Annotated in this window: 54 protein-coding genes, 2 pseudogenes and 1 riboswitch (2 of these 57 only partly in view); of the genes and pseudogenes, 10 read left to right on the forward strand and 46 right to left on the reverse strand. The window is 56.1% G+C overall.

The window, feature by feature from the left end; translation table 11 throughout:
• The 12 genes from atpE to spoIIR form a co-directional block, all read right to left on the reverse strand.
• Window positions 1-220, reverse strand: the 5' portion of a protein-coding gene (gene atpE / locus PUR_RS24265; RefSeq protein WP_179037422.1) for a F0F1 ATP synthase subunit C. The gene continues 11 nt to the left of window position 1, outside the view; the window shows 220 of its 231 coding nt (coding positions 1-220); the start codon lies at window positions 218-220; its stop codon lies beyond the left edge, outside the window.
• 86 nt (window positions 221-306) lie between these two features.
• Window positions 307-1125 (reverse strand): F0F1 ATP synthase subunit A, encoded by an 819-nt coding sequence (atpB, locus tag PUR_RS24270; RefSeq protein ID WP_179037423.1) that lies wholly within the window; start codon window positions 1123-1125, stop codon window positions 307-309.
• 5 nt (window positions 1126-1130) lie between these two features.
• The gene (locus tag PUR_RS24275; RefSeq protein WP_179037424.1) at window positions 1131-1532 is read right to left on the reverse strand and encodes an ATP synthase subunit I; all 402 of its coding nucleotides are present in this window, start codon (window positions 1530-1532) and stop codon (window positions 1131-1133) included.
• On the reverse strand, window positions 1525-1779 hold the full coding sequence (locus tag PUR_RS24280) for an AtpZ/AtpI family protein (RefSeq protein WP_179037425.1): 255 nt from the start codon (window positions 1777-1779) through the stop codon (window positions 1525-1527). The genes PUR_RS24275 and PUR_RS24280 overlap by 8 nt, the downstream gene beginning before the upstream one ends.
• Window positions 1780-1944: 165 nt before the next feature.
• A complete protein-coding gene (gene wecB / locus PUR_RS24285) occupies window positions 1945-3126 on the reverse strand; it encodes a non-hydrolyzing UDP-N-acetylglucosamine 2-epimerase (protein WP_179037426.1) in 1182 nt (393 codons plus the stop codon).
• 33 nt (window positions 3127-3159) lie between these two features.
• Window positions 3160-3789 carry a uracil phosphoribosyltransferase gene (gene upp / locus PUR_RS24290; RefSeq protein WP_179037427.1) on the reverse strand — a complete coding sequence of 210 codons (630 nt, stop codon included), beginning with the start codon at window positions 3787-3789 and terminating at the stop codon, window positions 3160-3162.
• Between the two features lie 462 nt (window positions 3790-4251).
• Entirely contained in the window at window positions 4252-5499 is a 1248-nt protein-coding gene (gene glyA / locus PUR_RS24295) for a serine hydroxymethyltransferase (RefSeq protein WP_179037428.1), read from the reverse strand.
• A gap of 51 nt (window positions 5500-5550) precedes the next feature.
• Window positions 5551-6123 carry a TIGR01440 family protein gene (locus PUR_RS24300; protein WP_179038059.1) on the reverse strand — a complete coding sequence of 191 codons (573 nt, stop codon included), beginning with the start codon at window positions 6121-6123 and terminating at the stop codon, window positions 5551-5553.
• A gap of 194 nt (window positions 6124-6317) precedes the next feature.
• Window positions 6318-6399: riboswitch (ZMP/ZTP riboswitch) on the reverse strand.
• 96 nt (window positions 6400-6495) lie between these two features.
• Complete coding sequence (locus PUR_RS24305; protein ID WP_124696528.1) at window positions 6496-7083, reverse strand: low molecular weight protein arginine phosphatase; 588 nt, start codon at window positions 7081-7083, stop codon at window positions 6496-6498.
• 41 nt (window positions 7084-7124) lie between these two features.
• On the reverse strand, window positions 7125-7700 hold the full coding sequence (locus PUR_RS24310; RefSeq protein ID WP_179037429.1) for a manganese efflux pump MntP: 576 nt from the start codon (window positions 7698-7700) through the stop codon (window positions 7125-7127).
• 85 nt (window positions 7701-7785) lie between these two features.
• Window positions 7786-8943 (reverse strand): L-threonylcarbamoyladenylate synthase, encoded by a 1158-nt coding sequence (locus PUR_RS24315; RefSeq protein WP_179037430.1) that lies wholly within the window; start codon window positions 8941-8943, stop codon window positions 7786-7788.
• Window positions 8944-9038: 95 nt separating this feature from the next.
• Complete coding sequence (spoIIR, locus tag PUR_RS24320; RefSeq protein ID WP_179037431.1) at window positions 9039-9800, reverse strand: stage II sporulation protein R; 762 nt, start codon at window positions 9798-9800, stop codon at window positions 9039-9041.
• Window positions 9801-9989: 189 nt separating this feature from the next.
• Between spoIIR and PUR_RS24325 the strand changes: the two genes are divergently transcribed.
• Window positions 9990-10988, forward strand: coding sequence for a S66 family peptidase (locus tag PUR_RS24325; protein WP_232101911.1), 999 nt, complete (start codon window positions 9990-9992; stop codon window positions 10986-10988).
• A gap of 130 nt (window positions 10989-11118) precedes the next feature.
• On the opposite strand, the gene PUR_RS24330 is transcribed toward PUR_RS24325, so the two are convergent.
• The 6 genes from PUR_RS24330 to fni form a co-directional block, all read right to left on the reverse strand.
• On the reverse strand, window positions 11119-12297 hold the full coding sequence (locus tag PUR_RS24330; RefSeq protein ID WP_179037432.1) for an FtsW/RodA/SpoVE family cell cycle protein: 1179 nt from the start codon (window positions 12295-12297) through the stop codon (window positions 11119-11121).
• A gap of 88 nt (window positions 12298-12385) precedes the next feature.
• Window positions 12386-13546 carry a N5-glutamine methyltransferase family protein gene (locus PUR_RS24335; RefSeq protein WP_232101626.1) on the reverse strand — a complete coding sequence of 387 codons (1161 nt, stop codon included), beginning with the start codon at window positions 13544-13546 and terminating at the stop codon, window positions 12386-12388.
• Window positions 13509-14576, reverse strand: coding sequence for a peptide chain release factor 1 (prfA, locus tag PUR_RS24340; protein WP_179037433.1), 1068 nt, complete (start codon window positions 14574-14576; stop codon window positions 13509-13511). Before prfA ends, PUR_RS24335 begins: the two co-directional genes overlap by 38 nt.
• Before the next feature lie 312 nt (window positions 14577-14888).
• Window positions 14889-15989 (reverse strand): redox-regulated ATPase YchF, encoded by a 1101-nt coding sequence (ychF, locus tag PUR_RS24345; protein WP_179037434.1) that lies wholly within the window; start codon window positions 15987-15989, stop codon window positions 14889-14891.
• Between the two features lie 711 nt (window positions 15990-16700).
• Window positions 16701-17171 (reverse strand): GNAT family N-acetyltransferase, encoded by a 471-nt coding sequence (locus PUR_RS24350; RefSeq protein WP_232101627.1) that lies wholly within the window; start codon window positions 17169-17171, stop codon window positions 16701-16703.
• A 28-nt stretch (window positions 17172-17199) separates the two neighbouring features.
• Window positions 17200-18270 (reverse strand): type 2 isopentenyl-diphosphate Delta-isomerase, encoded by a 1071-nt coding sequence (gene fni / locus PUR_RS24355; RefSeq protein ID WP_179038063.1) that lies wholly within the window; start codon window positions 18268-18270, stop codon window positions 17200-17202.
• Between the two features lie 236 nt (window positions 18271-18506).
• Here fni and PUR_RS24360 point away from each other — a divergent pair, with 236 nt between their 5' ends.
• The gene (locus tag PUR_RS24360) at window positions 18507-20048 is read left to right on the forward strand and encodes a phospholipase D family protein (RefSeq protein WP_179037435.1); all 1542 of its coding nucleotides are present in this window, start codon (window positions 18507-18509) and stop codon (window positions 20046-20048) included.
• Between the two features lie 63 nt (window positions 20049-20111).
• Here PUR_RS24360 and cls read toward each other — a convergent pair whose 3' ends face one another.
• Complete coding sequence (gene cls, locus PUR_RS24365) at window positions 20112-21620, reverse strand: cardiolipin synthase (RefSeq protein WP_179037436.1); 1509 nt, start codon at window positions 21618-21620, stop codon at window positions 20112-20114.
• A gap of 231 nt (window positions 21621-21851) precedes the next feature.
• A complete protein-coding gene (locus PUR_RS24370) occupies window positions 21852-23456 on the reverse strand; it encodes a gluconokinase (protein WP_232101628.1) in 1605 nt (534 codons plus the stop codon).
• A gap of 136 nt (window positions 23457-23592) precedes the next feature.
• Here PUR_RS24370 and PUR_RS24375 point away from each other — a divergent pair, with 136 nt between their 5' ends.
• Window positions 23593-24123, forward strand: a complete 531-nt coding sequence (locus tag PUR_RS24375) for a CDP-alcohol phosphatidyltransferase family protein (RefSeq protein WP_179037438.1) — start codon at window positions 23593-23595, stop codon at window positions 24121-24123.
• 123 nt (window positions 24124-24246) lie between these two features.
• On the opposite strand, the gene PUR_RS24380 is transcribed toward PUR_RS24375, so the two are convergent.
• The gene (locus tag PUR_RS24380) at window positions 24247-24936 is read right to left on the reverse strand and encodes a TorD/DmsD family molecular chaperone (protein ID WP_179037439.1); all 690 of its coding nucleotides are present in this window, start codon (window positions 24934-24936) and stop codon (window positions 24247-24249) included.
• 419 nt (window positions 24937-25355) lie between these two features.
• Here PUR_RS24380 and moaA point away from each other — a divergent pair, with 419 nt between their 5' ends.
• Window positions 25356-26360 (forward strand): GTP 3',8-cyclase MoaA, encoded by a 1005-nt coding sequence (moaA, locus tag PUR_RS24385; RefSeq protein WP_232101912.1) that lies wholly within the window; start codon window positions 25356-25358, stop codon window positions 26358-26360.
• On the opposite strand, the gene PUR_RS24390 is transcribed toward moaA, so the two are convergent.
• Window positions 26357-26974: a LysE/ArgO family amino acid transporter gene (locus PUR_RS24390; RefSeq protein WP_179037441.1), complete on the reverse strand. Its 618-nt coding sequence runs from the start codon at window positions 26972-26974 to the stop codon at window positions 26357-26359. The genes moaA and PUR_RS24390 overlap by 4 nt on opposite strands.
• A gap of 271 nt (window positions 26975-27245) precedes the next feature.
• Here PUR_RS24390 and PUR_RS24395 point away from each other — a divergent pair, with 271 nt between their 5' ends.
• The gene (locus tag PUR_RS24395) at window positions 27246-28712 is read left to right on the forward strand and encodes an aminotransferase-like domain-containing protein (protein ID WP_179037442.1); all 1467 of its coding nucleotides are present in this window, start codon (window positions 27246-27248) and stop codon (window positions 28710-28712) included.
• A gap of 205 nt (window positions 28713-28917) precedes the next feature.
• Here the strand turns inward: PUR_RS24395 and PUR_RS24400 are convergent, their stop codons facing one another.
• Both PUR_RS24400 and PUR_RS26210 read right to left on the reverse strand, forming a co-directional pair.
• On the reverse strand, window positions 28918-29883 hold the full coding sequence (locus tag PUR_RS24400) for a sensor histidine kinase (protein ID WP_232101913.1): 966 nt from the start codon (window positions 29881-29883) through the stop codon (window positions 28918-28920).
• A pseudogene (locus PUR_RS26210) lies at window positions 29837-29995 on the reverse strand (winged helix-turn-helix domain-containing protein); the annotation flags it as partial. The pseudogene PUR_RS26210 and the gene PUR_RS24400, both read right to left, overlap by 47 nt.
• A gap of 124 nt (window positions 29996-30119) precedes the next feature.
• Between PUR_RS26210 and PUR_RS24405 the strand changes: the two are divergent.
• Window positions 30120-31466: an RNA-guided endonuclease TnpB family protein gene (locus PUR_RS24405; RefSeq protein WP_179037444.1), complete on the forward strand. Its 1347-nt coding sequence runs from the start codon at window positions 30120-30122 to the stop codon at window positions 31464-31466.
• Between the two features lies 1 nt (window position 31467).
• Here the strand turns inward: PUR_RS24405 and PUR_RS24410 are convergent, their stop codons facing one another.
• From PUR_RS24410 to mobA, 3 genes are all read right to left on the reverse strand, one after another.
• Entirely contained in the window at window positions 31468-32028 is a 561-nt protein-coding gene (locus PUR_RS24410; RefSeq protein WP_179037445.1) for a response regulator transcription factor, read from the reverse strand.
• Entirely contained in the window at window positions 31958-33817 is a 1860-nt protein-coding gene (locus PUR_RS24415) for an ABC transporter ATP-binding protein (RefSeq protein WP_179037446.1), read from the reverse strand. The genes PUR_RS24410 and PUR_RS24415 overlap by 71 nt, the downstream gene beginning before the upstream one ends.
• Before the next feature lie 64 nt (window positions 33818-33881).
• A complete protein-coding gene (gene mobA, locus PUR_RS24420; RefSeq protein ID WP_179037447.1) occupies window positions 33882-34490 on the reverse strand; it encodes a molybdenum cofactor guanylyltransferase in 609 nt (202 codons plus the stop codon).
• Between the two features lie 151 nt (window positions 34491-34641).
• Between mobA and PUR_RS24425 the strand changes: the two genes are divergently transcribed.
• The gene (locus tag PUR_RS24425; RefSeq protein WP_179037448.1) at window positions 34642-35898 is read left to right on the forward strand and encodes an MFS transporter; all 1257 of its coding nucleotides are present in this window, start codon (window positions 34642-34644) and stop codon (window positions 35896-35898) included.
• Between the two features lie 7 nt (window positions 35899-35905).
• On the opposite strand, the gene PUR_RS26430 is transcribed toward PUR_RS24425, so the two are convergent.
• The 3 genes from PUR_RS26430 to PUR_RS24435 all read right to left on the reverse strand — a co-directional run bounded on the left by PUR_RS26430 (window position 35906) and on the right by PUR_RS24435 (window position 38162).
• Complete coding sequence (locus PUR_RS26430; protein WP_332107921.1) at window positions 35906-36100, reverse strand: SRPBCC domain-containing protein; 195 nt, start codon at window positions 36098-36100, stop codon at window positions 35906-35908.
• Window positions 36016-36342 (reverse strand): SRPBCC family protein, encoded by a 327-nt coding sequence (locus PUR_RS26435; RefSeq protein WP_332107957.1) that lies wholly within the window; start codon window positions 36340-36342, stop codon window positions 36016-36018. The genes PUR_RS26430 and PUR_RS26435 overlap by 85 nt, the downstream gene beginning before the upstream one ends.
• A 116-nt stretch (window positions 36343-36458) precedes the next feature.
• Window positions 36459-38162, reverse strand: coding sequence for a glutamine--tRNA ligase/YqeY domain fusion protein (locus tag PUR_RS24435; RefSeq protein ID WP_179037449.1), 1704 nt, complete (start codon window positions 38160-38162; stop codon window positions 36459-36461).
• Between the two features lie 178 nt (window positions 38163-38340).
• Here PUR_RS24435 and PUR_RS24440 point away from each other — a divergent pair, with 178 nt between their 5' ends.
• From PUR_RS24440 to PUR_RS26215, 3 genes are read left to right on the forward strand one after another with little or no spacing between them, the layout of a single operon-like run.
• Window positions 38341-38592, forward strand: a complete 252-nt coding sequence (locus PUR_RS24440) for a DUF2164 domain-containing protein (RefSeq protein ID WP_179037450.1) — start codon at window positions 38341-38343, stop codon at window positions 38590-38592.
• Window positions 38593-38636: 44 nt separating this feature from the next.
• On the forward strand, window positions 38637-39185 hold the full coding sequence (locus PUR_RS24445; protein ID WP_179037451.1) for a GNAT family N-acetyltransferase: 549 nt from the start codon (window positions 38637-38639) through the stop codon (window positions 39183-39185).
• Between the two features lie 13 nt (window positions 39186-39198).
• Window positions 39199-39378 (forward strand): hypothetical protein, encoded by a 180-nt coding sequence (locus PUR_RS26215; protein WP_232101629.1) that lies wholly within the window; start codon window positions 39199-39201, stop codon window positions 39376-39378.
• A gap of 24 nt (window positions 39379-39402) precedes the next feature.
• Here the strand turns inward: PUR_RS26215 and PUR_RS24450 are convergent, their stop codons facing one another.
• The 16 genes and pseudogenes from PUR_RS24450 to PUR_RS24525 form a co-directional block, all read right to left on the reverse strand.
• Entirely contained in the window at window positions 39403-40044 is a 642-nt protein-coding gene (locus PUR_RS24450) for an MOSC domain-containing protein (protein WP_232101630.1), read from the reverse strand.
• A gap of 67 nt (window positions 40045-40111) precedes the next feature.
• Window positions 40112-40612, reverse strand: a complete 501-nt coding sequence (locus tag PUR_RS24455; RefSeq protein ID WP_179037453.1) for a GNAT family N-acetyltransferase — start codon at window positions 40610-40612, stop codon at window positions 40112-40114.
• Between the two features lie 71 nt (window positions 40613-40683).
• Window positions 40684-41919: an MFS transporter gene (locus PUR_RS24460; protein ID WP_179037454.1), complete on the reverse strand. Its 1236-nt coding sequence runs from the start codon at window positions 41917-41919 to the stop codon at window positions 40684-40686.
• A 91-nt stretch (window positions 41920-42010) separates the two neighbouring features.
• Window positions 42011-44077, reverse strand: a complete 2067-nt coding sequence (locus tag PUR_RS24465) for a molybdopterin-containing oxidoreductase family protein (RefSeq protein WP_179037455.1) — start codon at window positions 44075-44077, stop codon at window positions 42011-42013.
• Window positions 44078-44383: 306 nt separating this feature from the next.
• The gene (locus PUR_RS24470; protein ID WP_179037456.1) at window positions 44384-45211 is read right to left on the reverse strand and encodes a formate/nitrite transporter family protein; all 828 of its coding nucleotides are present in this window, start codon (window positions 45209-45211) and stop codon (window positions 44384-44386) included.
• A 305-nt stretch (window positions 45212-45516) separates the two neighbouring features.
• On the reverse strand, window positions 45517-46881 hold the full coding sequence (locus tag PUR_RS24475; RefSeq protein ID WP_179037457.1) for an FAD-dependent oxidoreductase: 1365 nt from the start codon (window positions 46879-46881) through the stop codon (window positions 45517-45519).
• A gap of 341 nt (window positions 46882-47222) precedes the next feature.
• Entirely contained in the window at window positions 47223-48857 is a 1635-nt protein-coding gene (locus PUR_RS24480; protein ID WP_179037458.1) for a formate--tetrahydrofolate ligase, read from the reverse strand.
• A 301-nt stretch (window positions 48858-49158) separates the two neighbouring features.
• Window positions 49159-50181, reverse strand: coding sequence for an LLM class flavin-dependent oxidoreductase (locus PUR_RS24485; protein WP_179037459.1), 1023 nt, complete (start codon window positions 50179-50181; stop codon window positions 49159-49161).
• A gap of 97 nt (window positions 50182-50278) precedes the next feature.
• Window positions 50279-50626 (reverse strand): DUF3243 domain-containing protein, encoded by a 348-nt coding sequence (locus PUR_RS24490; protein ID WP_179037460.1) that lies wholly within the window; start codon window positions 50624-50626, stop codon window positions 50279-50281.
• 113 nt (window positions 50627-50739) lie between these two features.
• Window positions 50740-51582: a M15 family metallopeptidase gene (locus PUR_RS24495; RefSeq protein WP_179037461.1), complete on the reverse strand. Its 843-nt coding sequence runs from the start codon at window positions 51580-51582 to the stop codon at window positions 50740-50742.
• Window positions 51583-51729: 147 nt separating this feature from the next.
• Window positions 51730-53286 carry a DEAD/DEAH box helicase gene (locus tag PUR_RS24500; RefSeq protein WP_232101631.1) on the reverse strand — a complete coding sequence of 519 codons (1557 nt, stop codon included), beginning with the start codon at window positions 53284-53286 and terminating at the stop codon, window positions 51730-51732.
• A 105-nt stretch (window positions 53287-53391) separates the two neighbouring features.
• Window positions 53392-55059 carry an ABC1 kinase family protein gene (locus PUR_RS24505; RefSeq protein ID WP_232101632.1) on the reverse strand — a complete coding sequence of 556 codons (1668 nt, stop codon included), beginning with the start codon at window positions 55057-55059 and terminating at the stop codon, window positions 53392-53394.
• A 3-nt stretch (window positions 55060-55062) separates the two neighbouring features.
• Window positions 55063-55446, reverse strand: a pseudogene (locus PUR_RS24510) (phasin family protein); the annotation flags it as partial.
• A 171-nt stretch (window positions 55447-55617) separates the two neighbouring features.
• Entirely contained in the window at window positions 55618-56256 is a 639-nt protein-coding gene (locus tag PUR_RS24515) for a ThuA domain-containing protein (protein ID WP_179037464.1), read from the reverse strand.
• A gap of 188 nt (window positions 56257-56444) precedes the next feature.
• Window positions 56445-57257, reverse strand: coding sequence for a uroporphyrinogen-III synthase (locus PUR_RS24520; protein WP_179037465.1), 813 nt, complete (start codon window positions 57255-57257; stop codon window positions 56445-56447).
• Window positions 57258-57330: 73 nt separating this feature from the next.
• Window positions 57331-57671 carry the end of a methyl-accepting chemotaxis protein gene (locus PUR_RS24525; RefSeq protein WP_232101633.1) on the reverse strand. It continues 1705 nt past the right edge of the window, so 341 of the gene's 2046 nt are visible here — the last part of the coding sequence; its start codon lies beyond the right edge, outside the window — the gene reads right to left on this strand; it ends in the stop codon at window positions 57331-57333.

Below are 57671 nucleotides of genomic sequence, written 5' to 3' on the forward strand. Positions count from 1 at the left end.
CTCCTGCGTAGAAAATGAAGGCCAGAACGACACCGATAATCGGCAGGGCTTCTACCAGAGCCACGCCAATGTACATTGTCGTTTGAAGAGTCCCTCTAGCTTCAGGCTGACGTGCGATGCCTTCAACTGTCTTGCTGACAATCAGACCATTACCAATACCGGCGCCAAGTGCGCCCAAACCTACCGCGATTGCTGCCGCGATATATGCCATAACTCCCATTAGATAAATCCTCCTTAAAATTGTGTGTGGTTTTGTGATTTCAATATATTTAAAGATCAGACGTACTTGCGTGCGCCTTGATGTAGCTAATGCTCCTCATGCGTGTCAATCGCCTGTGATATGTACAGGAAAGTCAGCATGGTAAAAACAAACGCCTGGATTGAACCGACGAAGATACTGAAGCCCTGCCACGTCATAAGCAGCGGGATAGAAGCGATAAAACCAAAAGCTCCAGTCGAACCCAACTTGATTAACTGCGCAATCAGCACTTCCCCGGCGAATATATTACCAAAAAGACGCATACCGTGTGTCAGCAGCTTGGAGAACTGCTCAATTAGGTTAATCGGCAAAAAGACAGGGAACGGTTGAAGATAATGTTTGAAATATGCTTTCGTGTTGCGAGTGATTCCCAGAAAATGAACCATTAAAAAGATCAGTCCCGCCAATCCCAGCGATACGGAAGCATCGGCTGTAGGGGATTTCCACCAGCTTACGCCGACTTCCACTTCCCCTCCCGGATTTGCATCATGGGCCTTATGGATTACTTCCACAACATTTACAAGCGGTTGATTAAAGAACGTCGCTTTGCTGGCATCGTGGTATTCGGTAACAATATTGAACGGCAATCCAAGCATATTCCCGACAAAAATAAACAGGATCAGCGTAAGACCAAGACTGAGAAAAGGCTTGCCCTTCTTCAGATCCATAGTACTGGTCATCATGCCTTGTACAAATTCTACGAGCCATTCCATGAAGTTTTGCATTTTGCCGGGGTTCTCCACGGAAAGATTTCGCGTCGCCAAGCGTGCAATAACAAAGACGATTGTACAGGTAACGACTAGCATAAGCACGATTGCCAGATCAATGTCAAATCCAGCCAGTTTAATGATTGGTGTTACATGCATGTTTCTCACCCCTTTCCGTCAGTATGTTTTCGTTCCTCAATTATCAGCAAAATAAATCCGACGATAGGAAGTACGAAATAACCGGTCACAAGACTGGCGCACACCGCGATTTCATTGAAGTAATGAGGAAATTCAAGCGCGAGTACAACCGCCAATATGGAGGTGGCTATTCTGATTCCAAAACCTAGTGAAGCGCGGGCTTTGCTTTCGCCGGAGGCGGATTTTGCAATTCCTTTCACTTTGTGAGCCATGTAAAAAATATTGATGCAACTTACAATAGCGCCAAGCACGATACCGTGAAGGACGGTGCGGCGATGGGGCATCAATTCCGCGATTATAAAACAAACCACGATAATTCCCGCTATGGACATAAACATCAATTTGTTCATTCTGGCTGCGTCATTCATCGCTGTCCCTCGTCGCTTTTTTAATAAGGCTCACAATAGCTGCGGCTCCTGACAGCATGCCGAAAAGAACACCTAGACCAACCCATAAACCGGAGTTACCCCACATGTCCCCAAGCCATTTACCCAAAAAATATCCACCTATGGTACAGCCGGCAAGATCGACGCCGATGGCACTGACAATGCCCATAGTCCGAAACGATTTAACCGCATTTCGATTTTCTTTATTCGGTTGCTCAGGCTGTTTCATAGCACCCCACCCTTGGAATTCCAATTCATTTTACTGAATGTTACAAGAGTTTGTCAAACTAACGCGCCAGTGCGAAAAATCACTGAAAGTATGAAAATAATCACAGCAAAACATTCCAAAACCATATAAACCGTACAGTTTTACTGTATGCTCTTCGAAACCTTTTCATTGTTTGACTTCGGGGACCTCAGAACCGTTTGTGAACATTCTGTGAAACTCTTCCGGGCGTTCTTCATTCACTCCAAAATGGTGCAAAATCGCACTGACAATTCGCCCAGATGCTTTACCATCTCCATACGGGTTGGCGGCCCGGCTCATGGACTGATAGAGGTCCTGATCAGTCAACAAAGCATGTGTCCGTTGATACACCTTCTCCTCGTCCGTACCTACCAGTTCCAGCGTTCCGGCCTCGATGCCTTCCGGGCGCTCCGTTGTGTCGCGCAGCACGAGAACAGGAACTCCAAAAGACGGAGCTTCTTCCTGCAAGCCGCCAGAATCGGTCAAAATCAAGTGGGTATGCGGATAAAAATTGTGCAAGTCCACGACATCCAGCGGATCGATCAGCTTGATTCTGGGATGTCCGCCCAAAATCTCGTACGCCGGTTCCTTAACCGCGGGACTCGGATGCACGGGATAACAGATGGCGACATCTTCGAATTCATCAGCAATTCTTTTGACGGCACGGAAAATATGACGGTGCGGTTCGCCTTGGGATTCCCTGCGGTGCGCCGTCATCAAAATAAGTCTTTTTCCTGAAGCCCAATCCAGTACCGGATGCCGGTAGCCCGGCTGTACGGTATATTGAAACACATCGGTCACAGTATTGCCTGTGATATAAACACTTGATTCTTTTTTGTTTTCATGTCTCAAATTCCCTGCTGACCAGTCGGTCGGAGCGAAGTGCAGGTCGGCGAGCACGCCGGTCAGCTGACGGTTCATTTCTTCAGGATAAGGGGACAGTTTGTTCCAAGTACGCAGGCCCGCTTCTACGTGCCCTACCTGAATTTGCTGCAAAAAGGAAGCATAGCTGGCTAGAAAAGTGGTCAGCGTGTCTCCGTGCACAAGCACAAGATCAGGCCGCGCTTCCCTCAGCACGGGCTCCAGTCCTTCAAGAACGCGGATGGTAATCTCGTTCAGCGTCTGCCGATCCTTCATGACGTCCAAATCGTAATCAGGCACAATATTGAACACCTCCAGCACCTGATCGAGTAGCTGCCGGTGCTGGGCCGTCACGCAAACCAGCGATTCGATATGCTCGGGATGCTTTTGAAGCTCAAGCACCAGCGGAGCCATCTTGATCGCCTCGGGACGGACCCCAAAAATCGTCATTACTTTAATCTTGGACATAACCCATTTCCTTTCTTCTTCCGGTTCTGTTAGTCACTTCGTTCCGTACAGCCGGTCTCCTGCATCGCCGAGGCCCGGCACGATGTAGCCGTGATCGTTCAGATGGTCGTCAAGCGCGGCGACATAGATGTCAACATCCGGATGGGCTTCCTGCACGGCCGCAACGCCTTCGGGAGCGGCGATCAGATTCATCATTTTGATCTGGGTGCACCCGCGGTTCTTCAGAGAAGTAATGGCCGCGATCGCGGAGCCTCCGGTAGCCAGCATCGGATCGATGACGATCAGTTCACGCTCCTGCACATCCGTAGGCAGCTTGATATAATATTCGACGGGCTGAAGCGTCTCCGGGTCGCGGAATAGGCCGACATGACCCACCTTCGCTGCAGGGAGCAGCTTCAGAACGCCTTCAAGCATTCCGAGGCCCGCCCGCAGGATCGGAATAAGCCCCAGCATTCTGCCGGAAATAACCTTGCTCTGCGTTTCGGCGACCGGAGTCTGCACAGTAATCGTTTCCAAAGGGATATCCCGTGTAATTTCATAGGCCATCAAAGTAGCCACTTCGTCCACATGTTCCCTAAATTCCTTCGTATTGGTTCTCACATCGCGTATAAATGTCAGTTTGTGCTGAATCAAAGGATGATCGCAAATCACCAATTTTCCCATTCGCTTGTCCCTCCGGTAGTTGTAAGTCTTATGCAAGCCGAGGCGGGGCAACCCCTTTCGCGGCTAAATCCTGTATATTATATCATCCTCAGGAGCGCATTTCACCTAGGAAAGGGCAGAATACCGGGATGGAGACGCTGAGATCCCCGGACCGTCCTTAAGACGCAAGAATAAGGTCAAGTTTCCAATTCAAGGAAATGGGCTGTTATTTACAATTTCCCATTTTCATCCCATACATACTTTTCACACTTTTTTCACGCTTTTTCTTGAAAGTTACATGAACTTTCTGCATTATTTAATTCGATTTTCATTCCACTAACCGCGTATTCCTGTGAACGTTCTGTTAACCGACGCCAAACTCAAAGGTTATCCTTTAAAAAAACCCCCGCAGGCCGAAATACGGACATGCAGGGGCTTTAATGAAACGCAGGGCGGCGGCAGGCCGTACTGCGTTTCAGCATATTAGTATTGCAGAGCAGGATAGATAGGGAAGCGCTCGGTCAGCGCAGCAACCCGGCGGGCAGCGTCTTGCAGCGTCGCTTCATCCTTTGGATTCTTAAGCACAGCGGCGATAAGCTGACCGATTTCGGTCATCGCCTGCTCATCCATGCCGCGCGAAGTCACCGCAGGGGTGCCGATCCGGATGCCGCTTGTAACGAACGGACTGGTCGGATCAAACGGAATCGCATTTTTGTTAACGGTGATGCCGATGGAATCGAGCACTTTCTCCGCATCCTTGCCGGTAATGTTCAAATTGCGCGTATCGATCAGCATCAGATGGTTGTCGGTTCCGCCAGAAACGATATTGACGCCTTCGCCCAGCAGGGTTTCAGCAAGGACCTTGGCATTCTTTACCACATTCTCCGCATAGGTTTTGAAAGACGGCTGAAGGGCTTCGCCGAAGGATACGGCTTTGGCGGCGATGACATGCATCAACGGACCGCCTTGCGATCCCGGGAATACGGCCTTGTCAATCGCCGCAGCCCATGGCTGTTTACAGAGAATCATGCCGCCCCGAGGACCGCGCAGCGTCTTATGGGTAGTCGTGGTTACAAAATGGGCATGCGGAACAGGGCTCGGATGCAGCCCTGCGGCTACCAGACCGGCGATATGCGCCATGTCGACCATGAACAGCGATCCGACGTCGCTTGCGATCGAAGCCAAAGCTTCGAAATCGATCGTGCGCGGATAGGCGCTTGCGCCGGCGACGATCAGCTTCGGACGATGCTTGAATGCCGCTTTGCGCACTTCATCGTAATCGATAAGGAAGCTATCTTCCTGAACGCCGTAAGCGACAAAATTATAGAGCAGGCCGGAAGCGTTAACCGGGCTGCCGTGCGTCAAATGGCCGCCATGAGCCAGGTTCATGCCGAGTACGGTATCTCCAGGGTTGAGCGCAGCAAGATAAACGGCCATATTCGCCTGCGCGCCGGAGTGCGGCTGCACATTGGCATGATCGGCGCCGAACAGCTGCTTGGCGCGGTCGCGGGCCAAGTTCTCGACGATGTCCACATCTTCACAGCCGCCGTAGTAACGCTTGCCCGGATAACCTTCCGCGTATTTATTCGTCAATACGGAGCCCATGGCCTCGATGACCGCCTCGCTCACGATATTCTCCGAAGCGATCAGTTCGATATTGGCTTTCTGACGCTTCAACTCCAATCCCATCGCTTTCAGCACTTCCGGATCACTCTTGCGCAATTGTTCCATTTTACTTGTTTCCTCCCTGAATATAGTTTATGAGATGGGATTTATCCTTCCCTAGTCACACAGTTTCGAGCCGCTTTCCTCCTGCTTCCGGTACACGGCGCGCTCGCCGCCGATCAGCGGCGGCCGGGTGTAGGCCGCGTTCACGCGGGCTTCTCCGATATAGCGCAGCGAAGGCCGGAAAGGCACCGCGACGCGGCGCAGATGCATGCCGATCAGGGTCTCGCCGATGTCGATGCCGGCATGAGCCTGTACCGTTTCGGCCAGTACGGGATCGGTCATCGCCCGGTACGCCGCAGCGCCCATGGAACCGCCGGCGCCGGGGATCGGCACCGCCGACACTTCGGTCAGACCTAGTTGCTCCAGCAGACTCCGTTCCATCACAATTGCCCGGTTCAAATGCTCACAGCACTGGTATACCGGAGAAAAACCAAATTGCTCCGCAGCCTCGCGGACGCCGGATAACAGCTGCTCCGCCACTTCCAGCGCGCCGCCGGTGCCGATGCGCGCACCGGCTACCTCGCTCGTACTGACGCCTACAACCAGTACCTTGCCCGGCCCGATCCCGCCGGCATCCGCCAGTTCACGCAGCACGAGCAGCGTCTGTTCGGCAATAGACAGCTCCACCGCAAGAACGCGTCCGCTTCCGGACGGGTCCGGGGCGGCGAAGATTTTATCCTCCGTTCGCTTTCCGTAATGTTTCACCGCTTTACCTCCTCAGAGATCCAAGTTGTCTGATACCATCAGGATAACATGCCCGCTGCTTGCTCATTCATAAATTTTAAACAAAAAAGAGCAGTCCGCAGACTGCTGCGGAATTGCTCTTTCGCCCAGGCGACCGGCCGTTTACTCCGATGCTCCATCGTGGTTTCTCCACACTTGTCGCCAGTTACACCGGAACCGATATTTGTCTATATCATAAATCATCATGCTCCGAAAATCAACCGTCTTAACATGAAAAGACTCTGCCGTCCGTTCGGAAAACCCAAGCCTGATATTTTACAAACGGCGCAAGGCTTCAAGTTTATCCAGCAGCCTGTGAAGCGATGAACGGATTTCCGCCGCCGCATATTCGTAGTCCTCTCGGCTTCCCCCGAACGGGTCCATTATATCCGCACTAGGTATACGCTGGCGGATCTCGATAATCCGCTGCAGATCGGCGGCCTCCGGTTCTTGTCCCAGCGAAGCAGCCAGTTCCGTTCCGGCGTACAAGCTGTCAAGCTCTTCAAGGTCCCTGCGGACCGCTTCTTCGTCCTGCACGTACTCCTTCAGGGTAAACGTCTTGGATACGGCTTTTGGAAAATAGTGCAGCACATGCCTTTTATGGCTTTGAGTGAGGGTCAGCACCAGATCGGCCCAGCTCAGCAGTTCGCCCGAAAGCTGGGAGGAAGTAATCGTATCGTTAACGCCCTCATCCCGCAATATGGCCGCCGCATGCCTTGACATCGGCGTTCCGGCGATCGCGGAAACCCCGGCGGACCGCACCTCCAGATTGACCCCCCGCTCCGCCGACAGTTTGCGTAAAAGCCCTTCAGCCATAGGACTGCGGCATGTATTGCCGGTGCAGATGAACAAAATATGAAGCATGCAGATCACCTCCATGGGATTACTCTTTTGCCGCTATTGTATCAGAAGATGAACAGCAAGCCAAACCCGAGCAGGATCGCCCCGCCGAGCGCTTCTCCGTATTCTCCGAGCCCGCGGCTCACACGCCGCCCGAGCAGCAGGCCGGTGATCGACATGATTCCGCCGCAGGCCCCGAAGGCGAACACCGTCAGCAGCACATGGCTCACAAATACCCCGAGCGAGACGCCCACCGAGAACGAATCGATGCTGACGCTGAGCGAAATGAGCAGCATTCCCCACAGCGTACGGTGATCCACTCCTCTCATTCCGGCGCCCTCGCCGGTGCGGAACGAGCCCAGCACCATGTGCCCGCCCAGCACAACGAGCAGTACCCCGGCGGCAATTCCCGCCACCCGGCCAAGGAGGTGGCCGACATAGTTTCCGGTAACAAGCCCCAGCAGAGGCATCAGCACATGAAAAAAAGCAACGAGCAGGCCCATTTGCAGCACATGAACAAGACGGATGCCTCTCATCCCGATTCCTACGCCAAGCGAAAAGGCATCCATGCCCAGAGCGATCGCCATAATTGCAATGGTTACGATCTGGCCCCAACCGGCCTGCACTTCCCCTATGCCCATCCCCATACCTCCATGTCCGAATATCTTGTACCATCACGATATGCGGACAAGAGGACAATCATTCTATTGATTGGAAAAAAGAGGGCTATTCAGCGTCGATCACTCGGCCCGCGGCGGCCTTCATCAGCCGATTCATAATGGCGGACCCGAGCCCTGTCTCCGGGCAAGCTTCAGCCAGGATATAAGTCGCTTCCGCTTCATCAAAGCGCCGCAGCGCGGCATAGAGGAAGCGGGCGGCCGTCTCCGGCGAGGCCAGCGGGCCGAGCGAGACGACACAGTCGGCGGCGCCGGCGGGATACAGGGGCAGATGCTCCTCGAAGAGGAGCATCCCCGTCGTCTCGCCGCGCCCGCGGGCCTCAGCCAGCAGGCCCGCCGCCGCCTTCGCCGCGCCCGCCGGCGAAGACCCCCGCACGACGCCGAGCCAGCCCCGCGGCGCGTAGTGCGCGTACTTCATGCCCGGCGCGCGCGGCGCCGGGCTGCCGTCCCCCGCCGCGTCCGGGGCGGGGCGGTCCGTAGCCTCCGCGGCTTCCTGCGGAGGCGTGAAATCAGGCGCCGCCGAAACGCCCGTGACGGCGGCTTCACCTGCGACGGCCGCCAGCTGCGCGGCCGTGATGCCGGGACGGAGCACGGCGACGGAGCCGTCCGGCTGCACCTGCACGACGGTCGACTCCAGACCGACGCCCGCGGCTCCGCCGTCCAGCACGCCGCCGATCTTGCCGGCAAGATCGTCCAGCACATGGCGGGCCAGCGTCGGGCTCGGCCGCCCGGAGCGGTTGGCGCTCGGAGCGGCGACCGGACATCCGGCTTCGGCCAGCAGAGCCAGCGCCACGGGATGGTCCGGCATGCGCACGCCGACCGTGTCCAGCCCTGCCGTTACGCGCGAGGACAGCACGCCGGCCCGGAGCGGCAGCACCACGGTCAGCGGACCGGGCCAGTAGGCGTCCATCAAGGCCGCCGCCAGTGTGGGCACTTCCGTCACAAGCTCTCCGAGCGCCGCCCGGTCGGCAATGTGGACAATCAGGGGATTGTCCGAAGGCCGTCCCTTGGCCTTGAAAATCGCCTCGACCGCCTCCGCATTCCGCGCGTCCGCCCCGAGGCCGTACACCGTCTCGGTCGGAAAAGCGACCGTATTCCCTGCCTTAAGCATCTCCGCCGCTTCCGCAATCGCCGCAACGTCCGCCGGGTTCCGTTCCCGTCCGGTTACCCCCTCCGCTCCGCTTAGCTTCCAATATTTTGTTTCCATGTTCACAGGCCTCCGTTCAAAAATAACGGCCCCACCGCGTGGGGCCGTTTATCTATAAGAAAATAGTAACATATCCGGCTGCAAAACAATAGAATCTATGCCCACAAACTGCTGATCCAACCTCCGATTTTTAGCAGCAGGTCCCAGACAAAGAACCGAACCTTCGGTTCCTCTCCGGCGGCCCCCGCTTGGGCCGCGGAATCCGGCTGCCGGTCACCCGCCAGCGCCGCCTGGCCTTCCTTTGCTTTTCCCGCGTCGCCCTTACCATCCGCAGACAACTTCGCGGCCTTGGCATCCCCTGCCGGTTTGGCCGCCGCATCCCCCGAACCCGCATCGATGAAGCAGAGCGGCGGGAACAGCACGCACCACCAATTTTGTCCCTTTCCTTCTCCTAGTGTTACGCGAAGAGCTTCATATTCCCCTGCGGGATAAACCGTCCCTCCGTACAGCTTGGTCGGAAACGGGACGACACCCAGCTCCACCTTATAGCCGTAGTCGATGCCGCGCTTGTCCAGTTCGCCGCCCACCAGCTTTTCCAGCTCCGGCAAATGATCTCGTATAACGGCACGCGCCTGATCGAGACTTTGAGGGTCCTCCAGTTCAGCGACCCACCCGTTCATCTGCTCCACAATGTTATCGCGGATCTGCCGCTTGACCAGCTGATCCTGCGCCCCGTCCGAATTGGCGAGAATCCGCAGCCGGATCGATTCCTGCGGAATGGGTCCGGCGCTTACGGCGGCATCGGTTTTTTGCCCTTCCCAGGCCATCATGACAAACATAAAGATACAAATTAAAATGGCAGTATACGTAAAGGTCTTACGCAGCGAATCTCCGGCAATTTCTCTTTTGACGTTCATTTGGGATACCCCTCTCCACTGGCTTCATGTCAGTCAGTATCCCCGGAAGGCGGAGCGTCCAAACCTATTAATCTATTTATTTTTGCTGCGCGCACGTACACTGTTCGTAGAGAACGGATCTTACTAGAGGAGGAAAAACTTTGAACCAAACCATCCGCTACCCCGCCCCCCCTGCTTCCCGGCGGCGTCATTGCCGTCACCGCACCTTCCAGTGGAGTCCGTCCGGAGTATGCCGGCTTATTTAATCAGGCCGCCGAACATGCGCAGGAGCTCGGATTTATCGTGAGGGCAGGCGCCGTTCTCCGCTCCCGGGCCAAATTGGCCCTCGCCCCGGCGGCTGAGCGGGCGGCCGAGCTTCAAGCTTTTTTGCTGGATGATACGGTCGATGTTGTAATGCCTCCATGGGGCGGCGAATTTCTGATGGAAATCCTGCCGCTCATGGACTGGGAGAAGCTGCGGACGGCGCCGCCGAAGTGGATGATCGGCTACTCGGATACAAGCACCTTCCTGTTTGCTTACACCCTGATGACCGGATGCGCGACCGCGCACGGCACCAATTTCATCGACCTGCGGGCCCGTCCGCTGGATGACGTTACCGCCCGCTGGCTGGACGTGGTTGGAACCAGGGCCGGCGGGACGGTTGCCCAGACCTCGTCGGCTATGTATCAGTCAGCCTGGGATATAACCAAGCCGGGCTTTATCCTGGATACGCCAACAAGCTGGCGGACGATCGCCCCGGGCGGCGGAAGCGGCGAAGACCCCGCCGTCTCTTTTGGCGGCAGACTCATCGGCGGCTGCCTTGAGACACTGACCACGCTGATCGGTACGCCTTACGCTCCGGTTCCCACCTTCATCCGCGATTACTGCGGTGAGGAAGGCACGGTCTGGTTCCTGGAAAGCTCGCAGCGGAACGCGGGCGATATTCACAGGCAGCTGTGGCAGATGAAAGAGTGCGGCTGGTTTGAGAACTGCCGCGGGCTTCTGTACGGCAGACCGGCGGGATACTCGCCCGTGCAGGATTTCGGCCTCGCCGACTCCTTGGAGCAGCTTGCGGGCGAGCTTGGCATTCCGGTCGTCTACGAGGCGGATATCGGACATGTGCCTCCCCAGTTGACACTCGTTAACGGAGCTTTCGCGGCAGTGACTGCCGGGGGAGGAAGAGGAACAGTTACAATGAGCTTTAACTAAGCGGGAGAAAGGTTCGCCGTCAGCAAAAACAACAAAAAACCGCCAGGCGCCTCTTTACAAAGGAGTCCTGGCGGTTGGGGTATTAGTCTTACAAGAGTCTTACAAGAATCTTATTAAGAAAGCGTCCGGATCATCCCTGTCTGGCCGGAGCCGTATACGAGGCCTTCGGCAAATCTTCTTCTTCCTCCTGCCCGTACAACCGCACGCTCATCACGAACCCGATGCTCGCCATATTGATCAGCAGCGAGGTTCCCCCGTAACTAATGAAAGGCAGGGTAATTCCGGTCAGCGGCATAAGTCCGATAAAAGCTCCGATATTCTCAAAAATCTGGTACAGCATCATGGCGACAATGCCGACAATAATGAACGGCCCGCCCCTGTCTCTGCATTCGAGTGCGATCAGAATCATCCTGTGGATCAGAATAAAGTACAGGAGCAACAGCACAGCCGAGCCCACAAAGCCGAATTCTTCCGCAATCTCTACGAAAATCGAATCCGAATAGGTGTAAGGGACCCGCTCCGACTGCACCGAGCTTCCTTCCATATAACCTTCGCCGCTCATTCCGCCGGAAGCTATTGCAAGCTTGGCGTTTTTCGTATGGTAGCTGGCCTTCGCGGACGCTTCATCCGGCATAAGCCAGGGGTCGAAGCGTTCCACCAAGTGGGGACGCAATTCATTCAGAAATTTCGAGATGGGTTCATGATAATGAATATATGAAAAAATACTGCCGCCCACCAGCCCGCCTGCAACCACCAGTCCGATCAGCGCATGGGAAAATTTAATGTTCCCGATCCAGAGCAGGCCACCGAGAATGACAATGTAGGAAAGCGCGTTTCCCAGGTCATTTTGCATGATGACAATACCGAAAGGAAGCAGCGTCAGCAGACCGAGCGGCACGATATCCCTCCAGAAATGGAGCCGGTTCTTGTTCTTCTTAAACAGGAAGGCCGCCAGAAACAAAATAAGGATCAGCTTGAACAGCTCCGCGGGCTGAAGGCTGAAGCCATTGAACTTGATCCAGCCCTTGGCGCCGTTCTCTTCCGCACCGATGAAGGTGACCAGCACGAGCAGTGCGATCCCGAACGAGTAAATATACACCGCGTACTTGATCAGCAGGCGATAGTCCAAAAACGTCAATCCGAAAAAGGCGATGAATCCCAAAATATAAAACTTCAACATTTTAATGTGAAAACCGTCCAGGCCCTGCCGGCCATGAGTCACACTGTATATCGAGAACAGACTGATCACCATCAACAACACAAGAACCACGACGATGACGCCGTCGATTTTTTTAAACTTCTGGAGCAATGCTCTGCCTCCCTGTGGTTTTACTGGCTTTGTCCGTACATCAGACTAAAATTTCTGGCCGCTTACTTTATTGTAAAGGAATGGGTTGCTAACGCGCAATCCCCAGCACATGGCGGGGAATGCCCGCGAGATCGGGAACGGTCACGATCTCGCTCCAATGCCCGGCCGCCGTAAGCAGGGCGGCCACCTGCTCCGCCTGCCCGAGCCCGAGCTCGAAGCCGACGAGGCGCGGCGGAGCCGGGAGCAGCCGAAGCTGCTCCATCATGCGGCGATACGGGTCCAGCCCGTCCTCGCCGCCGTCCAGTGCGGTGCGCGGCTCATGGTCGCGCACTTCGCGCTGAAGCCCGGCGATGTCCGCGCCGGGAATGTAGGGCGGGTTGGAGACGAGAATATCCGTCTCCAAGCCCTTGAACGGCTCGAGCAGGTCGCCGAGCCGCAGCTCCACCGCCGCGCCGAGACGCTCCGCGTTGCGGCCGGCCACGGCCAAGGCCGCCGGCGAGATGTCGCCGGCGAGCACCCGCCACGCCGGCGCTTCGGCCGCCAGCGTGACGGAGATCGCGCCGCTGCCCGCGCCGATGTCGATCGCGGTCAGGCGGCGAAACCCGCCGCATGTGACCGGCTTACCCGCATCGCCTGGTCCTGACTCGTCACTCATGCCTGCGGACAGCTTGACCGCATCACTCGATGCTACGCTCGGTCCTGCCTCGCCACGTACGCCTGCGGACAGCTTGCCCTCATAGCTTGGCGCCCCGCCCAACCGGCTCGCCGGTCCAGCCAGTCCATTCCCGTTATTCGCCTCTGTGCTCGGCTCGCCCGCAAGCTTCACCTCTCCCTCCGGCCACAGCTCCGCCGCATAGCCCAGCACCGCCTCCACGAGCAGCTCCGTCTCCGGGCGGGGAATCAGAACATCCGGCGTCACCTCAAAGGGGCGGCCGTAGAACTCCTGCTCACCGGTAATATACTGCACCGGCTCGCCGCTCGCCCTGCGGGTCACGGCGATCTCCCACTGCTCCCGTTTGTCCGCCGGAAAGGGTTCGGCCAAGGCCATGTAGTAAGCCGCGCCGGACAGGCCCAACAAATGCTCCAGCAGAAGCTGCGAGCTGCGCTGCGGCTCGCTGACGCCGAGACCGCTTAAAAAAGAAGAAGCCTCCGCAAAGGCTTCCCGGATGCTTTGCACCTGCGGCATGATATATGCGCTCTGTTTCAAAGCATTATTCTCCCTTTTCCAATATATCCGCCTGTTCCGCAATGGAGAGCGCCGAAATAATCTCTTCGATTTCACCGTTCATAACGGAATCCAGACGGTGCAGCGTCAGGCCGATCCGGTGATCGGTCACCCGGCTCTGAGGGAAGTTGTAGGTCCGAATCCGCTCACTGCGGTCTCCGGTGCCGACCTTGCTCTTGCGCTCACCGGCATACTTGGCTTCTTCTTCCTGCCGCATCATGTCGGAAATCCGGGCGCGCAGCACCTGAAGAGCCTTCTCTTTGTTGGAGTTCTGCGATTTGCCGTCCTGACAGGTCGCCACGATTCCCGTAGGAACATGCGTCACGCGGACTGCGGATTTTGTCGTATTAACCGACTGGCCTCCCGCGCCGCTGGAACAGAACGTATCCACGCGGATATCCTTGTCAAGGATTTCGATATCGACTTCCTCCGCTTCAGGCATGACCGCCACGGTCGATGTCGAAGTGTGAATCCGGCCGCCGGATTCCGTCGTCGGGATGCGCTGCACGCGGTGCGCGCCGCTTTCGTACTTCATTTTGCTGTAAGCTCCACGGCCGTTGATCATAAAGATGACCTCTTTAAAGCCGCCCAGATCGTTCGTATTGGCGTCCATCAGCTCCACGCGCCAGCCCTGGGTATCTGCAAAACGGGTGTACATACGGTACAGGTCGGAAGCGAACAAAGCCGCTTCGTCCCCGCCGGCCGCCCCCCGGATTTCGACAATTACGTTCTTGTCGTCGTTCGGGTCCTTTGGCAGCAGCAAGATGCGAATTTTCTCCTCCAGCTCAGTCTGGCGCTGCGACAATTCCTCGATTTCCATCTTCACCATGTCGCGCATTTCGTCGTCGAGCTTCTCGCCGAGCAACGTTTTGGCGGCGTCGAGCTCTTCCATCACATTTCTATATTCTGTATAAGCCTCGTAGGCGGGCTGCAGATCGGATTGTTCTTTGGAATAGTCCCTCAGTTTCTTACTATCGCTTGCAACATCCGGATCGCAAAGCAGTTCACTGAGTTTCTCATAGCGGTCCGCCAGAGATTGCAATCGGTCCAACAAGGGAATTCACCTCTTCAGTTCTTTTTTCATTTTAAATACAGTTTCACGACTTTATATTATATCACGAATTGGCTGATTTGGCTACATTTCGTCACCCGGCAGATTCGACCGTCCGTATCCCGATGCAGAGTTCAAAATCATAAGAAGAAACGGCTTCGCCGTCCTCTGGAAGAGGAAGGCATCCGTTTCTCGTAAAAATATCAGGTTAAGGATAAGCGCGAAGTTTATACTTTCTGATATTCAAAAAAGGCCATCCCGCGTTAATGTTGATATCACCGCGAAATGGCCTTCATCTGACTAACAAAACAAGCTTTATACGTTAAACCGGAAATGCATAACGTCTCCGTCCTGCACCACATATTCCTTGCCTTCAAGCCGAAGCTGGCCGCGCTCTTTCGCGCCGTTCATCGAACCTGCGGCAACCAGATCGTCGTAAGCCACCACTTCCGCGCGGATAAAGCCGCGCTCGAAGTCGGAGTGAATAACCCCGGCCGCTCCCGGCGCTTTGGTCCCTTTGCGGATCGTCCAGGCGCGAACCTCCTGCACACCCGCCGTAAAATACGTATACAGCCCAAGCAGCTTGTAAGCCGCTTTGATCAGACGGTTAAGGCCTGACTCTTCGAGGCCAAGCTCTTCCAGGAACATCGCCTTGTCTTCGCCTTCCAGCTCGGCGATTTCCGCCTCCACCTTTGCGCTGATCGGCACGACTTCCGCATTCTCGGCGGCGGCGAACTCGCGCACCTGCTTCACATACGGATTCTCTTCCGCTGTGGCAACCTCGTCTTCGCCGACATTGGCTGCGTACAGCACCGGCTTTAGCGTCAGCAAATGAAGATCGCGCACGATGAGATGCTCTTCCTCGTTCAGCTCCACGCTGCGGGCGGGCATATCGTTGTACAGCGCTTCTTTGACGCGCTCGAGCACTTCTACTTCCTGGGCGTACTGCTTGTTGCCGCCCTTCATGTTTTTGCGGGAACGGTCGATCCGTTTCTCCACACTCTCCACGTCAGCGAGAATCAGCTCCAGGTTAATCGTCTGGATATCGCTGATCGGATTAACCTTGCCGTCAACGTGGGTAACGTTCTCGTCCTCGAAGCAGCGCACGACATGGACGATGGCGTCCACCTCGCGGATATGTGCCAGGAACTTGTTGCCCAGCCCCTCGCCCTTGCTCGCTCCGCGCACCAGTCCGGCAATGTCGACGAACTCAAATGCGGTCGGCACCGTTTTGTTCGGCACAACCAGTTCAGTCAGCTTGTCGAGGCGCTCATCCGGAACTTCCACGACTCCGACGTTCGGGTCGATTGTGCAAAAAGGATAATTCGCGGACTCCGCACCCGCCTGCGTAATTGCATTAAACAACGTCGATTTGCCCACGTTGGGCAGACCTACGATACCCGCTTTCAAAGCCATATATATGACAACTCCCATTTTTCGTTAATTGACCAGTAAGTCTTGCGATCTAAACTATTATATATTAGAACAAACACCCCAGCAATACCGGGGGACGGAACCCTTAAAGAGACCAGAGGCGCTCCCCGCCTAACTAAGAAGAAACGGCTTCGCCGTCCTCTGGAAGAGGAAGGCATCCGTTTCTCGTAAAAATATCAGGTTAAGGATAATCGCGAAGCTTATACTTTCTGATATTTTAAAATAAACCGCCTATTCCCCGCACTGCCGGACAGGCGGCGTAAACGCCTTATTTCTGCGCCGGCTAACGCCTTATGCAGCTGACCTGTCCATTTCACAGATACAAATTCCAAAAAATGTCTTTCAAAGCGTGGACACTTCCACAAAACCGAGATATACGCGGCCAATCTATCCCCAGTCAGCATTATTACTATATATTGAAATCGTTCCGTTTATTTTATCAATATATAGAATCTTGGCTTCAAGGTGACTACCTTGTGCAGATGTCCACCTTTTAAAAGACATTCTCATAAAATGTCCTTGTTGAGAGAACGGTGTATGCAGAAAGGCCAACCGGCACCCCCGGCTGACCTAATCACATGAAGGACCTCACCCCACCCGGAGATCCTTCGTATTCTTCCTGCGGTGTGGGCGTCGCCCGCTCTTCACTGGCATTCCTTTTAATGTCGGCGAAGCCGAACGCGGCGCATCATGTTACAGATCCTTGGACATCGTAATGTCGGTCACTCCGAAGCCCATTTTTTTGTACAGCTCAAACGCACGTTGGTTCTGGCCGAACACATGCAGCCCGATCTTGCTGATATTCATGCTGCGGGCCTCTTCGTCGAGCGCCTGCATGGCCTGCTTGCCGTAGCCCTTGTCCTGGAACGGTTCATAAATATAAATGTCATAAATAAAAGCTTCCCGGCCGCGCCGGCCCTCGGTCACGTTGAACCAAATGTACCCGACATGGGTATCGCTCTCTTCTTCGACCACAGAGTACAGATAGGCGCCTTCGGTATGCAGCCCCCGGGGCAAAAAGCGCGTCATCGCCTCTTTGGACTGTTTCAGCGCGTTATCCGGTTCCCATGCTCCCGATTTCACTTTTTCTTCGGCATAGTCGCTGGTCGATTGACTCATGAAAAATTGAAACGTCGCTTCGTCCATTTGAACCAGTTTTATCATTATGATTAGACCTTCCTTATTTCGGTATTTAGATGCGCACCAGCCGGGGCGTTCCGCGCAAAGCCGCAACGGAGGAAACGCCGATGCCGAACATCACCGTCCGCAGCTCCAGCTCGGTCTGCGCAAGCGCCGCTTCCAGCGCTTCCTCCGATTCCACCGCCGGTCCAAGCAGATTTCGGCCAAAACCGGCCAGATCCGCGCCGAGGGCCAGTGTCTTGGCGGCGTCGACGCCGCTGCGGAGGCCTCCGCTGCCGATCAACGCGCCTTCAGGCGCCGCGGAGCGCACTTCGGCAATGCAATCGGCTGTCGGAATGCCCCAATCTGCGAACGCCTCAGCGGCGCCGCGCTTAACCGGATCGGCGCTGCGGAACTTCTCGACCTGGCTCCAGGACGTCCCGCCCGCTCCGGCCACATCGATGAAGGCGGCGCCGGCGCTGTACAGCTTAACCGCCGTCTCGCCGTCGATGCCCCAGCCGACCTCCTTGATGCCGACCGGAACTTCCAGGCTGCGGCATAAACGCTCAATCTTGGGCAGCAGCGAGCCGAATCCGGTATTGCCTTCAGGCTGGAACACCTCCTGGAGGCCGTTTAAATGCAGCACCAGCCAGTCGGCACCGGCGATTTCCACCGCCCGGCGGCAGTCGTCTACGCCGAAGCCGTAGGACAGCTGCACCGCTCCGAGATTCGCGATGACCGGAACATCCGGCGCCCGGTCCCGTACCCGGAATGTAGTCTCAAGCTCCGGCCGTTCCACCGCAGCCCGGACTGAACCGACGCCCAGCGTCCAGCCGCGTACCTGGGCCGCCTCGGCCAGCCGCGCATTGATCTCGCCGGTCGCGGCGCTGCCGCCGGTCATCGAGCTGATCAGCAGAGGTGTGCGCAGACTCCGGCCGAGAAAAGAGGTGTTCAGCATGATATCGTCAAAGTTCAGCTCCGGCAGCGCATTATGCCGGAACCGGTAATGTTCGAAGCCCGTGGTAATACCTTGGCCTGCGACGTCTTCATTCAGGCAAAGCCGCACGTGTTCGATCTTGCGCCCTCCGGTCGTTCCTTCCGGTATATGTTCATTATTCATATTAATCGGCACTTGGCCTTTCATCAATTTTTTGTTCCTGCTGTCATAGTATAGCACAACCAAGTAAGTGAATTTAACAGCTTCATCCGCACCTAAGCCCGGATAAGCGTTGTTTTTCAACTGGTCAATGGTGCATCAACAGCATAGGCGGCATATCAGATGGCAGCCATTCTGCTTCACCGGTTTCCTCCTGGCGGTAATAATAAATAGCTGGACGAAACGGACAACCGCTGCACACCTTTTTTCAGGAGGAACCTTCTATGAATCCAAGCCGCTCCAACAATCATTCAATAAATGAAAGTCCGCCCGCAATCCTTTCGAATCGCCCTTCTAAACGGAACTATTCCGGACATTTCTCAAGACGCCCTCTTAAATGGACATTGGCCGTTATTACCACTCTTCTTCTCTGGCTGATCGGCGTGATGATCTATCAGACGCACAAGCCGCTGCCTCCCGGCCTTTCGTTCGAAAGCCCTTTGTACCGTGTAGAGAACGTAACGTTATGGCAGGATCTGACTTACCCGGACGGCAGTCCGGAAGGCAGGCATGAGAGCGGTATTTTGCCGAGAATTCTGCAAATTATTGACGAATCCAGACAATTTCTGATTGTCGATATGTTCCTGTTCAACAATTATACGCATAAAGGGCAGCATTTCCCCCCGGTAAGCCGTACGCTCGCCGACAAGCTGATTGCCCACAAAACGAAATACCCGAATATGGATATCGCGTTCATCACGGACGAAGTTAATACAAACTACGGCTCCGCCCCCAATGCCCTGCTCGAAAAAATGAAACAAGCGGGCATCAACGTCATCGTTACCAATGTCGATCCTTTGCGGGATTCGACTCCCGCTTACTCCGCCGTCTGGCGCACATTCATCCAGTGGTTCGGGCAATCCGGCAAGGGCTGGGTTCCCAATCTAATGGCAAACAACGGACCGGATATTACCGTAAGGTCCTATTTAAAGCTGCTGAACGTCAAGGCTAATCACCGAAAAACCGTCGTCAGCGAACGCTCGGCACTGATCAGTTCGGCCAACGTGCACGACGCAAGCGCCTATAATTCCAATATCGCGCTTGAGGTGCAGGGACCGGTTATCGCGGATATTGTGCGGACGGAGCAGGCCGCGGCGGATTTGTCCGGTGCGGGTCCGCTGCTGAAGACACAGCCATTCTTTCCACAGTCTCCGGCTAACGGCGGCAGTCCGGTGGACATTCGTTATTTAACGGAAGGGAAAACATACAAATATGCGCTTCAGGCTCTCCGCAGCTCGTCCAAGGGTGACACGGTATGGGTGGGCATGTTCTATCTCGCCGACGACACCATTATAGACGAACTGGTAAAGGCCTCGGAACGGGGAGCTTCCGTGCGGCTTCTGCTGGACCCGAACCAGAACGCTTTTGGGCGCAGCAAAATCGGCATTCCCAACCGCCCCGTGGCCTTGGAGCTGAACCGCAGGTCAGGCGGACAAATATCCATCCGCTGGTATAACACAACAAAAGAGCAGTACCATACGAAACTGCTCTTTGTGGACAAAGAAAGCGGCAAGTCCATCGCAATCGGCGGCTCTGCCAATTTTACGGCCCGCAATCTGGACGATTATAATCTTGAGAACGATCTGTGGGCCGCATTTGACTCCAGCCAGCCGATTTACGGGCAGCTTGACGCTTATTTCAACCGGCTGTGGAACAATGAAGGGGCCGAGTACAGTCTGCCGCCGGCAAGCTATCAGAGCGAAATCACCTGGCTGAAATATGCCATCATGCGTATTCAGAACGCACTGGGTTTAACGACGTACTAGATAGAGTTCTTTGACCGGTCATGGCAGCCGGTGTACGGATAGAAAGAACTTCGCGCCGCTTCTTTACAGCAGCGGCGACATCAGCCTTGCCGCAGACTCCAGCAGCCGCTCCAGCAGCCGCTTATCCATAAACTTCTCGTGGATAATCTCCGATGTAGACAGCAAGTCGCGCTCGAAGTCGGCGACGATGCGCTTGACGCTCTCGGTCTGCAGCAGCAGCGCATTGACCTCGAAGTTCAAATGGAAGCTGCGCATATCCATATTGGCCGTGCCGATCGTGGCAATTTCGCCGTCAATGATGAGCAGCTTGGAATGAATAAACCCTTTTTCATACTCGAAAATTTTGACGCCCGCTTCCAGCAAGGCCGGGAAATAGGAATGGGACGCGAGAAACGGCAGCCATTTGTCCGGCTTGGCCGGGAACAGCAGACGCACATCCAGCCCGGAGAGAGCCGCGACGCGCAAAGCCGTGTAAATATCCTCGTCGGGGATAAAATAAGGCGATGCAATCCAGACCGACTTCTCGGCCGAGGTGATCATGGAGAAGAAAATATTTTTGAGCGCTCGCCTCTCGTTGTCCGGGCCGCTCGCGATAATCTGCACCGCGCCCCCGCCCCCGGTATACCGGAGCTGAGGCGACAAATAATCCTGCTCCAGGATCTGCTCGCCGGTCGTGTGCATCCAGTCCAGCAGAAAAATAATCTGCATCGTCCGCACCGCCTCGCCCCGCACCAGCATATGCGTGTCGCGCCAGAAGCCGTAGGTTTTGCTGCGGCTCAAGTACTCGTCGCCCACATTAAGCCCGCCCATGAAGCCGACATCGCCGTCGATGACCACGATTTTACGGTGATTCCGGTAGTTGACCCGGCTGGAGAAAAAGGTCTTTGATCTGCCGTACGCCGCAACCTTTACCCCCGCGTCTCTTAAAGCCTTAAGGAAACTCTGGGACAGATGCATGCTGCCCACGGCATCATACATGAAGCGGACCTTGACGCCGGCGCGGGCTTTTTCAATAAGGATCTGCTGAATTCTTGTCCCGATCTCGTCAGCGCGGAAAATATAATACTCCATATGGATGTGGTGCTGCGCCTGACGCAGCTCCATCAGAAGCGTCCCGAACGTCTCCTCGCCGTTGGTCAGCACCCGCGTCTCCGAAGTGAAGGAGATCGGCGAACGCGCCAGCCGCTGCGACAGGCCAAGCAGCTTGCGCTGCGAGGAATTGAAGACCGACCAGTCCTGGTGCAAGCGCAGGGCATCGTTCTCAATCTGCTCATAGGCCATCAGGTCGCGCTGAGCCTTTTTGTCGTATTTACGGCGCTTGAATACGTTTTGCCCGAACAAAAAGTAGAACACGAGTCCCACTACAGGAATAAGCGCAAGCAGAAGAATCCAGGCCATCGTCGACGACGGGTTGCGGTTCTCCATAAAAATGGCGAGCCCGATCGAAACGACCGTCAGCGTGGAAAAAATACTGATAATCGTACCGCCGGTGCTGCCGAAAATGCCGAAGCCGAAATAGTAAAACGCGAGCAAAGCTCCAATAATGATTACAGCCTGCAGTCCTCTTCTCATTGGCAACCTACCTCTTCCAAATTCACAACAGTTTTCGGAATACCATCATATATTTTACATGATAGCCGACCTTCTTCCTACATTTATCCCCTTTAAAAGAGCAATTACGACAAAACTGTAACCTGTTATTCGGCGACATCCTTTCATCCTTCCGAATCCCGGGCCGCCTAAAGGGCAAGAAGCCATCCAACACAAACCTGTGGAGGATGGCTTCTTTATTTATTTCAAGATCTACAACCGGCCCTGCATGGAGACCAGCTCCGGAAACACGGGCTCCAGACGCCGGTAAACGTCCTTGAACAGCGGATAGAGCTTCTCATACACGGCCCGGTTCTCTTCATTCGGAGCATGGCTCCTCAGAATGCCGACGCGGGCATCGGCTTGATCCAGCGAATCCAGCGCTCCCGTCGCGAACATCGCCAGCAGCGCTGCTCCGTAAGCGGAGGCTTCATAGCTGCGTGGCACATCGATCCGCAGGCCCGTCATATCGGAGAGCAGTCCAGTCCAGACCGCCGATGAGGCGAACCCGCCAGAAGCGAGCATCCGCTCCGGCGGACCGGCCAGGCCGCTGAGCGTTTCCGTCACATCGTTCACCGCGAAGAGCACCCCTTCCAGTACGGCCCGGACGAAATGCTGCCGTCCGTGGTGCAGGCCCGCACCGGCGAATACGCCGCGGGCATCCGGGTTCCAGTAAGGAGCGCGTTCTCCGCTCAGATAAGGAAGGAACAGCACGCCGTCCGCGCCGGCCGGAACCGACATGGCCAGGGTAATCAAGTCGTCGAGCGAGCTGTGCCCTGGCTTTGACGGATCGATGACGACATGCTGTCTCCCGCGCCGCTGCCTTCTCTCCGGTTGCGCCCGGATAGCATCCCTTATCTCCGGGCCGGGCAGGACGCCGTTCATGAACTGCTCCTTGAACCAGCGCAGGGCGATACCGCCGTTGTTGGTCGGTCCGCCGATCAGCCAGCGGTCTTCGCCGAACGCATAGCAAAAGGTGCGGCCCTGCGGGTCGGTCAACGGATTGGAAACAAACCGCCGGACCGACCCGCTTGAGCCGATCGTAACGGCGGTGTTTCCGAGACTGGCCGCGCCGGAGCCGATGTTGGCAAGCGCGCCGTCGCTTGCCCCGACAACCCACGGGGTATGCGGCAACAGTCCGAAGGCTTCCGCCATCTCGGGCTTCATTCCCCGCAGAACCTCGGTTACCGGCACAATCTCGCCGAGCCGCTCCTTCCCGATCCCGGCTAGCTGCAGCGCTTTTTCGCACCAGCCGCGTCCGGAGATGTGCAGCAGCCCGGTGGCTGCTGCCGTTGACACATCAAGCGCATACAAGCCGAAGCATCGATGCAAAAGGTATTCCTTGATGGAAATGAACCGGGCCGCTGTTTCGAACAGCTCCGGCTTGTTCTCCTTCCACCACAGCAGCTTGCCAAGCGGCGACATGGGATGGGCCGGGGTGCCTGTCAGCGCATACAATTCTTCCGCCGCACCGCTGCGCTTCAATTCTGCCAGTTGGGGAACACTGCGATTATCCGCCCAGGTGAGCAGGGGCGTCAGCGGCATTCCGTCCTTATCCACCGCCATAAGACTGTGCATGCCTGCGCTGACCCCCACCGCTTCGATGTCCTCCGGCTTGACCCCGCCGTTGATCATTGCCCGGCGGAACGCTTCGGCAACGGCATTCATAATCTCCTCCGGCCGCTGCTCCGCCCTTCCCGGCTCCGGGACAAGCAGCGTGTAAGCCGCTTTGCCCTGCCCGCGGATTTTACCATGCCTTTCATATAAAAATACCTTCGCGCTTGTAGTGCCGATATCCAGGCCGACGAAAAGTCCCATTTCCATCCTCCCTTCCCCTACCTGAGTCTATTATACACCCTCCCGGGGTAATTCCCGTAGATCTGTTATTCTTGAGAAAGTTGGGTTAAGGTATGAAATAGAGGATGGGCGTGTATATATCAGGCGAGGTGATAGGGTGAAAGCAATACCGAATTGTATATCATTTAGCAGAATCATTTTCTCATTGATTTTGATTTTTGTTGAGCCATTAAGCGCAGCCTTTTACGCAATATATATGATTTGTGGGGTCAGTGATATGATAGACGGGTTTATTGCCCGAAAGACGGGAACAGCGAGCAGACTCGGCGAAAAGCTGGATTCTTTGGCCGACCTGATAATGGTAGGTGTGTTATTGGTCGTGCTTTATCCAATCCTGAAACCTGCAACCGAAATCGTCATTTGGGTTATTTTGATTGGTATGATCCGATTGGCATCGATTGTCGTAGCCCTGAAAAAATACAAAACCTTTGCAATTCCTCACACTTACGGAAACAAAATCACCGGCCTCGCTTTATTCATATTTCCGTTATTGCTTCCCTATATTCATATGGCGGTGTTGATGGATATCCTTTGTGCTGTGGCCAGCCTATCAGCAATTGAGGAGTTGGTTATTCAGCTGACATCAAGTGAACTGGATGGAAACAGAAAGAGCATATTCACCAAATGAGCGCATTGAACGGGATGAGCGCGAAGCTTATCCTTAACCTGATATTTAAATTATAAACGCCCGGATTTCCGCGCATCGGATTTCCGGGCATCTTTGTTTCAAATAACTGCGATGAGGGGTGTGCTACACCGCCGCGGCGGCGCTCTCCAGAGAAGCTCTCCAAGACTGCAGCATGTGGAGATCATAGGGAAGAAACTCCTCCAGCATCCGGGATAATCCACGGTACAGCGAGCTGTTCGTCGCCGCTTCCAGTCTTTCGCAGAATTCCGGGGTCCAGAGCAGCAGATGCTCCCGCAAAAAATTCTCCTGGATGTCCAGCAGTTCCATCGCGCTTCTGACCGAAAAGCTGTTGAACAGCATCCGTTCGTGAAGCACAGCCATAAACTCCAGCTCGATGGCAATGTGATCGTCGGCCTCGTCGCCGCATTTTTTGAACACGATGCCTGCGGAAGCATACACATCGGAAAGCACGTTGCAGAATTCCTCCGCTTCTCCGAGGAGGGCCGCCTCTCTCGGCTTAAGGCCAACCACGGTTTCGTCACGCATCAGCCGGTCGTATTCCGCGGCTTCCGCCTCGCAGACCTGAAGAAGATCCTGCGGCTTCTGGCCGCATAAATAGCGCTTCAGTTCGCGTCCTCCCTCCGACATCTCGGCCGCCGCGCTGATCTGGCGATTGCGGCTCCACTGGGCGATTAGCGACAGGGTCGGTTTTCTTCCAAAAAAATCGGTAAACAGCTGGTATATGAATCCCCTGCTTCCCAGCCAACGTTTGAAGGCTTCCGAAACTTCCAGGGAAGGAACGGTCATATGCATTAGTAAATCCCCCTTGTAAGGTTTATCCGTACCGTACAGCCCGGCGGCTGCTCCTTACGGACTCATCATTGTCTTTCTCTGCTTTGTGAATAGATCGTGCACCCCCGGGAAAATCATACGGGCCGTGCCGCGAACCTACCACATTTTACTACGTTCTTCCGATAATTAAAAGTTATCACGGGTTGATGATTTCATTATAGCCCAGAATGAAAGCGCTTTTCGTGAGCATTCTATGGCGGATTGCCTTCAATTGTCGCATTACTGTCAAATTTTAATCCCCGGCTTGGCGGAGCCTCGGATAATCGTGATAATATATAACGAAATGCCAAAAGCCTTAAGATTGACGACACCGGCAACATTCTTTAAAATTTGAAATAAATCCACCGTGCAATGAGCCGTGCAACGAAAGGGGATAACTCATAATGGAACTGCTGACCGACCCTTTTGGGCGCGTTCACGATTATATGCGCATTTCGGTTACGGACCGCTGCAATCTGCGCTGTATCTATTGTATGCCTGCGGAAGGAATGCAATTTCAGCCGCATGACGAGATCATGAGCTATGAGGAAATCTCCTCCGTCGTGAAGGCGCTGGCCCCCGCCGGCCTGCGCAAGATTCGCCTTACCGGCGGCGAGCCGCTGGTCCGGAAAGATTTGGAGCGCCTGGTTGCCATGCTGTCTTCCATTCCGGGCATCGAGGATCTGTCGCTCACCACCAATGGACTTCTGCTGCCCGCCAAAGCGGCGGTGCTGAAAGAGGCCGGCCTGACTAGGGTGAACATCAGCCTCGACTCCTTGCGGCAGGAAAGGTTCTCCATGATTACGCGCGGCGGGGAAGTCGCCAAGGTGCTGAAGGGAATCGAGGCGGCCGAAGCCGCGGGACTCTCGCCAATCAAGCTTAACGTCGTGCTCATGAAAGGCATTAACGACGATGAGATCAAGGATTTTATCGCTCTTACCCTGAATAGTCCGCTGAATGTGCGGTTTATCGAATATATGCCGATCGGCAGCGCAACCGACGCTTGGCGGCAGACCTACCTGCCGCTGGAAAGAGTACTCGAAGCATGCCGCGAGGCCGGATGGGAGACCGAGGAAGCGCATCCGCCCGCCGGAAACGGCCCTTCCCAGGACAGCCGTGTCGTCGGCGCCAAAGGCACATTCGGTCTGATTCATCCGGTAAGCGAGCATTTTTGCGACAACTGCAACCGGCTGCGCCTTACGGCCGACGGTCATATCAAGGCCTGTCTGTATTGGTCCGATGAATATAACGTCCGTCCGCTGGCGGGTGACCCGGAAGCGGTGCGCGGCTTATTCCGCAAAGCGCTGGGGGGCAAGCCCCACAACCATGAAATGGCGCTGGCGCTGGAGAAAAAAGCCCAGAGCCACACGCCTACGACCCGCCGCATGTCACAAATCGGCGGTTAGACCGTAAGCTCGGCCCACAGCTTCCAGGCCATGTAGCCGGCCATTCCCCAGAGCAGCAGCGCCGAGAATATGTTCAGCAGCCGCACCAGCCGGCCGGAAGGATCGGCCTTGCCGAGCGCCCTTCCGGCGGCGGACAAGCCCATGAACCACAGCCAGGATACCCCGGCGGCCGCGGCGGCGAACGCCCAACGCTCCGCGGCGCCATACTGCAGGGAGCTTGTTCCGATCACGCCCACCGTGTCCATCAGAGCATGCGGGTTAAGCAGCGACACCGACAGCGCATAGGCTACCTGTTCTTTCGGAGGAAGAACGGCGGCTTGTTCTCCCGCTGTGCCCCCTCGCAGAATTTGTCGGCCCATCACGGTCAAAAAGACGGCGCCCGCCCCATAAATGAAGGGGGTCAGCCAATGGAGCGACAGCACCGCCAGGGACACTCCGCCTACGGCTGCGAAGATCAGCAGCGTATCGCACAGCGCCGCCGTTATCACGACGGGAAGCGCGCGGGTATACCGGGAATGCAGCGCTCCCTGGTTAAACACAAAAATATTCTGCGCCCCAAGCGGCAGAATAAGGCCGACGGCCAAAATAACCCCATGCATGACGACTTCCGTCAACGTTGTCCCTCCTAGCTGTTTATTGCGCGCGGCAAAGGCGCCGCGGCTGTTTCATTTTCCTTTACGATAGTACAGCCTTTCCGCCCTTAAGTGACCATCCAAAACCGGGTCAGGGAGCCCAACCAAAGGAAATATCTCCCCTCATCATGCTATACTGTGGTCAATAGACCAGCACGAAAAGAAACGGCTGCATCGTCCGGACAGGAGGACGGCAACCGTTTCTTAATTTAAGGAACAGACCAAGGTTTCTATGAAAAAGGGAGGGATTTCCATGTGGCACAGCGCCGGCATTTCTTCGGTAGACTGGCGCCCGGACCCGGCTTCGCCGCTGCCGCTCTATGCGCAAATCGCCGGATATTTCCGCGCCAAAATCGGCTGCGGCGACTGGCCGGCGGGCATGAAGCTGCCGCCGCAGCGCGAGCTGGCCCGTCAGCTTGGCGTCAACCGCAGCACGGTTGTTGCGGCGCTCGATCAACTCGCCGCGCTCGGACTCATCGAAGGAAGGCAGGGCGGCGGCACGAGGATAGCCGCGGAAAGAGCAAACCGGGGGATGGCGGGAAGCTGGAACGATTATGTGGAGGAAGGCATCCATTATCCCAATTTGCCGGCCGTTCAGGCGATCAACCGCCTGGAATTTCAGCCGGAGCTGCTTCGGCTCGGAACGGGAGAGCCCGCTCCCGAGCTGCTGCCGGGTGAAGAAATGCGCTCTATTCTGGCCGACTTGGCCCGGGACGAGCTGCCGCTGGCGTACGAGGAACCGCTCGGCAGCCTGCGGCTTCGGAGGGCACTCAGCGCGGAGCTGGGCCGAAGCGGCATTCAGGCGGCTCCCTCCTCGATTCTGATTCTTTCCGGGGCGCTTCAAGGCTTTCAGCTGATTTCCCTCGGCCTGCTGCCTAAGGGATCGACCGTTCTGCTGGAGAAGCCCTCCTATTTGTACTCCATTCATTCTTTTCAGTCGGCGGGGGTCAAGCTGCACGGTCTGCCCATGGACGGCCGGGGCCTCATGGCGGAAGGACTGGAGGACGCAGCCGTTCGAACCAAGGCGGCGCTGCTGTATACGATTCCCGCCTTTCATAATCCGACGGGCATTCTCATGGATGCGGAGCGGAGGCGGGAACTGATGGAGCAGACCGCCGCGCTGGGATTGCCGGTCCTGGAGGACGGAGCTTATCAGGACCTGTGGCTGGATGCCCCTCCTCCCCCGCCGCTGAAAGCTCTGGACAGAAACGGAAGCGTTCTGCACCTGGGCACTCTGTCCAAATCCGCTAGTCCCGGTCTACGTATCGGTTGGGTTGCCGGTCCCGAGCAGGTGATCCGGCGTCTCGCCGATATCAAAATGCAGACCGACTACGGCGCAAGCTCTCTCTCGCAGCTGGCGGCGGCCAAGTGGCTGGAGGACGGCTGCCACGAACGGCATTGCAGCGCCCTGCGCCTCACGCTGCGCCGCCGGCGCGATCTGATGCTGGAGCTGCTGGAGCGCCATTTTGCTGGACTGGCGGAATGGAGCAAGCCTGCGGGCGGCTTCTATGTATGGCTGCGCCTGAACCGGCCCGTGCCGCTGCCGAAGCTGTTCCGCGCGGCGCTGGCGGAAGGCCTGCTGCTGAACACCGGCGATCTGTACGACCGTTCCGACGCAAGGCATCTTCGCCTGTCCTACGCTTATGCCTCCCCAACCGGACTGGAACGGGGACTTGCCAAGCTGGCGGAGCTTATCCGCCGGTTTAACCGGATGGCCTGACGCCTGGAGGGCAGCGGATTGCCTATGCAATCCGGGCGGCTGCGGCCGAAGATCGGACGGCGGGGCCTGCGCAATCCGGACGGCCGGGCCTCGACGACTAGTCTGCGCAATCCGGACGACCAGGCCTCGGACGACTAGTCTGCGCAATCCGGGCGGCGGAAGCCAACCGGTCTTTTTGCCCCGACGGAAGCACAATCCGAATGCGCTACGTCTGCCGCTTATCCTGCGGCCCGGGCAGCGTAACGACAAACGCCGCTCCCTCCCCGGGATGGCTCTCCGCGCGGACATCACCCTGGTGAAGGTCGATGATCTTCTTCACCAGCGACAGTCCCAGCCCGCTGCCCCCGCCGCCCGAGCTTCTCGCCTTGTCCGCCTTGAAGAACCGTTCGAAGATGCGGGGCAAATCTTCTTCTCCGATACCCGCGCCGGTATCGGAGATCACGACCTCCGCTCCCCCATTCAGAGGACGCGCGGCAACGGTGATCGTCCCGCCCGCCGGAGTAAACTTGATGCTGTTATGCAGCAGATTGGTCCAGACCTGGCTTAGCAGATCTTCCACCGCCGTCACCGTCGTTTCCGCAAGCTCCGCTTCCACTTCAACCCCTTTGCCCATCCACTGCGGCTCGCAGGCCAGAATCATGTTTCGAAGCTGTTTGTCCAGGCGGTAAGGCTTCGCTTCGAACGGGAAGTTCCCCGACTCCAATACCGACAGCTTCAGCAGACTGTCGCTCACTCCCGACAGCCTGGCGCTTTCCGCCTCGATGATATCCAAATAATGCTCTCGGGTCTCCCGGCTGATCTCGTCGCTGCGCAGCGCGCGGGCGAAGCCCCGGATGGAAGTGAGCGGCGACTGGATTTCATGCGACACATTCGAGATGAAATCCTGGGTCATCGTCTCCATCCGGCTCAGCTCGCTGGCCATTTCATTGATCTCCTCCACCAGCTCGCCGAACTGGCCGTAGCGCTCGACGTGTTCCACCTTGACGGTAAAATCGCCTTGGGCAATCCGCCGGACGGCGTTCATAATCGGGATATAAAAGGACCTGGACCGCTCACTGCGCGGACGGCGGGTCCGGGCTGTTTGCTCGGGACGCCTTCTCTCAAGGCGCTCTCGCTCAGGAGGCTTACGCGCCGACGCCCCGCTCGCCCGGAAACCTCTCGCGCAGCCGATTGATGTGCACGTCGAGCGTGCGTTCGTTGCCCTCATAATCATAACCCCAGATTTCCTCGATCAGCCGGTCGCGCGACAGCGTCTGTCCCGGATAGCTGGCCAGCTTGAACAGATTTAGTATCGCATTCCCCCACCTCTAAGCCAACAGCGAAGGTGGGGGTTAGACACGTCTGCTTAACAAACATATGTTCTTGTGTTATGCTAGTTCCAACAAACTTGCGATGGAGGCGTGTCTCATGAAGGTGGTCAAAACACTCAAACATCCGATTATGTCTCACCACCGCATGCTAGATGCGACTCTCCTTGTGTATCAAGAGGCGCTCTCGTTCTTGATTACGGTCATTCAAGAGCAGTTTATGGCCTTGGAATCGTTATCCACCCAAGCGGTTGTGACAGCGGTAGAACGGCTGACTCACCGTACCAGACATAATCCGAATCCGCTCTACGCCGAGTTTGATCAACGATTCTATAAGTTTCCTTCGTACTTCCGCAGAAGTGCTATTGCGGAAGCGTTTGGCATTGTGAAAAGTCATCATTCCCGTTTTCAGCTTTGGCAAGCCGAGCGACAACATGCTGGGCAAGAAGGGAAACGCTTTTCGAAAAAACCGCCGACACTCCAAGCTCGGCATCAGGCGTTCCCTTGCTTGTACAAAGGCAATATGTTCAAACGAACCTCCGATACGACAGCCAACATCAAGATATTTCATCAAGGCGATTGGGTATGGCTCCCCATTACTTTTAAAGGCCAAGACCTATTCAAACGTAACGTGTGGAGCATGAAAGAATGCAGCCCCACATTAGTCCGAAAAGGAAAACGCTATGCCCTTCATATCGCCTATGAAGGGGAGGTGAAGTTGACTCAGGCGGAACTTTCCAAGCAGCGGGTGTGTGCCGTTGATTTGGGGTTAACGAATTCCGCAGTTTGTTCCGTGATGGACGCTAACGGCACTGTCTTGGCGAGGGTATTTATCAACCAAGCCAAAGAAAAAGACCGATTGCGCCAAATCACAGGCAAACTGAAACAAGCCCAGCGACAATCCGGTATAGGGGCAAAACCGAATTTCTGGCGGCGGATGAATGGCTTACAGACGCATATCGTCCACGATACCGCGCATCAAATCCTCGCCTTTGCCCAAAAGCACAGCGCAGATGTCATTGTCATGGAGTATTTAGGCAAGATGCGTTTGCCTAAAGGAACGTGGGGAGCCAAGCGGCTTCGTGCCAAACTCCAGTTTTGGGCGAAACGGCGCATCCAAACAAAAGTGACCGAAATGGCGCATTTTCTGGGGATGCGGGTTTCCATGGTCAACCCTGTGAATACAAGTGCGCTTGCTTTTGATGGCAGTGGATTTGTACAACGAAACACGAAGCGTGATGTTGCTGTATTCGCAACAGGCAAAACGTATCACGCGGACCTTAATGCCTCGTATAACATCGGCGCACGGTACGTGTTGCGCAGTATACACAAAGCCATATCTGAAAAGATGTGGTTGTCCTTGGAGGCCAAAGACCCTTCATTGGCAAAACGAACGTATTGGACGTTGGCTTCCCTCATTCGGGTGCAACAGGCGTTGAGTCTTTAGGTCATGAAGCCTCGCAGCGTGTGCAACCCTGTATCGATGCCAACAGAAGCCCCCACTTCATGCGTAAGCTAAGTGGGGGAGAGTTCACCAGCAGCTCGTACTCTTTCAACGGCAGCGTCAGAATGCCGTCATCCGATTGAATTTCATAGGTTTTCCGGTTCATCTTCAGCCTGCCGACGGCAACGCTCTGGGCAGCCGAAATTTGATACCGTTTCAAGAGCGCTTTGACGCGGGCCATCAATACGGGAGGCTCGAACGGTTTTACGAGATAATCATCGCTTCCCAGTTCAAACCCCTTCACAATCTGCGAAGTTTCGCCTTTGGCCGTAAGCATAAGCAGCGGAAAATCGTAGGCCTTACGCAGCTCGCGGCAGAGCTGCCAGCCGTCCACGTTCGGCATCATAACATCGAGAATGACCATGTCTACCGCATGGTCTTCAAGAAAATCCAGCGCTTCCCTTCCGTCGGAAGCCTCGCATACTTCCATTCCCTCAGCTTTCAGAAATACGGCTACCAACTCGCGGATGTGCGGATCGTCGTCCACCACCAGTATTTTTGCCATGCCCGGCACTCTCCTCCCCTTCGCCGTGTTCTCTTGGTTCCGTATCGGCCGTTTGCAGCTGCTGCTGCGCAAATTCGCGGTAGAGCTTATGCTCCAGCAGCAGTTCTTCGTGTCTTCCCCTGCCGGTAATCTCGCCTTTTTCCATAAAAAGAATCTGGTCGGCATTGACCACCGTAGACAGCCGGTGCGCGATCACGATCGTCGTCCGACCCTTCATCAAATTGGACAGCGCCTTCTGCACAACCGCCTCGGATTTGCTGTCGAGACTCGAAGTGGCTTCGTCCAGCATCAGGATCTTCGGATCTCTCAGCAGCGCCCGAGCGATTGCGATCCGCTGCCGCTGTCCGCCGGACAGCTTCACGCCGCGCTCGCCGACATCAGTGTCGTAGTCGTCCGGCAGCTCGTCGATAAAGGTGTCGGCATACGCCATGGCCGCCGCCTTTCGCATTTCCGTTAAATCAACCTCGCGGCCAAGTCCGTAGCGGAGATTGTCGGCAATCGTGCCGGCCAGCAGCGGGCTTTCCTGGGAGACATAGCCGATAGCGCCGCGCCAGGAGGACAGCGAGAAATCGGAAATCGGCTTGCCGCCAAGCCGGATCACGCCTTCCTGCGGCTCATAGAAGCGTTCCAGCAGGGAGAACAGCGTCGTCTTTCCGCCGCCGCTTGGTCCGACAATCGCCGTTACCTCACCCGGCGCGATGGAGCAGCTTACCTTGTTCAGCACGGACTCGCCTTTTTTATACCCGAAGGAAACATTGTCCAGTGCAATCGGCAGACGCCCGCCGTCCGCCATCTCTTCCCCTTCATAGTTCTCTTCTTCATGCATCAGCGTCTCCATGATCCGTTCCGAAGCGCCCATGGCTTTCTGAATTTGGGTGAAGAAGGTGGTCAGCTGGGTGAGCGGCATAACGATCTGGATCAGATACAGGATAAAAGCAACCAGCTCCCCCGCCGTCAGCGCGCCGCTGGACACCTGTACGCCGCCGTAACCGATAATGACGACCAGCAGCATCATAAATACGAACGAGACAAGCGGAGTGATCCATGCGCTGACCTTGCCCTCGCGTATACCGTAGGAGAGCAGGTTCATAATGACGCTTTTTCCGGATTCGTATTCCCGGCGCTCCGCTCCGGACGCCTTAACGAGCCTGATTTCTGACAGCACCCCGCTCAGCACCGCCGTGAAGGAAGCCGTCTCATCCTGCATGCCTTTGGAGATCTTGTACATCTTCCGGCCCAGCGGAACGAGAATCAGCGCCGAAAGAGGCAGCACGGTGAACAGAACCAGCGTCATTCTCCAATTCAAATAAAAGAGTACCGAGATCGAGCCGATGATGGAAATGAGGCCGGTGAACAGACTGGCGGCATGCTCCGATACAAGCGTCTTGATGATGCCCGTATCGTTCGTCATGCGGCTGACGCTCTCCCCCGTCCGGATATCGTTGTAATAGGAGACAGGAAGCGCCAGAAGCTTGCGCCACAGCCGGTCTCTGAGACCGGCCACGATCTTCTGCCCCGCATAGTTCAGCAGATAGACGGACACGCCCGCAGCTATGGTCTGGGCGACGAAGGCGCCGGCGATTCCGGCGATCTGCAGCCGGCTTACCGAGGACAGCGAGAAGCCGTCGACCAGCCCTTTGGTAAACATGGGAATAACGAGGGACACCAGCGTGGAAATGACGCTAAGGGTAATAGCCAGGGCCAGCAGGCCATACGGCGGCTTCGTTTCTTTAAGCAATTTCAGAAATGAACGGATGCTCTTTCGATCCGTCGACGTTGAGTTCGTCATTAAAGGTCCTTCCCTTCTTGTCGGGGTTTATAATGACAAAATACGCCCTCATTGTAAACTGAAGTTAAACTAGCCAATCCGCGGCGGCGCGGTAATCTTCCGGAGTGTTCATGTTGAGCAGGGGAGATGGCCCTCCGTCCAAAGCGCCCGCAAAGCCCGATTCCGGGACATACAGCACATCCAGGCTCTCCAGCCATTCCATAACCTTGAATCTTCCCTGGGATAAGGCCATTTCCAATCCCGGAAGGGTAGACTTATGGTACAGCCCCAGCAGCGGCTGGACTTTGCCCGAGACAGAGACCGGCACGGCCGCAGCCCGCCCGGCGCTCCGTTCCAAGGCGTCCATGATATACCGCATAAACGCTGCGGAAGCGAACGGCAAATCGCAGGCGGCGGCAAAATGCCAGTCCACTGGCGAAACGCTCATGCCTGCATGGAGTCCTGCCAGCGGACCGCAGCCGGGGAAGCGGTCCGCAGCCTGCTGAAGCCGCAGGAAACGGTAGTCCTCCCGCTCCTTCTCTCCGCAGGCGACCGTCACCGGCTCCGCGATTTCACCGAGCGCGGCGGCAACGCGGGCAATCGCCGGAATGCCGCCGAATTCCAGAAGCGCTTTGTCGGCACCCATCCGCCTGGAGCGGCCTCCGGCGATGATGATTCCGGCAATTTGCATCATAATAATGTCTCCTTTTCCAAAATTATTTCTACTAAAAGTAAATATCCCCCTATAAAATCCGTACATTTGGCAAAATCAGAAAAAGCTGGTTTGTATACCTTTTCAACTAATGTTACAGTGATAATAGCGGCTATGGCGGCTCTGGTTCAACATGCACAGCATTTGCGGGAGGAGAGCATCCAACTTGCAGGAGAATACTGGAAGCCCATATACTTTCACATCTTTGAAATGGTTTAACTTTTTTGTATACGGAACCATGGTTCTGTTTACCAGTTTCTTTCAATTTTATTTACAGGACGTAGGGATGAACAAGCTGGAAATCGGTGTGCTGATGTCGATCAGCCCATTCGTTTCGATCTTCGCCAACCCGTTCTGGGGAATATGGTCCGGCCGTTATCACAATATCCGGGTTATCGTCCTGCTGATGCTGGCGGGGACGCTTTTGTTTTCCCAATTCATATTTCAGGCAAATACATATGAAACGATCTATACCGCGATCATCCTGTTCTATTTCTGCCAGACTCCGCTGTTCGCGCAGAGCAACACGCTGGTCTTAAGCTATATCTACGGGTCAGAATACCGCTTCGGCTCCTTCCGTCTGTGGGGCTCGCTTGGCTGGGCGCTGACGGCTATAGCCGCAGGTCCTATCGTGCAGTACGGCGGCGTTTCGGTACTGTCCTACCTGTTCGCGGTCCTGCTGGGCTTGTCCATGATCTCGCTCGCCGCTCTGCCGAAGCTGCACCACTCCATCGGGATGGCGCCGATGCCGTTCAGTGGTTTTCGCGTGCTGTTTATGAATCCTTATTTTTTGTTCTTTATCTTTTTCGGCATTCTGGTATCGATCCCCAACACGGTGAACAATACGTTCATGTCTCTGTATATCAACGATATGGGAGGCTCCAAGACGATGGTCGGACTGGCCGTATTCCTCTCCTCCATCGTTGAAGTGGGCGTCTTCATGCTGTGCGACCGCTACTTGCGGCGCAAAATCTCCGTTCTCATCGGCTGGCTGGCGCTGGTCAGTCTATTGTTCGCGCTGCGGTGGTGGCTGATGGCGCAGTCGACGACGCCACTTGAGGTGGCGTTCATTCAAATTTTGCATTCGGTAACGTTCGGCGGCTTCTTTTATGTCGGCACCGAGCTGACGATGCTGCTCATCCCCCTCCCGTACCGCTCCTCCGGACAAGCCCTATATACGCTGTCCTTGAGCGGAATTTCGGGAATGCTGGGCGGCGTCCTGGGCGGATGGCTATTCCAGTATCTCGGCGCCCAGAGCATGTACGAATTCTGTGTTTTTCTCGCGCTCATCGGGGCGCTTGGATACGGAGGCATGTGGCTGTTCGTCAAAAGAGACGATTACCGGCCCCACGCGGTGACCGAGGATACACATGAAGAAGACGGGGTTTAGCTCCGCTTTATGAAGTCTCTCCGGCCATTTGTTTGTCCAGCTGCTCCAATACGAAAGGCCATGCCTGCCCATGCGCGTTTTTGGACTCCTCATCATAAAATCCAGCATGCGTGAGACTTAGCAGCGTACCGCTATGCCGGGGAACCAGCTCGACCGTGACAACCGTCTCGGCTCCTTTCGTCCCCCCTCTCCCGTAACCCATGTCATTTCAACAAGGCGGTCCTGTTCGAGCCTGAGAAACCGGCCGTAATGGGGATGACGCCGAACTGCGCTGTCCGTCCCGGTGGGGGAGATGGTCTCAAAAAAGAATACGGTGTTGACTTCACCCTGCATAATCACCGAACCGGGCGCCGCAAACCAACGGTCAAACCGCCGGGTCCACGCTTGAAAAAGAACTTCAGGCAAAGCATCCATCTGCCGCTCCACTTTCAAAGAAAAAGCCATCGAATCCTCATTCCTTTCTGTTATTTATTAAAGGGTTAAACTCTTTGAATTGCAAAAAAACGGCTGTCACGCTTTCGGGCGGCAGCCGTTTCTTCTGCTTGTCTTATGATTTCAGCCTAGCCCTGCTTCGGCGGGTGGTACGAACTCTTGAGCGAAACGATCAGGTTGAAGACCGGATTGCCGGGCTGCGAATACCGGCTGTCGACGTTAAAATAACCGTGACGGAAGAACTGGAACTTGTCCTGCGGCTTGCTGTCCTTCAGCTCCGGCTCCACGAAGCCGTGCAGAATTTCGATCGACTTCGGGTTCAGCTGATCCAGGAACGATTGCGCGGGCTTGACCGCACCTTCCAGCTCATCGGCTTCTCCTTCGCCTTCCGGTTCCTCCGCGAGAATCAGCGGCTCATACAGACGGAATTCCGCCGCAGCGGCATGGCTTGCCTCCACCCAGTGCAGCGTCCCTTTCACCTTGCGGCCGGTAAACCCGCTGCCGCTCTTCGTCTCCGGATCGTAGGTACAGTGGAGCTCGGTCACTTCGCCGTTCTCATCCTTGATTACTTCGTTGCACTTGATGAAATAGGCATGCTTCAGGCGCACTTCATTGCCCGGAAACAACCGGAAATACTTACTCGGCGGATTCTCCATAAAATCGTCGCGCTCAATGTAAATCTCGCGGGAGAACGGAATTTGCCGGCTGCCCATTTCCTCGTTCTCGCTGTTATTTTCCGCTTCCAGCCATTCGACCTGACCCTCGGGATAGTTCGTAATGACAACCTTCAGCGGGCGAAGCACCGCCATCGTGCGGGGCGCCTTCAGCTTCAGATCCTCGCGGATAAAGTGCTCCAGCATTTGCAGATCGACCAGACCCTGGCTTTTGGAAATGCCCGTCTCGTACACGAAGCTGCGGATGGCCTCCGGCGTATAGCCGCGGCGGCGAAGCCCGGAAATCGTCGGCATGCGCGGGTCGTCCCAGCCGTCGACATGCCCTTCGTCCACCAGCAGCTTGAGCTTCCGCTTGCTCGTTACGGTCTGCGCCAGATTCAGGCGCCCGAATTCGTATTGATGCGGCACGGCTGGCATCTCGCATTCGGCGATGACCCAGTCGTAGAACGGACGCTGATCCTCGAACTCCAGAGAACAGAGGGAATGCGTCACGCCTTCGATGGCATCTTCAAGCGGATGCGCGTAGGTGTACATCGGGTAGATGCACCATTTGTCGCCCGTATTGTGATGATGGGCATGGGAAATCCGGTAAATGACCGGATCGCGCAGGTTGATGTTGGGCGAAGCCATATCGATCTTGGCGCGCAGCACCTTCTCGCCGTCCTTGAACTCGCCCGCGCGCATGCGGCGGAACAGATCGAGACTCTCTTCTACGCTGCGGTCGCGGTAGGGGCTGTTCTTCCCCGGTTCGGTCAGCGTGCCGCGAAGCTCGCGAATTTGGTCCGCGCTGAGATCGTCCACGTAAGCCTTGCCCTTGTTAATCAAAAGCTCCGCCCGTTCATACATTTCTTCGAAATAGTCGGAGGCGAAGCGCAGGTTCTCCCAAGTGTAACCGAGCCATTTCACATCTTGCTCGATCGATTTGACGTACTCCGTATCTTCCTTGAGCGGATTCGTATCGTCAAAGCGCAGGTTCGTCTTGCCTCCGAACTCACCCGCAAGCGTGAAATTGATCCAGATCGCCTTGGCGTGTCCAATATGCAGATAGCCGTTCGGTTCAGGGGGGAACCGGGTGACGACTTCGTTAACTTTGCCAGAGCGGAGATCTTCGGTAATGACATTTTTAATGAAATTGGAGGGGGTGATCCGGTTCTCCACAGCAATCAACCTTTCGTTCGTTAATTCTTGTCCTTGTTCCTTGTATAAACAGGTTTCCTATTAATATACCCGTTACGCCGGGATTGTTCAATAAAATGGCATACCCTGCCAAGGCGCCTTTTCCTTTTGACTTCCCTCCGGGTCATGGAGTAGCATGAGGTTCAAGGGAGGTTAAAGGATGAAACCGATCAAAATGACAAAAGAGCATCGGGAAACGATGCTTGATCATATTCAGGAATATTTCGAGGTTGAACGCGGCGAGAGCATCGGGCGTCTTGCGGCGGACAACCTGCTGGACTTTTTCATGAAAGAGCTTGGACCTATCGTCTACAACCAGGCGCTGAGCGACTGCCGGACCCTGACAATGCAGCGGATGCAAGGGCTGGAAGAGGATATCTATGCTCTGGAATGGAAAGCATCCCGAAAATAAGCGTCACCGCTAGTGATATTCACAGAACAAAGGGAGGCGGCAGCTTGTTCCATTTTGTGATCGATGATGAGCTTGTCCTGAAGCCTCTGGCGGTGGAGCAGGCCGGGTCCATGCTTTTGCTGGTGGATCAGTCAAGGGAACGTCTGCGCAAATGGCTGCCCTGGGTGGACAGCGTGACGGACCCGTCCCATATGACTACCTTTATCAAAACGGCCATTCGGCAGGGCAGCGACAACGGCGGGTTTACCGCCGGCCTGTGGGTAAGCGGCGAAATGGCCGGCATTATCGGATTTCATGAAATCGACTGGCACAACCGGTCCGTTGGCATCGGCTATTGGCTGGGGGAGAGCTTCGAAGGCAACGGCTATATGACCAGCGCCTGCCGGGTGTTCATCGACCATGCCCTGCTGGAAATGGAGCTTAACCGGGTAGAAATCCGCTGCGCCACGGGCAATATCTCCAGCCGCGCCATTCCCGAGCGTCTGGGCTTCGTCCTGGAGGGCGTGATCCGGGAAGCCGAGAAGCTCCCGTCCGGCTATGTCAACCATGCCGTATACGGCATGGTGCGGGGTGAGTGGAAGCTGCTCCGGTAATTTGAGATACGAGGTGAATAGGAAATGCCGCCGAAAGAGCGCCCATGCCCTCAAATTGGACGGGCGGCTGGCCCTTTTCTGGAATATGTATACCGACGAGAGCAGCACCGTACATAAGGAATATCTCACGATCTGCCGGGAACACGGATTGGTGCGGTTTCAGGGCGGGGATGAAATGGCTGCCAAAAAATAGGGCGGTCCGTACAGCGGCCCCCTCTTACTCCAGCCCGTCCAGCCACCCCTGGAACCGCGACCGGATACCGGACGCCAGAGCTTCCAGCCGGACCAGCTCTTCCAGGCCTTGCTTGTCCCCGCGCCCGGTCGCCATCATCTGCAGCACGCGCGACACCGGCACTCCGCCGTACCCGGAGGAAACCTTCACGATGGCCGAGCCGGAGGCCAGCTCCCCTTCGCGCAGCACCCGGAAATAGAAGCCGCTGAAGCCCGTCCTCAGCACCTCTGCGGGAAATTCCGCCGGGCCGTGCTTTTGCGAGAGCTTGAAGCAGGGGTATCGGGGCTGGCTTACCTGAACGAGCGCGGTCCCGATCTCATAAATGTCGCCGATGCAGACTTCCGTTTCGAGCAGCCCGGCGGTCGCCAGATTTTCTCCGAAGGCGGCGCTGTTCAGCTTTTTGCCAAGCCATTGTTCCCAGTAGGCGTAATGCTCCAATGGATACACGCAGACGGCCTTGTCCGGCCCTCCGTGATTGACCAGATCGGCTTGTCCGTCCCCGGTCAGCCCGTCTGCCGACAGAAGCACGGGACCCTCCACAGGAAATTTGTATATGCCCGTCTCCAGCGTCTTTCCGTGATAAAGGGCCGTTACTGGCATTCCTACGTTCAATGACATGATTTTCATGACCAACCCCGCTTTCTGTTCGCTTCCTTCTGTCGTTCGTCCGTTCTTCCGCTCGGCAGTTCGGTGCCTACATGAGGCGGCAGCTCATAAATACTTCGTCCACATACCGGCCCCCAAGATAAAATTCCTCGCGCAGCCGCCCTTCTTCCCGGAAACCGCATTTGTGATAAAAAGCCAGAGCCGGGACATTGCAGGAAAGCGCGCGCAGCCGAAGCTTGCGGATGCCGCGCTCAGCGGCCAGCTTCTTGACGGCCTCAATCAGGTCCCGGCCGATTCCCGAACGCTGCCGGTCGGGATGAACGGCAATATGAATCTCATAGACATGCCGGTTGCTCTTCATACCGGTAGGACAGCCGAAGCCGACATAGCCGCACAGCTTGTCCCCTTTTACCGCCACAAGCTGGGAGCCAGGAGGCGCATGCAGCAAATAGTCCTCGCTCGACCTCCACGACAAAGCTGCTGGAGCCGTATCCTCGGTCCATATCAGATGATCCAGCATAATCAGCTCGCGAACATCGCGAAGCTCGGAGAGCCGGATCGACAGCGTATCTCTGTCTATGTGAAGCATATTCGTATCCCCCTTGCAAGTAAACGGCGCATTGTTCAAGCACCGATTTATTAAAGCTTCCCATGCTCCGGTCAAGCCGATTTCGCCGATTCCGCCGACTCCGCAAGCAGCGCGCCGCGTCTGCTGCCGTACGCATGAATCAGGAAAAACCCTACCGCGAGCACCGCCACTCCGCAGGCCAGCCAGGCGGTCGGAGCCAAGCCTCCCGCGTCGAACAGGCCGCCCATGAAGTAAGGGCCAAGCACCCTGCCGACCGCTCCGATTCCTCCGGTGAGGCCCAGATAGAATGGAGCGCCCAGCGAGGCATGCTCCGTGATAAACGCCGGCATGGCGGGAGCAATGAGCATTTCGCCAAGCGTCGTCAGCAGCATCGCGAGCAGCATTCCTGCATAGCTCGGCATCGTCAGGATGACGGCGTAGCCGCTTAGGTAAAAGACGGCGCTCGCCGTCATCTGCGCCGCCGATCCGGCCGCGAACCAGCGCTTGATCAAGGCGACCAGCGGCTGGGCGGCGAAGATCAGAATGCCGTTTAGCGTCCACAGGAAGCCATAATATTTCTTCGGCAAACCTTCCGAAATGATGAATGGCGACACTCCCGTATTCCAGATGGAATTGCCGATGAGCAGAAACAGCGAACCGAGGGCCATAAACAGATAGATCCGTGTGTTGCCCATCAGTTTCCAGTTGGAAACGGCCCGCGGCTGCGCCCTCCTGGATTCGCCCGGAACCGGTCCCTGCGCGCCGCCCACTTTTCCCAGATACACAAAGAAAAAAACGGCAAATACGGCGGAGGTGACGCCGTTCATCACGAAGCTCAGCATATAGGAGATATCGGCCAGAAATCCGCTCAGCGCCGTTCCGACCGCCACGCCGATATTGTTGGCGACATAGACGATATTGAACAGCTCGGCCCGCCGCTCCGCGAACCGAAAGCCGATGAACGCCTGGATCGCGGGCATGGAGAGCGCGCCAAACAGTCCCACCAGCCCCATTGCGATCATGAACATCGTCCAGCTTGCGCTTGCCGCCGGGAGGGCGAACAGAGCCAGCGCATTCATGGCCAGCGCACCGACAATCAGCTTGTTCACCCCGACTTTATGATACAGGGCGCCGCCGAGCAGCTGCCCTGCAATCCCGCCAATCGACTGAATCAAAATAACGAGTCCGGCATCCTGCATGCTCCGTCCCAGCTCGTCAAATACATACATCGTAACCAGCGGCCACATCAGCGCGCTGCCGGTCGCGTTAATCAAGCTTGCGATCAGAAATACTTTTATTTCTCTAGGATAGTCATTCAAAAACCTCATCTGCCTATACATCCCCTGTAATCTATGTGTCATTAATGCTATCTAGTATTACGTCTAACAGACGTTCAGGGCAAGCATACGCATTGACGCTTTAACGCAGTTCAACTTCAACGGTGGCTGAGAAAAAGGTTGCTCCCTTTCCCATATCGCTCAGCCGGGAGGGTGTCAGCACATTGCTCCGCTGCGGGCGGTCCTTGCCTTCCCACCACAGCCCCTGGCTGATAACGGTGCCCGGCAGCATACGGTCGGTTACCGACGCCCAAATCTCGATCACGCCGCGGTCGTTATATACCTTGACCTCATCACCGTCGGCAATCCCCCGTTCCGCGGCATCCGCCGGGTGAATTTGCAGAGTCGGCCTTTTCTCCAGACTTTGATGCTTGGCGACATTGGAGAAGGTGGAGTTGAGAAAGTTGTGGTTCGGCGGCGAGATGAACATCAGCGGATACTTATCTTCTTTGCCCGGCCGCCGAATGCCGTCAAAGCCTTCGACAAGCGGAGTGTAGACCGGCAGCGGCGGCAGTCCCGCATTCTCCATTGCCCGCGAATACAGTTCAATCTTGCCGGAAGGGGTGGGCAGATTATCCAGATACCGTTCTTTTGGCGTCATATCCAGTTTGACATGGCGCTCGTTTTTCAGCCGCTCCAGCGTCACTCCGTTCAGATACGGATTGCGCGGATAGTCCAGCGCCTCGCGGATCATGTCTTCCTCACTTTGCCCGAAGGCTTCCTCGTCATAGCCCATGGCCTTGCCAAGCAGCGAGAACAGCTCAACATTGCTCTTGCACTCTCCCGGGGCGGCCAGTACCGGTTCCTGGAGCTGGATATAGTGATGCCAATAAGAGCTGTACAAATCGGTATTTTCAAAAGTCGACGTCGCGGGCAGCACAATGTCGGCGTATTTGGCCGTATCAGTCAGAAAAAGATCATGCACGACCGTGAACAGGTCCTCGCGCGCAAATCCGCGCCGCACCCGCTCCACGTCCGGCGCGACGACGAGCGGATTGCTGCAGTAGACGAACAGCGCCTTTATCGGCTGCTCCATCATTTCCAGCGCTTCGCCGATCCGGTTCATATTTATGCTGCGTGCCCGCGGATTCGGGCGCAGATCGGGACGCTCCAGCGCCCGGGAATTCATCCCGGCATACCCGCCGTTGCCCTTGGTCGCGCCTCCCCCCGTCTTCAGCCATTGTCCGGTCAGCGCCGGCAGACAAGCGATGCTGCGCACCGCCATGCCGCCGTTATCGTGGTGCTGAAGCCCGTTGCCGATGTGGATATAAGACACCCCCGCCTCTCCGTACAGCTTGCCCAACTGTTCAATGTCTTCTGCGGGGATGCCCGTAATGGCCGCCACGGCCTCCGGCGTATAGTTCTCCGCCTGCTTCCGGAGCTCTTCATGTCCCACCGTATAAGACTTGAGGAAACTTGAATCCGTCAGCCCGTCGCGGAACAAAATATGCATGATGCCGAGCGCCAGCGCCGCATCCGTCCCCGGGTAGAGCGGCAGGAACCAGTCGGCCCACTGCGCCGTACGGTTCTTGTGAACGTCGATGACGATGATCTTGGTGCCCTTCTTCCGGGCCTGCTCGGCCAGCACAACCTGATGCATGTTCGTGCTGACGATATTTCCGCCCCAGACGATGATCAGATCAGCGTTCACTATATCCTCAGGGCTTGTCCCGCCGCTGAAGCCCATCGTATATTTCCATCCCGTGCTTCCGGCGGCATTGCAGATCGTCTGCTCCAGACGGCTTGCTCCAAGCGCGTTAAAGAACCGGCGGTCCATCCCCTCTACGCTTAGCACACCCATGTTGCCGTAGAAGCTGTAAGGCAAAATACTCTCCGGACCATATTCCTCCGACAGACTGCGGAATTTGCCTGCGATTTCGGCAATTGCTTCATCCCAGCTGATCGGCTCGAACACGGCCTCCCCTTTGCGCCCCGCACGGCGTAGCGGGGTTGTCAGCCGGTCCGGATGATGGACGCGCTGAGCCATCTGCCTAACCTTGTTGCAGATGGCACCCCGGGTGACCGGATGCTCAGGGTTTCCTTCGATTTTTACAATTTTGCCGTCTATCTTATGCACAAGAAGCCCGCAAGTGTCGGGACAATCCAGTGAGCACACCGCCGGAAATACGCCATTCTCCAGTTCTTCCATGCTGCAAGCCCTCCTCATTTTTGCTGCTTTTATTGTATAATCGAACATTCTTATCCGTAAAGCAAAACGGAGCCGCTTGCGCTGATTCGAACCGGTAAAAGCCGGGTAATAGAAAACATGAAATACTCCCTATTTTTTCGCCGTAAGCTTCGGTTTCGTTCCCCCGGACCGTTAGCGATTACGGCGAATTTTGTGTTGCCTTGGGTATTTACTCATACAAAAGGGCACCGCTCCTCCGGAGACGGTACCCTTGATTGGTTTCAGGCATTGCACTTATAAAAAAATTATGGCCGTAATCGCCGGTAATTAAGCGTGCTTCTTCACGCCGGCGGAAGCCACGCTGTCCAGCGATTGAACCGCAGCAGGCGATTTGCGCAGGTAGGCGTTCCAGTAGGCGCCGGCTACAAACAGCGCACCGCCTGTCAGGTTGCCGAGCCAGACCGGAATGAAATTGCCAACGTATTGCCCCCATGTGAAATGGCCTTCGAAAATGGCCGCCGGAATCAGGAACATGTTGGCGACAACGTGCTGGAATCCGATGGCGACGAAAGCCATGGTCGGGAACCAGATGCCAAGAATTTTGCCGCTGAAATTGTCGGCGCCATAGGACAGCCAAACGGCCAGGGCAACCAGCCAGTTACAGCCGATACCCGAGATGAAAGCTTGCAGGAAAGTAACGTCCAGTTTGTGTTCCGCCAGATCGACCAGCTTATCGAGGTAAACGCCGTCAGCGGTCAGACCCACGATATGGCCGAAGAAATAAGCCACGAACAGCGCGCCCGCCAAATTACTCAGCGTAATCAGAATCAGATTCTTGATTGTCTCTGCAAACGAAATTTTCTTGGAAAACATTGCAAGCGGCACAGCCATCATATTGCCGGTCAGCAGTTCGCCTCCTGCAAGAAGCACGAGAATGAGCCCGACCGGGAACACTGAAGCCCCGATAAAGCTGGCAATAGACCCCCATTCCTTCGGCGCGCTGGCAATGACGCGAATATCAAGCAAATACCCTAGAGCGATGAACGCTCCCCCCAGAAAGCCAAGGATAAGCACGGTGGCCAGAGGGTTATGCGCCTTCTTGATGCCGTTCTCCACCGTTGCTTCCGCAATTTGCTGCGGTTTGTTATAAGCCATGATTCCTGTCTCCTTCTATATTACTTTAAATTTTTCCTTTACGCCCATTGTAGCTCTTTGCCCCCTACATTTACGTGATAATTATCACTTAAGAAAATCACTAGTGAAATTTTTCACCAGTGTGTCAAACTTTAAATCGCTTCCGAAAACTGTAAAAAGCGCATACAACGCCGCCGTTAAGCAACCGGCGCTTCGGGCGTCAGTCAAGCTTGTCCGGTTCCCGAAAATATAAAAAACCGGAGCCGCGTTCGGCTCCGGTTGATACTGATATTCGGGTTAAGATATGGCGGGGACGCTCAACTTGGTTACACTCTGACCGGCTGTTTGCTCTCCGCTGATTTCGGCAGCGCCTGAAGCCCCGCCGTGTTCAGGAAGTTCCACGGCTTGTTGTAATGCGGCTGGAAGAAGAAATCGATAAAGGCGAGCTGGTCGACCGTCATACCGTTTTGGATGCAGACGGAGATCGTATTGATCGACTGCGTCAAATCCATTTTCGACATGATTTGTGCTCCGAGAATCCGGCGCGTGCCGCGTTCAAAGACCACTTTAAGCTGCAGTTCCTCAAAAGTCGGCATAAACTCCGGACGGTAGTTGTCCGTAATCATGACCGCTTCGGCATCGATTCCTTCGTGCTTGGCAGCAGCTTCAGTTAAGCCGGTTCCGGCGATGTTGTCTTCGTAAATTTTTATGCCGGAAGTCCCTTGAGTTCCCATGTAAGGTATTGTATTATTCACCAGATTGCGGGCGACCAGTGTGCCCATCCGCACGGCGTTGGTAGCTAGTGGGATGTAAGCTGTTTTGCCGGTCGGATTGTAATGGATTGCGCAGCTGTCTCCGGCAGCAAAGACGTCCGGCGCGCTGGTGCGCATATAGTTGTCCACGATAATCGCGCCGTTGTCCAGCATATTGACCTGCCCCTTAAGCAGTTCCGTGTTCGGACGGAAACCGATGCACAGGATAACGAGATCGGCTTTGTATTCGCCTTTATCCGTAACGATTGTTGTTACCTTGCCGTCTTCACCTTTGAAAGAGCTGACCTTCTCGCCGAGCGCCAACTCGATACCGTGATCCTTCAGCGATTGTTCGATCGGATTCGTAAACTCGGCGTCCAGATATTTGCTCAGGATGCGCGTCTCCGCATCGATCAGCGTAACCTTTTTGCCGTTAAGCTGGAATGCCTCGACCAGTTCGACGCCGATATAACCCGCCCCGACGACGGCGATATGGTTTGCGCGCTGCGCTTTTTCAATAATCGTATTGGAATGATGGAAGTTTTTTGAGAGCAGAATATTATCAAGCTCCATTCCCTCAAGCTTCGGCACGATCGGCCAAGAACCCGTCGTTACAATCAGCTTGTCGTAGGTGTCGTCAAATTCCTTGCCCGTGTTCAGGTTGCGGGCGCGCAGCGTTTTGTTCTTCGTATCGACGGAGACAACCTCATGGCGCATGTTGGTCTTGACTCCAAGCTCAGCAAGCTTCTCCGGGGACGAATAGAACAATCCTTGCGGGTCCTTTACAACGCCTCCGACATACAGCGCTATGCCGCAGGACAAGAACGAGATGTTGTCGTTGCGCTCATATACGGTAATCTCGGCTTCCGGGTACAGCTGGGCTGTATTGACAATGGCGGCGGTTCCTGCGTGGGTGCATCCGATAACGGCTACTTTCATGGTTTCTTCCTCCTCCAATTTGCAAAGCTCTTTTTTGTATAAAACGTTTGTTAATGTGATTTTTTTCACTTTATATGATTATTATATTGTGATAATTATCACATTTCAATCATTTTTTTGCCAATTAACATATTGTTCACAATTTAAAGTAAACCGCTTCGGCATAAGTCGGTTTTAGTTTTGCCCGCTTGCCCTAACATTATGTCAGCGGAAGAATGAAGCAGCCAACCCCATTGAATGGATGCGCCTTCCTGTGTTCAATCCAAGTCCCCATAAAAAATCCCCCGGTTTCACTAGCGAAACCAGGGGATTTGTGTATTATGCATAAGATTCAGGTCATGCTATAACAGACCGAGCAGGCGTCCTTCCTCATCGATCCGCAGCCCTTCGGCGGCGGGCTTGGCCGGAAGCCCAGGCATAGTGACGATGCTGCCTGTAATGACAACGGCAAAGCCCGCTCCCAGCGACAGCGTAATATCGCGCACCTGAACGGTGAAGCCCCGCGGCGCGCCGAGCAATCGTGGCTGGTCGGAGAAGGAATAAGGCGTCTTGGCCATACACACCTGCAGGCGGCTTAGGCCCAGTTTTTCGATGAGCGCCAGGCTGCGCTTTGCCGCCGGACTGAAGGCGACATCGGCGCCGTGGTAGATTTCCTTGACGATTTTGCCGATCTTCGACGGAATGTCCAGTTCGTTCTCGTATAAAGGAGCAAAAGAAGACGCATCACTTACGGCCAGCAGCTTCTTCAGCTCGGTCGCCAGCTCCAGGCCTCCCGCACCGCCTTCAGCCCACGCCTTGGAAATGGCGACGGGTACGCCCAGGCGGCGGCAAGCCGCGAGCACTTCCTGAATCTCCGCCTGGCTGTCCCCTTCAAAGTGATTGAGCGCCACTACGACAGGAACGCCGAATTTCCCTAAATTATTGATGTGGCGCTCCATATTAGCCATTCCGGCAAGCAGAGCGGCCCGGTTTCCGGCGTAAAGCTCTCCCTTGGGGACACCGCCGTTATATTTCAGCGACTTTACCGTCACGACCAGTACGGCGGCCGAAGGCTTAAGGCCCGCCTGCCGGCATTTGATGTCCATGAACTTCTCCGCCCCGAGATCGGCGCCGAAGCCCGCCTCTGTTACGACGACTTCGCCCAGCTTCAGGGCGTAGCGGGTGCCGATCACGCTGCTGCAGCCATGCGCGATATTGGCAAACGGACCCCCGTGCACGATGACCGGCGTTCCCTCAAGCGTCTGCACCAGATTCGGCTTGACTGCCTCTTTCAGCAGAGCGGTCATCGCATCCACCGCTTTCAGTCCGCCAGCAGTCACCGGCTGCCCTTCAAGGTCATAGCCGATCAGCATGCGGCCAAGGCGCTCCCGCAGATCCGTCAAATTATCGCACAGGCACAGCACGGCCATAATTTCCGAAGCGGTCGTGATCTGAAAGCCGCTCTCCCGGACGATCCCGTTGCCGTCGCCGAGCCCTGTAACAACGCTGCGGAGACTGCGGTCGTTCATGTCCATCACCCGTTTCCAAACAATTCGCTGTGGGTCCAGCCCCAGCTCGTTGCCCTGGAAGATGTGATTGTCAATCATAGCCGACAGCAGATTATGCGCCGACGTCACCGCATGGATATCGCCCGTAAAATGCAGATTGATCTCGTCGGCCGGAACAATCTGCGCTTTGCCGCTGCCCGTTGCTCCGCCCTTCATGCCAAGGCAGGGTCCGAGGGAAGGTTCCCGCAGCGCGGCTACCGTCTTGACGCCCGCCTTGTTCATGGCCTGTGCGAGCCCGATCGTCGTCAGCGTCTTTCCTTCTCCCGCCGGCGTCGGGTTGATGGCGGTAACCAGCACCAGCTTGCCGTCGGGACGGCTTTTGATTTCATCCCACAGGGATGGTGCCAACTTTGCCTTATATTTGCCGTATAACTCCAGATGATCTTCTTGAATGCCCGTCTCTGCCGCTACTTCCGTAATTAACCTCATATCTGTATATAGACCTCCTGCACCTTTATCCTGAACCTTGTCCCGGCTGCCGCCAGCAGCCGCATTTCTTCGGACATGCCGCACATTAGCTCTATTTCAGGATACAGGCTCTTTGAAAAGCGTCAAGCCTTATTTTTCAGGGATTAACGCTTTCTCCACTCATCCGCATAATAAAAAAAGCCTCCCGAAAAGAGAATTTCTCCTTCGGAAGGCTTCGGAACCGTGCTTTACGTTTCCCTTTCATCTGACATGTAATATGATCGGCTGCTTATTTCAACCGGCAAAGCGCCAAAAACAGCTGCTAACTGGGAGACTGACGCCCAGCCAGCCCGCACGCTTCGGCGATCAGCCGATAGGATTTCAGCTTATCCGAAAAGTCGTGCATCACGCTGGCAATGATCACTTCCTCGCAGCCGAACCGCGCGCAGATTTCGTAGAGCTGATCGCAGATCTCTTCGGGAGAGCCGACCAGTATATGTTTGCGGTTCTCACTAACGATGTGCTTCTCGTAAGGCGTATAGGGATATGAAAGCGCGGACTCGATCGAAGGCGTCGGGGTGGAGACATGCGTCTTGTCCAGCAGGACGGCCGAGAGGTCCATGCTGGAAGCCAGCCGGTCCGCTTCTTCGGCCGTCTCCGCGCAGGCCGCGAACACAGCGACCATGCCTTGGGGCTTCAACAACAAAGGCGATGGGCAAAAATGAGCGCGATAGGCCGCCATCGCCTCCTCCCCTTCGCTAAAGTTAATGAAACGGGCAAAAGCCAGCCCCGTTCCCAGCCTGGCGGCCAATTCCGCGCTGTCCCTGCTCGAACCGAGCAGCCAAATCTCCGGCGGGGAGGCAACAACAGGCATGGCCTGAAGCCCCGCAAAACGGTGATGCAGGTCCGCTCCATTGTTCAGATAGGCGATCAAATCTGCAATCTGCAGGGAATAATGATCCGGGCCGGCCTTTCCGTATTCTTGCAAAGCGCGGACGGCCAGAACGCCCCCGCCGGCTGCCCGGCCGATCCCCAGATCGATGCGCCCGGGATAAAGGGCCTGCAGCACACGGAAATTCTCCGCAACCTTGTATGCGCTATAGTGGGGGAGCAGGATACCTCCTGAGCCGATTCGGATGGAAGAGGTAACGGCCGCCAAATGCGCCATGAGCACTTCCGGACTCGATCCGGCAAGGCCGGGCGCAAAATGATGCTCCGCTACCCAGAAGCGGAAATAACCGAGCCTTTCGGCTTCCCGGGCCAGAGCGGCGGTCTGCGCGAGCGCCTCGGCGGGCGAGCTTCCTTCCGATACCGGCGACTGGTCAAGCACACTGAGCTTAATCATGGTAAGGCATCCTTTCCGCGAGAACTGACTGCCGGCCTATGACCCAAAAAAGCCCTCTTCGGCAAAGCCAAAGAGGGAGAAACGCTCTATTCCGATCTTAGACCGTTTCGGACAACGCAAGCCTGACCAGCATGGAAGCGAACTTGGTTCGCTCCTCTTTGCTGCCTACCTTCCACAGTTCGAGAAGGAGCTTCTCCTCGCTGTTGCGCGGTTCCTCGTAAGCGGCCAAATAATCGGCCACCTTCTCGGCCGCTTGGGCAAGCTGCGCCTCGCTGAGGCCGATTTTTCTGGCCAGTTGAACCCGCTTGCTCAAATAAGTCCGAAATGAATCGAAGTTGTTCAAGATTTCTTCTCTTTGACCCGGCTCGATCCGGTCCAGGGTTTCCTTCACCATATTGATCGCCACGCTGCCGTCTTTGCTTACAACATGATTATGCTCAGACACGTTGTCGCCTCCTTAAGCGCTAATAGCGGTTTTACACTATTTAACCGGGGCTGAAAATGGTGAATCAAGGTCAAACCGGACCAGATACTTTTAAAAAATAATAACGCGCCCAATTATTTTGAGACGGGCACGGCATTATAGTACTCCTCCAGCGTAATGCCTTTTTCCGTCAGGTAACGGGCGATCTCCTTACCCACATAACGTACATGCCACGGCTCATACATGTAACCCGTAACGGCTTCTTTTCCTTCCGGATAACGGATAATGAAACCATACTCCGGAGCATGAAGCGCCAGCCAATTCGCTTCCTTCGTTCCGGCAAAACAACTCTCCGCCGCACATTTGCCGTCCCTGCCGGAAAGGTCGATCGCCAGCCCCGTCTGATGTTCGCTGTAACCGGGAACGGCGCTGTAAGTACGCGCCTTTTCCTCCCCGTCCCGCTCCGCATAGGCGTTGAACAGACTCCGCTGCGTCTTCGTGGAACGATAGGCGGAAACCCCCGCCAAATACACCTTGTCCAACTTCGCGGCCGCGAACATCTCTTCGAGCGCATGAGCCGCTTCCTTGCGCATCATCCGCTTCTCAATCTTTTCTTTGAATGTAAACGGAACGTCGGGATACACCAGATCGGCCGGCTTATAGTCATCGGGCAGCCCGTACTGCTTGTTCACGATGACGCCGATGCTGTCCGGCTTCGTCGCCGCAAGCTGAGCCTCTCCGGCAGGTCCCCCGCTCAACGCCTCATGTGAGACTGAAGGAGAGGCTGAAGGAGAAACCGAAGGGGCCGGCGGTGTGCCCGCCGGTTCCGTCGCCGCCGCTCCTCCATTAAGGTTCGGCTGATCAACGGCTGCGGCCCCGCCGCCGATGGATGAAGCCGGCGATGTATATTTCCCTATTCCCCAGCCGGCGGCGATGACGACAAGGAACAGGAGGGGAATCCATATTTTTTTGCGCATAGCGCTTCCTCCTTATAACCGGTGTTGCTGTTGTATACCCTTATAGACAAGCTAAAGGCGGCAAATGTTTCAGCCGCCTCCCAAGAAATCTCTGCCAACCGCCGTTATCGGGCGGTTCTTTCATGTCCCGGCATAGCCCGTCGTCCTTTATCTGCCGCGGTTGCCTCGGCTGCCGCCGCCTTTGCGGCCCGCCTCGCCGCTCCGCGCGCCGCGTCCGCCGCTTGCCCGGCCGGCGTAGCCGGGTGCGGCCTTGCCGGCGGCGCTTTTCCTGCCGCCGCTACCTGCTGCACCGCCGTGGGAAGGCCCGCCATGCGCATGGCCTAGGCTACCCTGCGCATGGCCTTGGCCACCCTGCGCACGGCCTTGGCCGCTGTGCGCGGCGCGTTTGTCCGCAGCCGCTCCGTCCTGGCGGCTGCGCCGTCCCCGGTCGGCGTCCCTGCCCCGGCCGCCCGTTTCCTTGCCGCGGCCGCTTACCCGCGCGCCGCCCGCCTTGGGCCCGCGCCCAGTCCGCGCGGACTCGGAAGCGGTGCCTCCGCGCGCGCCGCCGCCCGTGCCCGTGGCGAATTTGGCTTCGCCGAATTCGCCCTTCTCATAGCGGCGGCGTTCCAGCCGCTGCGAAATGCCGCGCTCGATCATCTCAAGCCCCGCGCGGTCGCGCGGAGAGGCGAAGGTGATCGCGAGCCCTTTGCCGCCCGCCCGTCCGGTGCGGCCGATGCGATGAATGTAGCTGTCCACATCCAGCGGCATATCGTAATTGAAGACATGGGTCACGCCCTCCACGTCAAGCCCGCGGGCAGCGACGTCAGTCGCGACGAGCAGTTGAAGCTTCGCCTCACGGAACGTCTTCATGACCGCCTCCCGCTTGTTCTGCGACAAGTCTCCGTGCAGCTCATCGCAGTCATAGCCCGCTTCGCTGAGAGCTTCGCCCAGCTTCGACACCCGGCGTTTCGTCCGGCAAAAAATAATGGCCAAATACGGGCGGTCCTGTTCGATCAACGCTTTAAGCGCTTCCTCCTTCGCACGGTCGGTACACTCGACGACCTGCTGGCGGATATTGTCCAGCGGAATCGGCGAGCCGCTCTTGATCACAATGTCGACCGGCTGCTTCATATAGCTTGCCGCCAGCTGCTTAATCGGATCGGGCATGGTCGCCGAGAACAGCATTGTCTGCCGCCTCGAGGGGATCGCCGTAATGATGCTTTCAACCTCGTCGAGAAAGCCCATATGCAGCATTTGGTCCGCTTCGTCGAGCACCAGCATGGTCACTCCGCCCAAAGCCAGTGTCTCGCGGCGCATATGGTCCAGCAGTCTGCCCGGCGTACCGATAATGAGATGTCTGCCGCTCTCAAGCTTGCGCAGCTGCTTCTCCACGTCCTGTCCGCCGTATACCGCCAGGATCTTGATGTCGCTCTGGCGCGTAAGCTTCCGCGCTTCCTCCGTAATCTGAAGGGCCAGCTCCCGGGTCGGCGCCATGATCAGCGCTTGCGGAAAAGGCCGGTCCGGCCTGATTTTATCCAATATCGGCAGCAGAAAAGCCAGCGTCTTGCCCGTTCCCGTCTTGGCTCTCGCAATCACGTCCAGACCCTGCACCACCGGCGGAATCGCTTCCGCCTGAACCGGGGTAGGCTGTGCAATGCCTTGCCCCTGCAGAAGCGCCGTCAGCGCCTCCGAAACTCCCAACTCTTTAAAACCCGGCAATTTCATCACCTCATTCTTCCTCATTTTATCGATTTCCCTTTTGTATACACCCTATACATTAAAAGCGGAAGAACTCCTGCCGGAGTTCTTCCGTCCCTTGTTCTTCTATACTCAGAATCTACCCGATTTGAAAATCGAGTAAATCAGCCAGACAAACATGAACAGCGCAACCACCGAACCAATTTCGACGGTCGGAAAATTCCACAGCACGGAAGGCTCGCGGCGCAGCGAAGAGCCGATAATCAGCCCGACCATAATAATGCTGAAGGCCAGCAGAACAATGCTGAACGAAAGCCGGTTGCCGATGCGGTCCAGCTTGCGCAGCAGGCTCTGCAGCTCGGGCACGCCGACCTCCACCTTCAGCCTGCCCCTGCTGATCAGCGCCGACAGCTGCCGGGCTTGTCCGGGCAGCTCCACCAGGCTCTCGGCAAGGTCGGCGACCCCGCCGAGCAGCTTGCGCTGCAGCCGGCTGCTGCTGAAGCGCTGTTTTACAAGCTGCCGGCCGAATGGCTCTGCCATTTGAATGATGCTGAAGGAAGGGTCCAGATTGCCCACGACCCCTTCCAGAGTCAGCATCGTCTTGCCCAGCATCGCCAGATCGGGCGGAATCGCCAGCCGGTGGCGCCGGGCAACCGCGAACAGATCGTTAAGCGCCTTGCCGATGCTGACCTGGCTGAAAGGAACATCATAGTACTCCTCTCTCAGCCGGTCCATGTCTTCATAAAGCGCGGAACGGTCCGCATCCTCCGGAATGACGCCGAGGCGCAGAATCGCGCGCACCATGGCTTCCGTATTTTTGCGCATCAGAGCGATGATCAGGCCCGACAGATGGTCCCTTGTCTCCTCGCTCAGGCGGCCGACCATGCCGAAATCGATCAGCGCAAGCTTCCCCTCGTCCGTCATCATCACGTTTCCGGGATGGGGATCGGCATGGAAGAAGCCGTCGATAAAAATCAGCCCCAGCATGATGTCCACCAGCCGCTCGGCGGTATCTTTGAGATTCACGCCCTTGCTCAGCAGCGCTTCCCGCCGGTTCAGCGTGATGCCCTCCACATATTCCATCGTCAGCACCCGCGAAGAGGTGTAATCCCAATAAATCGCCGGAATATAGGCTGATTTGTTGTCCTCAAGCTGCTGCGCGATTCTTTCCGCATTGCGGCCCTCCTGGCTGTAATCCAGTTCGTTCATCAGGGACTTGGAGAACTCCTCCGCCATCCGGGAGATGCCGTACTGCTTCGCCCAATCCAGACGCCGTTCGGCAAGCGCCGTCAGATCGCGGAGAATTTCCAGGTCGCGGCTCATCATCCGCATGACGCCTGGGCGCTGGATCTTGATCGCCACCGCCGTCCCGCTGAGCAGAACTCCACGGTGAACCTGCCCGATGGAGGCGGCGGCAAGCGGAACATCGTCAAAAGAATCGAACACCTCGCTAAGCGGCTGATCCAGCTCCTGCTCCAGAATATTCCGCGCCGTTTCCGCCGGAAAAGGCGGCACATGGTCCTGCAGCTTTACCAGCTCCGTAATAATGGATTCCGGAAGCAGATCGGAGCGTGTGCTGGCAAGCTGGCCGAGCTTGACGAAGGTCGGCCCCAAATCCTCAAGAACAAGCCGTATCCGCTCCCCGAGCGTCCGGCTAGCGTGCGCCTCCTGGGTCACCAGCCGGCGCGGAAGCGACAGCATGCGGTATAAACCCAATTCTTCCACCATATAGCCGAAGCCATGACGCATCAGCGCCATGGCGATGGACCGGTAACGTCCAGCATGCCTGATCCGCACCATTTTTTAATCCGTGCGCGTATCCGGCATTCCTTCCGCCGGCTGCGTTTCCTCCAATCGGGATATGCCCTCAAGCTCGGCCAGACGCTGCTCGAGAACGGCAATTCGTTCCTCCAAAGCGGCGATGTCGCTTTTTGCTGGAACGTTCAAATCCTTAAGTACGCGCTGCACCTGCTCTTGAACCGCCGATTTTATTATGCCCCGTTCTTCCTCGCCCCGCTCAATCAGCCGGTCGACAAGCGCCTTGGATTCCGAGGGAGCCACTTCTCCCCGCTTGACCAGCTCATCAACGGCTTTTTCCACCTTTTCCTTGCTGACAACGGTGAGTCCCACTCCTAAAGAGATCGCTTTTTTAATCAAATCGCTCATATTCTCTTCCTCCTTGGATTCCGTTTTGCTGAAGGCTTAGGCAACGGTTAAGAAGAAACGGCTTCGCCGTCCTCTGGAAGAGGAAGGCATCCGTTTCTCGTAGAAATACAAGGTCTTTTATAAGCGTGAAACTTATAAATTCTTGTATTTTAAATTATACCTTACCGGGCGGAGGCGCACAAAAAATAGCTTTTACTGCCGGATCGGAATCCGGGCCGCCCATGTAGCGGCTTGCAGCAGCAGCTTCCTTACCTCGGGATGGCGGAACGAAGGCTCATGATGCCCTGGCATCAGATAGACTACCCGTCCCAGACCATAGCTGTGGCACCAGCCCGCCGGCCACCACTGTCCGCCTGCCTCGAATTCAAGCAGGATCGTCTTCTCCGTAAACGGGTCGAATTCAAAGCGGTAAGGCTCTTCTTCCAGCTTAAAGCTCTCTACACCTTCCGTGATATCATGCTCCTGGGTGCGGAATTCGAGCGGCCCGTATGGCGGATGCCCCGCAAATCTGGCGCCGATCAGTTGAGCCAATTCATTGCGGTTCGCGAGCGACACACCTGTATGCAGAACGATGAGTCCGCCGCCGCCGGCGACATAGCTCAGCAGCCCGGCCGTCTGCTGCGGGGAAACCGATTCATTCCACAATTCATTATATCCAATGCACAGATCATAGCCGCCGAGGTTCTCGCTCAGCAGCATTTTTTTATTTTCCGAACATTGGACGATCATCAAATCATTTAAAATATGGCTGACTTGCTCGTCCACACCCTGCAAAGGATGGAACCGGGGATGTGTATATTCGCCCAGCAGCAGACATTTTCTTTTATCCATAAGGGCCTCCTTGTGTAGGTATCCGTAGTCGTTCATTCCATACTGCCTATATTTTAAGGAAAATGATGCCGGATGTCCATTCACGGAAACGGGGAACCGCCTCCTACGGTTAACCATGCGATGTAAAAAGAGCATCTCCGGCCGGCTTCGGCCCGGAAATGCTCCCGTTATTTTTACAAAGAAGGCGGCTAGCGATGAGCCGCCAAATACCGGCCAAGTTCCACGATCATGCTGCCCATCCGCTCCTGCTCCGGCATCACGATCCGCCGAATGCCCGCCTCTTTCAGCGCATCGGCTGTAATCCGGCCCACTGCGACCGCAAGCACTCCGGTCTCGAATGCTTCAAGCATCGCCTGCAGCATGCCGCGGCTGCCCGCGTATTCGGTCAGAAAGCGGATCTGCGGCGCGCTGGTGAAAGTCACGGCATCCACCTTTTCCTCCGTTATTTCCATGAGCAACCGCTCAAGATCCTCTTGCTCCGGCGGCATATGCCGATAAGGCAGAACCTGCCGGACCTCTGCGCCGGCCTCCTTAAGCCAGGCGTTCAGCCGCGGAGCGGGATCGCCGTGCAGCTGAAGAACGACCGCCTTGCCCTGGAGGTCGAAAGGCGCAAGGCCGCGGATCAGCCCCGTCGTGCTTCCGTCATCGTCGCGCACATGGGGGACAAGCCCTCTTTTCTTTAGGGCGTTTACTGTCTTGTAGCCCCGGGCCGCGATCATCGAGCCTGCCAGCACTTCCTGAAAGCGCTCCTCGAGGCCCATCCCGGCCGCGGTTTGGAACAACGCATCGAGGCCCATTCCCGTAGTAAGAATACTCCAGTCCGGGGAATTGCGGGTCCATTCTTCCAGCTCCTGGCGCAGCTCTTCGCCGTCCAGAAACACCGTGCCCTGGGCTGGCCGCAGCAGCGCGGTTCCGCCCATATTGCTCACCAGCTTCGCCAATTCTTCCGACTTGCGCGGACCGGCAAGAGCGACGGTGACGCCTTTTAGTTGATCTGCCATGATGCAGTCTCCCCCTTCATTTCTCCTTGCTGCCTGCCTAAAGTATACTTGCAAGGAGACCCCAAAGGAAAGCCTAGCTCGCCATTCCGGGCGAAGATTCTTCCTCACCCGCAGCCGTCTCCGGCTCAGCCTGTTCCTCGTCAGGACGGCCTGCCGCATCGGAACCGTGCAGTTTGAAGCGGCTGACCAGAGAATGCAGATCGTCGGCCAGATGGCTGAGGTCCGACGACGAGGACGCGATCTCCTCCACCGAGGCAAGCTGCTGCTGCGCTGCTGCCGAAATCGTCTCCGTGTTCGCTGCCGCCTCCTGGGAAATAATGCGGATTTCCTCCATTGCTCTCTCCATGCCGCCGGCTTCCGAAGACAAGGTCTGAACCCCTTCGCCCATCGACTTGATTTTTTCCGCAGCTCCCT

Source organism: Paenibacillus sp. URB8-2, from assembly GCF_013393385.1.
In the GTDB taxonomy this organism is placed as follows: domain Bacteria; phylum Bacillota; class Bacilli; order Paenibacillales; family Paenibacillaceae; genus Paenibacillus_AQ.

Coding starts and splice junctions, on each gene's coding strand:
- atpB (WP_179037423.1), bottom strand. CDS start 1,125: ATGCATGTAACACCAATCATTAAACTGGCTGGATTTGACATTGATCTG.
- PUR_RS24275 (WP_179037424.1), bottom strand. CDS start 1,532: ATGAATGACGCAGCCAGAATGAACAAATTGATGTTTATGTCCATAGCG.
- PUR_RS24280 (WP_179037425.1), bottom strand. CDS start 1,779: ATGAAACAGCCTGAGCAACCGAATAAAGAAAATCGAAATGCGGTTAAA.
- wecB (WP_179037426.1), bottom strand. CDS start 3,126: ATGTCCAAGATTAAAGTAATGACGATTTTTGGGGTCCGTCCCGAGGCG.
- upp (WP_179037427.1), bottom strand. CDS start 3,789: ATGGGAAAATTGGTGATTTGCGATCATCCTTTGATTCAGCACAAACTG.
- glyA (WP_179037428.1), bottom strand. CDS start 5,499: ATGGAACAATTGCGCAAGAGTGATCCGGAAGTGCTGAAAGCGATGGGA.
- PUR_RS24305 (WP_124696528.1), bottom strand. CDS start 7,083: ATGCTTCATATTTTGTTCATCTGCACCGGCAATACATGCCGCAGTCCT.
- PUR_RS24310 (WP_179037429.1), bottom strand. CDS start 7,700: ATGGGCATAGGGGAAGTGCAGGCCGGTTGGGGCCAGATCGTAACCATT.
- PUR_RS24315 (WP_179037430.1), bottom strand. CDS start 8,943: ATGGAAACAAAATATTGGAAGCTAAGCGGAGCGGAGGGGGTAACCGGA.
- spoIIR (WP_179037431.1), bottom strand. CDS start 9,800: ATGAACGTCAAAAGAGAAATTGCCGGAGATTCGCTGCGTAAGACCTTT.
- ychF (WP_179037434.1), bottom strand. CDS start 15,989: ATGGCTTTGAAAGCGGGTATCGTAGGTCTGCCCAACGTGGGCAAATCG.
- PUR_RS24350 (WP_232101627.1), bottom strand. CDS start 17,171: ATGATAAAACTGGTTCAAATGGACGAAGCGACGTTTCAATTTTTCATG.
- fni (WP_179038063.1), bottom strand. CDS start 18,270: ATGAAAGGCCAAGTGCCGATTAATATGAATAATGAACATATACCGGAA.
- PUR_RS24360 (WP_179037435.1), top strand. CDS start 18,507: ATGAATCCAAGCCGCTCCAACAATCATTCAATAAATGAAAGTCCGCCC.
- cls (WP_179037436.1), bottom strand. CDS start 21,620: ATGAGAAGAGGACTGCAGGCTGTAATCATTATTGGAGCTTTGCTCGCG.
- PUR_RS24370 (WP_232101628.1), bottom strand. CDS start 23,456: ATGGGACTTTTCGTCGGCCTGGATATCGGCACTACAAGCGCGAAGGTA.
- PUR_RS24380 (WP_179037439.1), bottom strand. CDS start 24,936: ATGCATATGACCGTTCCTTCCCTGGAAGTTTCGGAAGCCTTCAAACGT.
- PUR_RS24395 (WP_179037442.1), top strand. CDS start 27,246: ATGTGGCACAGCGCCGGCATTTCTTCGGTAGACTGGCGCCCGGACCCG.
- PUR_RS24405 (WP_179037444.1), top strand. CDS start 30,120: ATGAAGGTGGTCAAAACACTCAAACATCCGATTATGTCTCACCACCGC.
- PUR_RS24410 (WP_179037445.1), bottom strand. CDS start 32,028: ATGGCAAAAATACTGGTGGTGGACGACGATCCGCACATCCGCGAGTTG.
- PUR_RS24415 (WP_179037446.1), bottom strand. CDS start 33,817: ATGACGAACTCAACGTCGACGGATCGAAAGAGCATCCGTTCATTTCTG.
- mobA (WP_179037447.1), bottom strand. CDS start 34,490: ATGATGCAAATTGCCGGAATCATCATCGCCGGAGGCCGCTCCAGGCGG.
- PUR_RS24425 (WP_179037448.1), top strand. CDS start 34,642: ATGCACAGCATTTGCGGGAGGAGAGCATCCAACTTGCAGGAGAATACT.
- PUR_RS26430 (WP_332107921.1), bottom strand. CDS start 36,100: ATGGGTTACGGGAGAGGGGGGACGAAAGGAGCCGAGACGGTTGTCACG.
- PUR_RS26435 (WP_332107957.1), bottom strand. CDS start 36,342: ATGGCTTTTTCTTTGAAAGTGGAGCGGCAGATGGATGCTTTGCCTGAA.
- PUR_RS24440 (WP_179037450.1), top strand. CDS start 38,341: ATGAAACCGATCAAAATGACAAAAGAGCATCGGGAAACGATGCTTGAT.
- PUR_RS24450 (WP_232101630.1), bottom strand. CDS start 40,044: ATGAAAATCATGTCATTGAACGTAGGAATGCCAGTAACGGCCCTTTAT.
- PUR_RS24455 (WP_179037453.1), bottom strand. CDS start 40,612: ATGCTTCACATAGACAGAGATACGCTGTCGATCCGGCTCTCCGAGCTT.
- PUR_RS24460 (WP_179037454.1), bottom strand. CDS start 41,919: ATGAGGTTTTTGAATGACTATCCTAGAGAAATAAAAGTATTTCTGATC.
- PUR_RS24465 (WP_179037455.1), bottom strand. CDS start 44,077: ATGGAAGAACTGGAGAATGGCGTATTTCCGGCGGTGTGCTCACTGGAT.
- PUR_RS24470 (WP_179037456.1), bottom strand. CDS start 45,211: ATGGCTTATAACAAACCGCAGCAAATTGCGGAAGCAACGGTGGAGAAC.
- PUR_RS24475 (WP_179037457.1), bottom strand. CDS start 46,881: ATGAAAGTAGCCGTTATCGGATGCACCCACGCAGGAACCGCCGCCATT.
- PUR_RS24480 (WP_179037458.1), bottom strand. CDS start 48,857: ATGAGGTTAATTACGGAAGTAGCGGCAGAGACGGGCATTCAAGAAGAT.
- PUR_RS24485 (WP_179037459.1), bottom strand. CDS start 50,181: ATGATTAAGCTCAGTGTGCTTGACCAGTCGCCGGTATCGGAAGGAAGC.
- PUR_RS24495 (WP_179037461.1), bottom strand. CDS start 51,582: ATGCGCAAAAAAATATGGATTCCCCTCCTGTTCCTTGTCGTCATCGCC.
- PUR_RS24500 (WP_232101631.1), bottom strand. CDS start 53,286: ATGAAATTGCCGGGTTTTAAAGAGTTGGGAGTTTCGGAGGCGCTGACG.
- PUR_RS24505 (WP_232101632.1), bottom strand. CDS start 55,059: ATGGTGCGGATCAGGCATGCTGGACGTTACCGGTCCATCGCCATGGCG.
- PUR_RS24515 (WP_179037464.1), bottom strand. CDS start 56,256: ATGGATAAAAGAAAATGTCTGCTGCTGGGCGAATATACACATCCCCGG.
- PUR_RS24520 (WP_179037465.1), bottom strand. CDS start 57,257: ATGGCAGATCAACTAAAAGGCGTCACCGTCGCTCTTGCCGGTCCGCGC.